General features: G+C 69.4%; 59 protein-coding genes, 4 tRNA genes and 1 pseudogene (1 of these 64 only partly in view). 30 read left to right on the plus strand and 34 right to left on the minus strand.

Annotated elements, in window-relative coordinates:
• Nucleotides 1–25: 25 nt before the first annotated feature.
• Entirely contained in the window at nucleotides 26–820 is a 795-nt protein-coding gene (locus C3K08_RS13005) for a peptidylprolyl isomerase (RefSeq protein ID WP_104991678.1), read from the minus strand.
• 91 nt (nucleotides 821–911) lie between these two features.
• Here C3K08_RS13005 and cmk point away from each other — a divergent pair, with 91 nt between their 5' ends.
• Nucleotides 912–1,535: a (d)CMP kinase gene (gene cmk / locus C3K08_RS13010; RefSeq protein ID WP_199776942.1), complete on the plus strand. Its 624-nt coding sequence runs from the start codon at nucleotides 912–914 to the stop codon at nucleotides 1,533–1,535.
• A 71-nt stretch (nucleotides 1,536–1,606) separates the two neighbouring features.
• Here the strand turns inward: cmk and C3K08_RS13015 are convergent, their stop codons facing one another.
• From C3K08_RS13015 to C3K08_RS13040, 6 genes are all read right to left on the minus strand, one after another.
• Complete coding sequence (locus C3K08_RS13015) at nucleotides 1,607–4,312, minus strand: S8 family serine peptidase (protein ID WP_104991680.1); 2,706 nt, start codon at nucleotides 4,310–4,312, stop codon at nucleotides 1,607–1,609.
• A 48-nt stretch (nucleotides 4,313–4,360) separates the two neighbouring features.
• Nucleotides 4,361–5,866: an Ig-like domain-containing protein gene (locus C3K08_RS13020; protein WP_158679931.1), complete on the minus strand. Its 1,506-nt coding sequence runs from the start codon at nucleotides 5,864–5,866 to the stop codon at nucleotides 4,361–4,363.
• Between the two features lie 274 nt (nucleotides 5,867–6,140).
• A complete protein-coding gene (locus tag C3K08_RS13025; protein ID WP_104991682.1) occupies nucleotides 6,141–7,382 on the minus strand; it encodes a pitrilysin family protein in 1,242 nt (413 codons plus the stop codon).
• Nucleotides 7,379–8,659 carry a pitrilysin family protein gene (locus C3K08_RS13030; RefSeq protein ID WP_104991683.1) on the minus strand — a complete coding sequence of 427 codons (1,281 nt, stop codon included), beginning with the start codon at nucleotides 8,657–8,659 and terminating at the stop codon, nucleotides 7,379–7,381. Before C3K08_RS13030 ends, C3K08_RS13025 begins: the two co-directional genes overlap by 4 nt.
• A 56-nt stretch (nucleotides 8,660–8,715) precedes the next feature.
• Complete coding sequence (locus tag C3K08_RS13035; RefSeq protein WP_104991684.1) at nucleotides 8,716–9,618, minus strand: RluA family pseudouridine synthase; 903 nt, start codon at nucleotides 9,616–9,618, stop codon at nucleotides 8,716–8,718.
• A 3-nt stretch (nucleotides 9,619–9,621) separates the two neighbouring features.
• Entirely contained in the window at nucleotides 9,622–10,077 is a 456-nt protein-coding gene (locus tag C3K08_RS13040; RefSeq protein ID WP_104991685.1) for an arsenate reductase ArsC, read from the minus strand.
• 80 nt (nucleotides 10,078–10,157) lie between these two features.
• Here C3K08_RS13040 and C3K08_RS13045 point away from each other — a divergent pair, with 80 nt between their 5' ends.
• Entirely contained in the window at nucleotides 10,158–10,676 is a 519-nt protein-coding gene (locus C3K08_RS13045) for a M23 family metallopeptidase (RefSeq protein ID WP_104991686.1), read from the plus strand.
• Between the two features lie 24 nt (nucleotides 10,677–10,700).
• Here C3K08_RS13045 and C3K08_RS13050 read toward each other — a convergent pair whose 3' ends face one another.
• Genes C3K08_RS13050 through C3K08_RS13065 form a run of 5 tightly spaced genes read right to left on the minus strand, consistent with a single transcriptional unit; the run spans nucleotide 10,701 to nucleotide 13,810 of the window.
• Nucleotides 10,701–11,303, minus strand: a complete 603-nt coding sequence (locus C3K08_RS13050) for a histidine phosphatase family protein (protein ID WP_104991687.1) — start codon at nucleotides 11,301–11,303, stop codon at nucleotides 10,701–10,703.
• The gene (locus C3K08_RS13055; protein WP_104991688.1) at nucleotides 11,300–11,611 is read right to left on the minus strand and encodes a hypothetical protein; all 312 of its coding nucleotides are present in this window, start codon (nucleotides 11,609–11,611) and stop codon (nucleotides 11,300–11,302) included. The genes C3K08_RS13050 and C3K08_RS13055 overlap by 4 nt, the downstream gene beginning before the upstream one ends.
• Entirely contained in the window at nucleotides 11,608–12,564 is a 957-nt protein-coding gene (locus tag C3K08_RS18575; RefSeq protein ID WP_234009087.1) for an NUDIX domain-containing protein, read from the minus strand. Before C3K08_RS18575 ends, C3K08_RS13055 begins: the two co-directional genes overlap by 4 nt.
• Nucleotides 12,561–13,208 carry a nucleoside deaminase gene (locus C3K08_RS18580; protein WP_234009088.1) on the minus strand — a complete coding sequence of 216 codons (648 nt, stop codon included), beginning with the start codon at nucleotides 13,206–13,208 and terminating at the stop codon, nucleotides 12,561–12,563. The genes C3K08_RS18575 and C3K08_RS18580 overlap by 4 nt, the downstream gene beginning before the upstream one ends.
• Nucleotides 13,205–13,810, minus strand: coding sequence for a diguanylate cyclase (locus tag C3K08_RS13065; protein ID WP_104991689.1), 606 nt, complete (start codon nucleotides 13,808–13,810; stop codon nucleotides 13,205–13,207). Before C3K08_RS13065 ends, C3K08_RS18580 begins: the two co-directional genes overlap by 4 nt.
• Nucleotides 13,811–14,062: 252 nt before the next feature.
• Between C3K08_RS13065 and groES the strand changes: the two genes are divergently transcribed.
• The 3 genes from groES (at nucleotide 14,063) to C3K08_RS13080 (ending at nucleotide 16,733) form a co-directional block, all read left to right on the plus strand.
• On the plus strand, nucleotides 14,063–14,350 hold the full coding sequence (gene groES / locus C3K08_RS13070; RefSeq protein ID WP_104991690.1) for a co-chaperone GroES: 288 nt from the start codon (nucleotides 14,063–14,065) through the stop codon (nucleotides 14,348–14,350).
• Nucleotides 14,351–14,399: 49 nt separating this feature from the next.
• The gene (gene groL / locus C3K08_RS13075) at nucleotides 14,400–16,043 is read left to right on the plus strand and encodes a chaperonin GroEL (protein WP_104991691.1); all 1,644 of its coding nucleotides are present in this window, start codon (nucleotides 14,400–14,402) and stop codon (nucleotides 16,041–16,043) included.
• Nucleotides 16,044–16,205: 162 nt separating this feature from the next.
• Nucleotides 16,206–16,733 carry an ATP-binding protein gene (locus C3K08_RS13080; RefSeq protein ID WP_104991692.1) on the plus strand — a complete coding sequence of 176 codons (528 nt, stop codon included), beginning with the start codon at nucleotides 16,206–16,208 and terminating at the stop codon, nucleotides 16,731–16,733.
• A 56-nt stretch (nucleotides 16,734–16,789) separates the two neighbouring features.
• On the opposite strand, the gene C3K08_RS13085 is transcribed toward C3K08_RS13080, so the two are convergent.
• The 3 genes from C3K08_RS13085 to trmH all read right to left on the minus strand — a co-directional run bounded on the left by C3K08_RS13085 (nucleotide 16,790) and on the right by trmH (nucleotide 19,647).
• On the minus strand, nucleotides 16,790–18,034 hold the full coding sequence (locus C3K08_RS13085) for a 2,3-bisphosphoglycerate-independent phosphoglycerate mutase (RefSeq protein WP_104991693.1): 1,245 nt from the start codon (nucleotides 18,032–18,034) through the stop codon (nucleotides 16,790–16,792).
• Nucleotides 18,035–18,118: 84 nt separating this feature from the next.
• Entirely contained in the window at nucleotides 18,119–18,937 is an 819-nt protein-coding gene (locus C3K08_RS13090; protein WP_104991694.1) for a TerC family protein, read from the minus strand.
• Nucleotides 18,938–18,984: 47 nt separating this feature from the next.
• The gene (gene trmH, locus C3K08_RS13095; RefSeq protein WP_104991695.1) at nucleotides 18,985–19,647 is read right to left on the minus strand and encodes a tRNA (guanosine(18)-2'-O)-methyltransferase TrmH; all 663 of its coding nucleotides are present in this window, start codon (nucleotides 19,645–19,647) and stop codon (nucleotides 18,985–18,987) included.
• Nucleotides 19,648–19,743: 96 nt separating this feature from the next.
• On the opposite strand from trmH, the gene C3K08_RS13100 reads away from it, so the two are divergent.
• On the plus strand, nucleotides 19,744–20,559 hold the full coding sequence (locus C3K08_RS13100) for a peptidoglycan-binding domain-containing protein (RefSeq protein WP_104991696.1): 816 nt from the start codon (nucleotides 19,744–19,746) through the stop codon (nucleotides 20,557–20,559).
• A 188-nt stretch (nucleotides 20,560–20,747) separates the two neighbouring features.
• Here C3K08_RS13100 and C3K08_RS13105 read toward each other — a convergent pair.
• The 6 genes from C3K08_RS13105 to C3K08_RS13130 form a co-directional block, all read right to left on the minus strand.
• Nucleotides 20,748–20,824, minus strand: a tRNA-Arg gene (locus tag C3K08_RS13105).
• Between the two features lie 36 nt (nucleotides 20,825–20,860).
• On the minus strand, nucleotides 20,861–21,484 hold the full coding sequence (locus tag C3K08_RS13110) for a hypothetical protein (protein WP_104991697.1): 624 nt from the start codon (nucleotides 21,482–21,484) through the stop codon (nucleotides 20,861–20,863).
• Nucleotides 21,481–22,212: a hypothetical protein gene (locus C3K08_RS13115; protein WP_104991698.1), complete on the minus strand. Its 732-nt coding sequence runs from the start codon at nucleotides 22,210–22,212 to the stop codon at nucleotides 21,481–21,483. The genes C3K08_RS13110 and C3K08_RS13115 overlap by 4 nt, the downstream gene beginning before the upstream one ends.
• A gap of 57 nt (nucleotides 22,213–22,269) precedes the next feature.
• The gene (gene lpdA / locus C3K08_RS13120) at nucleotides 22,270–23,673 is read right to left on the minus strand and encodes a dihydrolipoyl dehydrogenase (RefSeq protein ID WP_104991699.1); all 1,404 of its coding nucleotides are present in this window, start codon (nucleotides 23,671–23,673) and stop codon (nucleotides 22,270–22,272) included.
• Nucleotides 23,674–23,776: 103 nt separating this feature from the next.
• The gene (hemW, locus tag C3K08_RS13125; RefSeq protein WP_104991700.1) at nucleotides 23,777–24,901 is read right to left on the minus strand and encodes a radical SAM family heme chaperone HemW; all 1,125 of its coding nucleotides are present in this window, start codon (nucleotides 24,899–24,901) and stop codon (nucleotides 23,777–23,779) included.
• Nucleotides 24,902–24,941: 40 nt separating this feature from the next.
• Nucleotides 24,942–25,430: a hypothetical protein gene (locus C3K08_RS13130; protein WP_104991701.1), complete on the minus strand. Its 489-nt coding sequence runs from the start codon at nucleotides 25,428–25,430 to the stop codon at nucleotides 24,942–24,944.
• A 144-nt stretch (nucleotides 25,431–25,574) separates the two neighbouring features.
• Between C3K08_RS13130 and C3K08_RS18585 the strand changes: the two are divergent.
• A pseudogene (locus C3K08_RS18585) lies at nucleotides 25,575–25,826 on the plus strand (helix-turn-helix domain-containing protein); the annotation flags it as partial.
• Complete coding sequence (locus tag C3K08_RS13140; RefSeq protein ID WP_104991621.1) at nucleotides 25,814–26,599, plus strand: IS630 family transposase; 786 nt, start codon at nucleotides 25,814–25,816, stop codon at nucleotides 26,597–26,599. The pseudogene C3K08_RS18585 and the gene C3K08_RS13140, both read left to right, overlap by 13 nt.
• 8 nt (nucleotides 26,600–26,607) lie before the next feature.
• On the opposite strand, the gene C3K08_RS13145 is transcribed toward C3K08_RS13140, so the two are convergent.
• Nucleotides 26,608–26,970, minus strand: a complete 363-nt coding sequence (locus C3K08_RS13145; protein WP_104991702.1) for a hypothetical protein — start codon at nucleotides 26,968–26,970, stop codon at nucleotides 26,608–26,610.
• Nucleotides 26,971–27,145: 175 nt separating this feature from the next.
• On the opposite strand from C3K08_RS13145, the gene C3K08_RS13150 reads away from it, so the two are divergent.
• A complete protein-coding gene (locus C3K08_RS13150; RefSeq protein WP_158679932.1) occupies nucleotides 27,146–27,607 on the plus strand; it encodes a helix-turn-helix transcriptional regulator in 462 nt (153 codons plus the stop codon).
• Between the two features lie 121 nt (nucleotides 27,608–27,728).
• Nucleotides 27,729–28,385, plus strand: coding sequence for an ImmA/IrrE family metallo-endopeptidase (locus tag C3K08_RS13155; protein ID WP_104991704.1), 657 nt, complete (start codon nucleotides 27,729–27,731; stop codon nucleotides 28,383–28,385).
• 21 nt (nucleotides 28,386–28,406) lie between these two features.
• Here the strand turns inward: C3K08_RS13155 and C3K08_RS13160 are convergent, their stop codons facing one another.
• The 4 genes from C3K08_RS13160 to C3K08_RS13175 all read right to left on the minus strand — a co-directional run bounded on the left by C3K08_RS13160 (nucleotide 28,407) and on the right by C3K08_RS13175 (nucleotide 32,538).
• Nucleotides 28,407–30,011 carry a DUF4038 domain-containing protein gene (locus tag C3K08_RS13160; RefSeq protein WP_104992079.1) on the minus strand — a complete coding sequence of 535 codons (1,605 nt, stop codon included), beginning with the start codon at nucleotides 30,009–30,011 and terminating at the stop codon, nucleotides 28,407–28,409.
• Nucleotides 30,012–30,031: 20 nt separating this feature from the next.
• Nucleotides 30,032–30,280, minus strand: coding sequence for a hypothetical protein (locus C3K08_RS13165; RefSeq protein ID WP_104991705.1), 249 nt, complete (start codon nucleotides 30,278–30,280; stop codon nucleotides 30,032–30,034).
• A 1-nt stretch (nucleotide 30,281) separates the two neighbouring features.
• Entirely contained in the window at nucleotides 30,282–30,521 is a 240-nt protein-coding gene (locus tag C3K08_RS13170) for a hypothetical protein (RefSeq protein WP_104991706.1), read from the minus strand.
• Nucleotides 30,522–30,621: 100 nt separating this feature from the next.
• Nucleotides 30,622–32,538, minus strand: a complete 1,917-nt coding sequence (locus C3K08_RS13175) for a glycoside hydrolase family 2 protein (RefSeq protein WP_104991707.1) — start codon at nucleotides 32,536–32,538, stop codon at nucleotides 30,622–30,624.
• Between the two features lie 278 nt (nucleotides 32,539–32,816).
• Here C3K08_RS13175 and C3K08_RS13180 point away from each other — a divergent pair, with 278 nt between their 5' ends.
• The 11 genes from C3K08_RS13180 (at nucleotide 32,817) to C3K08_RS17980 (ending at nucleotide 40,955) form a co-directional block, all read left to right on the plus strand.
• The gene (locus tag C3K08_RS13180) at nucleotides 32,817–33,227 is read left to right on the plus strand and encodes a hypothetical protein (RefSeq protein ID WP_104991708.1); all 411 of its coding nucleotides are present in this window, start codon (nucleotides 32,817–32,819) and stop codon (nucleotides 33,225–33,227) included.
• Between the two features lie 1,267 nt (nucleotides 33,228–34,494).
• The gene (locus tag C3K08_RS13185) at nucleotides 34,495–34,731 is read left to right on the plus strand and encodes a helix-turn-helix domain-containing protein (protein WP_104991709.1); all 237 of its coding nucleotides are present in this window, start codon (nucleotides 34,495–34,497) and stop codon (nucleotides 34,729–34,731) included.
• Nucleotides 34,728–34,898, plus strand: a complete 171-nt coding sequence (locus C3K08_RS17975) for a hypothetical protein (RefSeq protein ID WP_158679933.1) — start codon at nucleotides 34,728–34,730, stop codon at nucleotides 34,896–34,898. The genes C3K08_RS13185 and C3K08_RS17975 overlap by 4 nt, the downstream gene beginning before the upstream one ends.
• Nucleotides 34,895–35,419 (plus strand): helix-turn-helix domain-containing protein, encoded by a 525-nt coding sequence (locus C3K08_RS13190; protein WP_104991710.1) that lies wholly within the window; start codon nucleotides 34,895–34,897, stop codon nucleotides 35,417–35,419. The genes C3K08_RS17975 and C3K08_RS13190 overlap by 4 nt, the downstream gene beginning before the upstream one ends.
• Nucleotides 35,416–38,133 carry a DNA-primase RepB domain-containing protein gene (locus C3K08_RS13195; protein WP_104991711.1) on the plus strand — a complete coding sequence of 906 codons (2,718 nt, stop codon included), beginning with the start codon at nucleotides 35,416–35,418 and terminating at the stop codon, nucleotides 38,131–38,133. The genes C3K08_RS13190 and C3K08_RS13195 overlap by 4 nt, the downstream gene beginning before the upstream one ends.
• Entirely contained in the window at nucleotides 38,130–38,525 is a 396-nt protein-coding gene (locus C3K08_RS13200) for a hypothetical protein (protein ID WP_104991712.1), read from the plus strand. Before C3K08_RS13195 ends, C3K08_RS13200 begins: the two co-directional genes overlap by 4 nt.
• On the plus strand, nucleotides 38,522–38,755 hold the full coding sequence (locus C3K08_RS13205; protein ID WP_104991713.1) for a hypothetical protein: 234 nt from the start codon (nucleotides 38,522–38,524) through the stop codon (nucleotides 38,753–38,755). Before C3K08_RS13200 ends, C3K08_RS13205 begins: the two co-directional genes overlap by 4 nt.
• Nucleotides 38,756–38,821: 66 nt before the next feature.
• Nucleotides 38,822–39,595: a hypothetical protein gene (locus C3K08_RS13210; protein WP_104991714.1), complete on the plus strand. Its 774-nt coding sequence runs from the start codon at nucleotides 38,822–38,824 to the stop codon at nucleotides 39,593–39,595.
• Nucleotides 39,592–39,780: a hypothetical protein gene (locus C3K08_RS13215; RefSeq protein ID WP_104991715.1), complete on the plus strand. Its 189-nt coding sequence runs from the start codon at nucleotides 39,592–39,594 to the stop codon at nucleotides 39,778–39,780. Before C3K08_RS13210 ends, C3K08_RS13215 begins: the two co-directional genes overlap by 4 nt.
• A complete protein-coding gene (locus C3K08_RS13220) occupies nucleotides 39,770–40,753 on the plus strand; it encodes a hypothetical protein (RefSeq protein ID WP_104991716.1) in 984 nt (327 codons plus the stop codon). Before C3K08_RS13215 ends, C3K08_RS13220 begins: the two co-directional genes overlap by 11 nt.
• Nucleotides 40,746–40,955, plus strand: coding sequence for a hypothetical protein (locus tag C3K08_RS17980; RefSeq protein WP_158679934.1), 210 nt, complete (start codon nucleotides 40,746–40,748; stop codon nucleotides 40,953–40,955). Before C3K08_RS13220 ends, C3K08_RS17980 begins: the two co-directional genes overlap by 8 nt.
• A gap of 566 nt (nucleotides 40,956–41,521) precedes the next feature.
• On the opposite strand, the gene C3K08_RS13225 is transcribed toward C3K08_RS17980, so the two are convergent.
• The 3 genes from C3K08_RS13225 to C3K08_RS13235 all read right to left on the minus strand — a co-directional run bounded on the left by C3K08_RS13225 (nucleotide 41,522) and on the right by C3K08_RS13235 (nucleotide 42,542).
• Nucleotides 41,522–41,794, minus strand: coding sequence for a hypothetical protein (locus tag C3K08_RS13225; protein WP_104991717.1), 273 nt, complete (start codon nucleotides 41,792–41,794; stop codon nucleotides 41,522–41,524).
• Nucleotides 41,791–42,045 carry a hypothetical protein gene (locus C3K08_RS13230; protein ID WP_104991718.1) on the minus strand — a complete coding sequence of 85 codons (255 nt, stop codon included), beginning with the start codon at nucleotides 42,043–42,045 and terminating at the stop codon, nucleotides 41,791–41,793. The genes C3K08_RS13225 and C3K08_RS13230 overlap by 4 nt, the downstream gene beginning before the upstream one ends.
• 62 nt (nucleotides 42,046–42,107) lie before the next feature.
• Nucleotides 42,108–42,542, minus strand: coding sequence for a hypothetical protein (locus tag C3K08_RS13235; protein WP_158679935.1), 435 nt, complete (start codon nucleotides 42,540–42,542; stop codon nucleotides 42,108–42,110).
• Nucleotides 42,543–42,674: 132 nt separating this feature from the next.
• Here C3K08_RS13235 and C3K08_RS13240 point away from each other — a divergent pair, with 132 nt between their 5' ends.
• Together C3K08_RS13240 and C3K08_RS13245 are read left to right on the plus strand one after the other, a co-directional pair.
• Nucleotides 42,675–42,878, plus strand: coding sequence for a helix-turn-helix transcriptional regulator (locus C3K08_RS13240; protein ID WP_104991720.1), 204 nt, complete (start codon nucleotides 42,675–42,677; stop codon nucleotides 42,876–42,878).
• Between the two features lie 19 nt (nucleotides 42,879–42,897).
• Nucleotides 42,898–44,106, plus strand: a complete 1,209-nt coding sequence (locus C3K08_RS13245; RefSeq protein ID WP_199776943.1) for a site-specific integrase — start codon at nucleotides 42,898–42,900, stop codon at nucleotides 44,104–44,106.
• A 97-nt stretch (nucleotides 44,107–44,203) separates the two neighbouring features.
• Here the strand turns inward: C3K08_RS13245 and C3K08_RS13250 are convergent.
• From C3K08_RS13250 to C3K08_RS13260, 3 genes are all read right to left on the minus strand, one after another.
• A tRNA-Arg gene (locus C3K08_RS13250) sits at nucleotides 44,204–44,280 on the minus strand.
• A gap of 55 nt (nucleotides 44,281–44,335) precedes the next feature.
• Nucleotides 44,336–44,409, minus strand: a tRNA-Gly gene (locus tag C3K08_RS13255).
• A 37-nt stretch (nucleotides 44,410–44,446) separates the two neighbouring features.
• Nucleotides 44,447–44,523: transfer RNA gene (locus tag C3K08_RS13260), tRNA-Pro, on the minus strand.
• 87 nt (nucleotides 44,524–44,610) lie between these two features.
• Here C3K08_RS13260 and mqnP point away from each other — a divergent pair.
• The 6 genes from mqnP (at nucleotide 44,611) to C3K08_RS13290 (ending at nucleotide 49,337) form a co-directional block, all read left to right on the plus strand.
• Nucleotides 44,611–45,495: a menaquinone biosynthesis prenyltransferase MqnP gene (mqnP, locus tag C3K08_RS13265; RefSeq protein ID WP_104991721.1), complete on the plus strand. Its 885-nt coding sequence runs from the start codon at nucleotides 44,611–44,613 to the stop codon at nucleotides 45,493–45,495.
• The gene (locus C3K08_RS13270) at nucleotides 45,477–45,779 is read left to right on the plus strand and encodes a hypothetical protein (protein ID WP_104991722.1); all 303 of its coding nucleotides are present in this window, start codon (nucleotides 45,477–45,479) and stop codon (nucleotides 45,777–45,779) included. Before mqnP ends, C3K08_RS13270 begins: the two co-directional genes overlap by 19 nt.
• Nucleotides 45,780–45,815: 36 nt before the next feature.
• The gene (locus C3K08_RS13275; protein WP_104991723.1) at nucleotides 45,816–46,259 is read left to right on the plus strand and encodes a hypothetical protein; all 444 of its coding nucleotides are present in this window, start codon (nucleotides 45,816–45,818) and stop codon (nucleotides 46,257–46,259) included.
• An 87-nt stretch (nucleotides 46,260–46,346) separates the two neighbouring features.
• Nucleotides 46,347–46,943 carry an adenylate/guanylate cyclase domain-containing protein gene (locus tag C3K08_RS13280; protein ID WP_104991724.1) on the plus strand — a complete coding sequence of 199 codons (597 nt, stop codon included), beginning with the start codon at nucleotides 46,347–46,349 and terminating at the stop codon, nucleotides 46,941–46,943.
• A 45-nt stretch (nucleotides 46,944–46,988) separates the two neighbouring features.
• Nucleotides 46,989–47,666, plus strand: a complete 678-nt coding sequence (locus tag C3K08_RS13285; RefSeq protein ID WP_010887388.1) for a response regulator transcription factor — start codon at nucleotides 46,989–46,991, stop codon at nucleotides 47,664–47,666.
• A 108-nt stretch (nucleotides 47,667–47,774) separates the two neighbouring features.
• Entirely contained in the window at nucleotides 47,775–49,337 is a 1,563-nt protein-coding gene (locus C3K08_RS13290; RefSeq protein WP_104991725.1) for a cell wall metabolism sensor histidine kinase WalK, read from the plus strand.
• An 82-nt stretch (nucleotides 49,338–49,419) separates the two neighbouring features.
• Here C3K08_RS13290 and argR read toward each other — a convergent pair whose 3' ends face one another.
• Nucleotides 49,420–49,881, minus strand: a complete 462-nt coding sequence (gene argR, locus C3K08_RS13295) for an arginine repressor (RefSeq protein ID WP_104991726.1) — start codon at nucleotides 49,879–49,881, stop codon at nucleotides 49,420–49,422.
• A gap of 42 nt (nucleotides 49,882–49,923) precedes the next feature.
• The gene (locus tag C3K08_RS13300) at nucleotides 49,924–51,255 is read right to left on the minus strand and encodes a bifunctional phosphopantothenoylcysteine decarboxylase/phosphopantothenate synthase (protein ID WP_104991727.1); all 1,332 of its coding nucleotides are present in this window, start codon (nucleotides 51,253–51,255) and stop codon (nucleotides 49,924–49,926) included.
• Between the two features lie 77 nt (nucleotides 51,256–51,332).
• Between C3K08_RS13300 and C3K08_RS13305 the strand changes: the two genes are divergently transcribed.
• Nucleotides 51,333–52,727: the 5' portion of a M3 family oligoendopeptidase gene (locus tag C3K08_RS13305; protein ID WP_104991728.1), read on the plus strand. 324 nt of this gene lie beyond the right edge of the window; only the first 1,395 of its 1,719 coding nucleotides appear in the window; the start codon lies at nucleotides 51,333–51,335; its stop codon lies beyond the right edge, outside the window.

Genomic DNA, 52,727 nt, shown 5'->3' on the forward strand with positions numbered 1-52,727 from the left:
GGCGAGGCCCTTCCTCTGTTCCCGATCAGCCCTTGGTCACGATCCGCACGGTGACCATCTCGTCGGGAGTCACGCCCTCAATGGGGGCCTCCTGGCCGGAGCTGGCGTCCGAGGTGCGGGTCAGCTTGCCCAGCACGTCCTCGCCCTGCACGACCTTGCCGAAGATGGTGTGCTTGCCGTTCAGGAAGTCGGTGGGCGCAAAGGTGATGAAAAACTGCGAGCCGTTGGTCGCGGGGCCGCTGTTCGCCATCGCCAGGATGCCCGCCGAATCGAAGGTGAGGTCGGTGCGGAACTCGTCGGCAAAGCTGTAGCCGGGGCCGCCGCTGCCGGTGCCCGTGGGGTCGCCCGTCTGCGCCATGAAGTCCTCGATGACGCGGTGGAACTTGATCCCGTCGTAGTAGTGGTTGCGGGCCAGCGTCACGAAGTTGTTCACGGTGACGGGCGTCTCCTGCTCGTAGAGATCGGCGAGAATCTGACCCCTGGTCGTGTCAATCAGGGCGTAGTAGTCCTTGCCGTCTTCCAGCGCGAAGTCAGGCTCCGACTTGTACTCGCGGACCGGCTTCTCGGAGAGCGCGGGAACCAGCGCATAGCCCGCCGGGACCGGGCCGGGCTTGGTGACCTTCTCGGCGCTGGCCGCAGCGTCGCCGCTCTCGTCGGCCGCCTTCGCCTCCTCCGCCTCGGCCGAGGTCTCGTCGGTGGCGGGGGTGTCGGTCTGGGCTTCCTCGGTCTGGCTGGCGGGGGTGTCGGTGGTGCTCTCCTGCTGATCCTGACAGGCGGTCAGGGTCAGCAGGGCCGTGAGGATCAGCAGGGCGCGTTTCACACGGGCAGTCTAGCGGGAAGGGGCCTGAGAAGAAGGGGCGAGCGACCACTCCACCGTGCCGTCTCCACCGGGCGCCCTCTACACTGGGCGGGTGATCGTGACGATAGACGGCGTGGCGGCCAGCGGCAAATCGAGTGTGGCGTCGGGCGTGGCGCGGGCGCTGGGGATTCCCTATGTCAGCAGCGGCCTGCTCTACCGTGCCGCGACCTTGCTGGGGCTGGAGGCGGGCCTCGCTCTGACTGATGCGGCGGGCCTGCTGGCGCACCTGCACGCCACCCCCCTGCGCCTCGAACCCCGCGCCGAGGGCAACCGGGTGTGGGCGGGCGAGCGCGAGCTGACCGAGGAGCTTCACTCCTCGCGGGTGGACGCCGGGGTCAGCGCCGTGGCGGCCCTGCCCGAGGTGCGGGCGTGGGTGGACGCCCAGCTCCGCGCCCTGCCCGAACCCTTCGTGGCCGAGGGACGTGACATGGGCACAAATGTCTTTCCGCACGCGGAGGCCAAGTTCTACCTGACCGCCAGCCCCCGCGTCCGCGCCGAGCGCCGGGCAAAAGAGCGCCCCGAGGACGTGTCCGCCATCGAAGCGGCCCTGACCGAACGCGACCGGATGGACACGGTGCAGAGTGCGCCCGCCCCGGACGCGCGGGTGATCGACACGGGGCCGCTGACGCTGGGAGAGGTCATTGGGATGGTGCTGGCAGAGGTCCGGGGGCCGTAACCAGCTGAAATCTGAGGGCAACCGAACAAGGGGGCCAGGTCCGTGTGACCTGGCCCCCTTGAACAGATTTCTTAGCGCTGAATCCCGAACACCGGGCTGGTGTACGTCTCGATGTGGTTGGGGTTGCTCTCGTCGCCCAGGGCCTTGAGGACCCGCAGGCGCAGGCGGTAGTCGCCGTTGGGCGCGGCGTTGCCGTTGGCGAGGGTGCCGTCCCAGCTCCAGGTGTAGTAGGCGTTGCTGGTCGAACCGGCGTAGACGTTGGTGGCGTTGCGGCCCACGTACTCGTCGCGGCTCACGGTGTCTACGCGGTTGCCTCCCGCGTCCAGCACGTCCAGTTCGATCCAGCGCGACTGGTGCGCGAGGTGAGCCCAGATGCGGGGGATGTCGAGGGTGGTGCCGATCTGGCCCAGCGTGAAGACGGGCTTGGTCGTGGGAACCCCGTTCTCGTAGTACAGCATGCCTTCCACGGCGTCGTAGAAGGCCGGGAAGTCGCGCGGCGTGGTGCCCAGGCCGTAGCCCGGCAGCGAGATGTCGCCCAGCACCTTGATGCTCTGGTAGTCGCCCTTGAAGCCGCCGTAGGGCACGCTCAGGCTGGTCCCGCTGGCGTTCGTGTTCGTCATGCGGATGTAGCCGCCGTACTGCGACCGGTCGGCCGCCCCACCGGGCGCCGTGATGGTCACGTTCAGCTCGGCGGTGCCGCCGGCCGGGACCGTCACGGTGGTGCTGGCCTGGCCATTGATGGTGACCGTGGCCGCCGCCGTGCTGGGAGCGGGCGCGAAGGTGGTGCCGCTGAGGGTCAGGGCCGCCACGTGGGTGACCTGATAGGTCTGGGCCGTGGCGCCGCTGTTGCGGATGGTCAGCACCTTGGTGCGGGTGGGCATGCCGTCGCTCTCGCCCAGGGCGATCTTGCTGGGCGACACGCTGACGCCGCTCTGAAGCGCGGCGAGGGCCGCCGGGGCGTTGACCACGCCCGCACCCTGGCGCTGCACGTAGTCCACGAACGAAGAGACGCTGCTTCCCAGGAAGTAGTTGGAGGGCTTGGCCGTGTTCTGCAGCAGGCGCCGGGCCTCGCCGTCGATCTGGCCGAGGCGGGGGTAACGCTCCAGCAGCAGGGCGGCCACGCCTGCCACGTGCGGCGCTGCCATGCTGGTGCCGCTCAGGACCGCGTAACCGGTCGCTTCCTTGGTCAGCGGGTAGGTGCTCTTGATCAGGCCGCCGGGGGCCGCCACGTCGGGCTTCAGGTCGAGGTCGGGCGAGGTGCCGTAGCTCGTGAAGCTGCTGAGCGTGCCCCCGGTGGGGTTGTCGAACAGGGCACGCTGACCCGTGAAGGTCACGCGCGGCGCCGCGCCCGAGGAGATCTGGTTGCCGATCCGGGCACCGTCCACATCCGACAGGCCGACCACCGGAATCTCGATGACCTGGTTGTCGTTGGCAGCGCTGGGGGCCACGGTCGGCGAGAGGACGCCGGGGGCGTTGTTGTACAGCAGGACGGCGCGGGCGCCAGCAGCCTGGGCGTTGAGGGCCTTTTCACGGAACGCGCAGGTGCCGCGCCGGATCAGGACTGCCTTGCCCGCCAAGCTGTTGGGCGCGAAGGGGTTCACCCCGTTCACGAAGCAGCCGTCGGCCGCCGCCGTGTTGGTGACGCCCGGGCCACGGGTCACTTCCAGGTTCAGGCCCGTCGAGGGATTGGGCGCACCCGTCGCCACCGTGTAGGCCACCCGCGCGCCGTCAGTGCTCACGGTCAGGTAGTCCATCTCCAGCTTGGCGTTGTCGACCGAGGCCACCGCGATCACGTTCGCGCCGAGGCTGGGAGCGCCGGTCGCGAACTGCCCGTCGGTGCCGCTGTTGCCCGCCGAGACCGTCACGATCACGCCGCGCTTGGCCAGCGCACTGGCGGCCTTGGCGGTGGGGTACTCGGGCCACTGGAAGCTCGACCCGATGCTCATGTTCAGGACCTGCATGCCGTCAGCCTCGGCCCGTTCCATCGCCTGAATCATGATGTCCGCGCTGGTCGACCCCTCGCAGCCGAAGACCTTGTACGCCCCGAACATCACGTCGGGCGCCACACCCTTGAAGCCGTTTGTGGGGTCGTTGGCCCCCACGATCCCGGCCACGTGCGTGCCGTGCCCGCCGCAATCGTCGGCATTCTCATCAGGCACGGGCGTGAAGTTGCCGTTCACACCGAACGCATCACCCACAAAGTCGTAGCCGGTGATCACGCGCCCCTGGAACGCCGGGTGGTCGTAGTCGATCCCCGTGTCCATGATGGCGACCTTGACGTTCTTGCCGGTGATGCCCATTTCGTCGCGCAGGATGGACGCGCCCGTCATGGTGGCGGCCGTTTGCACCTGCGGCACGGAGGGTTCCTCACCCAGCTCGGTCACGGGGCGCTCGATCTTCACGACCGGGAAGACGTTGACCACGCCGGGCAGGCGGGCCATACGGTTGGCCTCCTCGGCGCTCGCGACCACACTCAGGCCGTTAAAGAGGCGCTGGTAGCTGGCGAATTCCTGAAGCTTCAGGCCCGCCTGGGCCGCCCGCAGCCGGAAGTCGGCCTGCTGGCTGCGGATGCTCTGGGCCCCGAGCGCCGTGGGGTCACCCGCGAGCTCCACAAAGTAGCGGCCCGTCTCGCTGACAGGAACGTCGGCCGCGCGAATTGCGGCCGAGCCGTCGCCACCCGAGGGGGCCTTGCCAGTCGGGGCGTTGGGAGTGCTGCCGCAGCTCGCAAGGGCGATGGCGGCGGTCAGAAGCAGCAGGGCATGACGGGGAGTGTTCAAGGGAGGATCTCCTGTACTCCGGCGCGGGGCCGGGCGAGAGGCGAACGCCTAACGGCGGCTGAGAGACAGACGGTAGAGATTGGTCGGTCGGTCGTCGGTCGCGCGTGGATCGTCGAAGATGCGGAAACTGGTCACCACAATGTAGTACGTTCCTTCCTGCGGGAGGTTGAACAGCAGCTCGGCGTCGTAGCCGGGTCCGCTGTCGTCATCCTGCTCGAATACGGTCTTGCCGTCGGGCAGCAACACCTGCACGTAGGGGTCGAGGGTGCTGTTCGGGAAGGGACCGCCCGACCCACTGACCGTGACGCGCAGGCGGTCGTCGGCAGCCCCGGTGAAGCGGTAGATGTCGATGTCGCGTGGGTTGCCCGCGATCACCCCGTCAATGCTCTGGCCGATCTGGACCGGGGTGGCCCGGTCCACGAAATCGCCCGCGTCGATGGCGACGGCCAGCGTGGTCCTGGCCTCGGCCGTCTGCCCGGCCGTGTCGTAGGCCCGCGCCGTGAGCGTCCGCGTGCCCCCCTGCGCCGCCCCGAAGCTGAGCGAGACCGTGTAGGGGGCCTCGCGGTCCACGCCCACCCGCTCGCCGTCGAGCAGGAATTCGACCCGGTCGATGCCCCGGTCATCCTGGGCGGTGGCCGTCAGGGTGACGGGGTCCTCTCGGGTGATCGTGAGCGCATCGGGCACGAGGCCGACCGTGGGGGGCGCGTCCGCGCTCGGCACCACGTTGACCGTCAGGGAACGGCTCACCTCGGTGACCGCGCCCCGGTCGTCGACGATCCGGATGCGCAGGGTATGCGGCCCGTTGTCCGCCGCTCCATACGTGAGATCGGTGCTGTAGGGGGCCTGCTCGTCGGTCGCCACGAGGCGGCCATTGTCGTAGACCTCCACCCGCGCGAGCAGGCGTCCCGGCGCGGGCTTCACGGTCACGGTGTAGCTTGTCGGGCTGCTCTGCACCACCGCCACCTCCGCGCCCTGCGGCCCTGCTGGCGACCCAGGCACCGTGACCGTCAGCGCCGATTCGGCCGTATTGCCCGTCGCGTCCGAAGCCACGGCCCGGTAGATCCATTCGCCCGCGCCCAGCGCGGTCAGGTCGTCACGGAACGTGTAGGGCGCGGCCGTGTCCTCGCCCAGCCGGGTCGCGCCCCGGTAAAAGGTCACTCCTGTCACTCCGGTGTCGTCGGTGGCGGTCGCCGTGAGGTCAACCGGGCCAGGCACCGCCAGGGTCTGGGGCGCGGCAGAGAGGCGCACGGTGGGCGGCTGGGTGTCGGCGCCTCCCGCTCCCGCGACGGCCACGGTCAGGACCGCGCTGGCCTCGCCGCGGTTGCCCGCCGCGTCGGTCGCCACAGCCCGCAGCGTATGGGGACCGTTCTCGGCGGCCCCGTAGCTCACCGCAGCTTCAAAGGGCGCCTCGCGGTCAGTGCTCAGCAGCCGCGTACCGTCGTAGAACGTCACGGAGACCACGCCCACCTCGTCGGATGCCTCGGCCCGCAGAGAAACAGGGGCGCTGGTCTTCACGACCGCCGTACTGGCCTCCAGCCGCACCGCTGGAGCCACTGTGTCGACTCCGGGGGCGGGAGGTCCTGGCCGCGCGGGGGCACTAGGAGCCGAGCTGGGGCCACAGGCACACAGCAGGCTGGTCAGGAGGGTTAGGAGGCAGAGGGGTCGGTTCATCAGAGTCCTATGGAGGCCAGGCCGAATTCACGGAACAGAGCCAGACGACAGCCACTGTTGGGCGGCCCGACGGCCGGGTGGCCTCGATTCGCAGTTCCTTCGGTGACCGCACTATAAGACTCTGCTGAGCGTAGGACAAATGTTACTCATGTCACCCTCACCACCGGGGGGTCGAGCGCACCTTCTCCGGCCCCAGCCCCAACCCCGTCGCCCCCACCAGCGGGCACCGGCCCAGCACCCCCCGCACCTCCTCCAGCGTCACCCGCTCAAAACGGGCCACCTGCTCCTCCGTGCTCAGGGCCTCGCCGAGCACGAGGGCGTCCATACCCAGCGAGAAGAGGCGGCCTCCCGGCGTCTCTGCCCGCAGCAGGGTGGACACCGCCAGCTTGCGGGCGGCGCGGCGTACCCGCTCGGGCGTCAGCCTGCCTTCAGCGGACCGCAGCACGTCCAGATAGGCGGCGTGCACCTCCGGGAGGCGCTCCGGATCGCAGGAAAAGCCGCCCTCGAAGGTGCCCACGTCTACGTAGTCCAGATGCGCCAGGTCCGCGCTGTCAGCCAGCCCGGTGTCCAGCAACGCCCAGTAGAGGTCGCCGTTCTCGCCGCCGATCAGTTCGGCCAGCACTGCCGCCGCCTCGCGCAGCGGGTGACGGGCGGACACACCGGGCAGGGCAAACGCCGCCTGCACCCGGCTGAGGTTGTTGTCGTGCAAGAAACGGAAGGTGCCGGGGTGACGCGGCACCGCCGGGGCAAGAGCGGGGACCGGGAGGCCGCTCGGCCAGTTCGCCAGTTCCCGTGCCGCCCAGGCCTCCACCGCGCCCAGGTCGAAGGCGCCCACCACGGTCAGGGTCACCCGGCTGGCCCCGTAGCGCTCCTGCCAGTTGCGGGCCAGCACCTCGCGCGTCAGCCCACCCACCGTCTGCGGCGTTCCCAGGATGGGGTGACCCAGCCCGTGCCCGCCCCAGTAGTCGGCCCGCAGCTCGTCGGCCACGCGCACGGCGGGCTGCTCGGCGTACATGGCGATTTCCTCCAGAATCACGCCGCGCTCAGCCTCGATGTCGGCCTGGCGCAGGGCGGGGCGCAGCAGTTCGGTCAGCGTGTCCAGCAGTTCGGGCGTCTGCTCGGGCAGGGTCGCCGCGTGGTAGACGGTCGCTTCCTCGCCAGTAAAGGCGTTGGCGTGCCCGCCGAGGTCGTCCAGGCGGGCGTTCAGCTCGGCGGCCGGGACCGACCCGGACCCCTTGAACATCAGGTGTTCGAGGAAGTGGGAGGCGCCGAGTTCTTCGGGGCGCTCCTCCCGCGCCCCGGTCGCCACGAAGTAGCCCGCCGCGACGGTCTGGGCGGCCTCGTCGGGCTCCAGCAGCAGGGTCAGACCGTTCGGGAGCCGCCGCTCGCGCAGGGTCATGCGGCCTCCCCGGTGCCCTGGCCCGCCGCCTCCGGCCCCAGGGTGACCACCGTGGCCCCGGCGAGAGGGTCGTATCCGGTGAGGAAAGCGTTCACGTCCTCCAGCGTCAGGTCCGACACCGCCGCCCGCAGCTCCGCGAGGGGGCGCACCCGGCCGAAGAGGGCGAGGTCGCGGGTCAGGCCCCCGGCCCGCGAGCGCAGGCTCTCGGCGCCGAAGACCACCCCGGCGAGCAGGCCGCGGCGGGCTCGCTCGAACTCGGCCGCCTCCAGCCCGGCACCCAGGCGGCCGAGTTCCGCGAGCAACACCTCCAGCGTCTCCGGAGCGCGGCCCGGCGTGCTGCCCGCGTAGACGCTGACAAACCCCTGCCCCCCCAGCACCACGGGCGAGGCCCCCACGCTGTAGGCCAGCCCGCGTTCCTCGCGCACGGCGTGGAAGAGGCGGCTGGCACTTCCCCCCGACAGGGCCGTCAGCGCGAGCTGCCAGCGCAGCCAGTCGGGGCTGAGGGGGGGGACGCCGGGCGCCGTCACGCTGAGGTGGGTCTGCTCGGCTTCCGGGTGCGGGACGTGGGCACGGGCACCGGGCACGAACCGCGCGGGAACGACCTGCGGCTCCCCGCCGTTCCAGCCCGCGAAGGCTCGCTCCACGAGGCCGCGCACCTCGGCTGGCTCGGCGTCGGCCACGATGCCCAGCACGCTGCCCCGCGCCGGGCACCGGGCGTGGAAGGCCCGAAGCCCCTCTACCGTCAGGCGCGAGAGGCCCTCCCGCGTGCCGCTGGCGGGGTGGACATAGCCCGCGTGGGGCGAGGCGGAGTCGGGCGGGAAGGCCACCCGCCGCGCCTCCACCGCGAGGCGGTCGGGGGGGCTTTCCTCCAGCGCCTCCAGGTCCTGCCGGGCGAGGTCGGTCAGGATGGACAGTTCCTCCGGCGGCAGATGGGGCCGCAGCACGAGGTCGGCGGCGAGGCCCAGCGCGGCGGGCAGGTCGGCGGTCAGGCCGCTGAGGCTCACGCGGGTCGCCTCCGGCCCCACGCCCCCGCCCCGCCGCACGCCGAGGTCGTCGAAGGCGTCGCCCAGGGCGCGGGCGTCCCGGCCCCCGGCCCCCTTGGAGAGCCACTCTTCGAGCACGCCTGCCGCCCCCTCCTGCCCGCGCGGGTCGTGGGCGCTCCCCACGGGGATTCGCAGGTCGAAGGCGAAGCCCGGCCCCCGGCGGCGCTCGAAGGCGACCGTCAGGCCGGAGTTCAGGGTCCAGAGGTGGGTGGGCGGGGCGGGGGACAACGTCACCGGGGGAGTGTAGCGGCTGGGCCGCAGGCGGCTGGGAGCCAGGTTGCAGTCCTTCCCTACTCCCCGGCCCGCCGCAGCGCCGCCGGAGGCTCCGCCCGCAGGGTCAGGCGCTCGCCCGTCACTGGATGGGTCAGGGTCAGGCGCTCAGCGTGCAGGAGGTAGCCGAGGTCACCGGGGAGGCCGGGGTCGTCCTCGCGGGGCAGGCCGCCGGGGGCATAGAGGGGGTCGCCCACCAGGGGGTGCCCGGCCGCCGCGAGGTGGATGCGAATCTGGTGGGGCCGCCCGGTGTGGAGGTCTACCTCGAAGAGGGTCGCCTCCGGGCGCCTCTCCAGCACCCGCGCCACGCTCAGCGACGGCTTCCCCGCCATACTCGCCGCGTACACGGTGCCCAGCCGGGGGTGCGGCACCGGGCCGATGGGCGTGGTGAGCGCCCGCTCCTCCCAGTCGGGGTGGCCGGTACCCAGCGCCCGGTAGACCTTCTCGATCTCGTCGGCCCGCCACGCCTGCGCGAGTGTCGCCGCCGCTGCCCCCGTGAGGGCGAACAGCACCAGCCCCGAGGTGCCGCGCCCCAGCCGGTGCAGGGGCCGCGCCTCCGGCCAGCGTTTCTGGACCTGGGTCAGCAGGGTACCCTTCAGAAACCCGCCGCCCGGCAGCGTGGGCAGGCCGGAGGGCTTGGCGACCGCGAGAATCGCCCTGTCCTCGTGGACGACTCCGAACTCCAGCGGCACCGCTTCCTCCTCCCAGGGGGGACGGTGCCAGTCGAGCCGCTGACCTGGGCGCAGCTCCTCGCTGCCGTGGGCCGTCGCGCCGTCCAGCCGCACCTCGCCCGCTTCCAGCCGGGAGCGCCACGCGGCCTCGTCCGAGTGCCCGTGCGCCCGCGTGAGGTAGGCCAGCACGGTCAGGCCCCGCGCCCAGGTGGGGACGCGCTCGCGGTAGACGTAGCCGGAGTTGAGCGGCATGGCTCAGGCGACGGCCGGACTCTGCGTGTAGCTCGGTGGCACGGGCCGCCCCCCGGCCAGCGCCTCCACGAAGGCGGTGAACTGCACCTCGATCTGGTCCCGCACCGCCCGCCAGCGCTCCAGTGAGCCGCCCGACGGGTCGACAAAGGGATAGTGCAGCCGGATGGTGGGGCCGGGGTAGACCGGGCAGGCCTGCGCCGCCGAGTCGCAGACGGTGATCACGTAGTCGAAGAGCTGTGGGTCCGGCAGGTCGTGCAGCGTCTTGCTGCGGTGCCCGTCCAGACTCAGGCCCCGCTCGGCCATCACGGTCCTCGCCTCGTCCTTGACGCGGGTGGCCTCGGTTCCGGCGGAGTGGACCTCCAGCGCGGCCCCCGCGCGGCGGGCCGCCTCGCGCGTCAGGGCCTCCGCCATCTGCGAGCGGGCCGAGTTGTGGGTGCAGAGAATCAGGACGCGGGTCACGCGCCCAGGATAGGCCGCGTCCCCGCCCGACCGTGGGAACCCTCGCCCTGCCCCGCCCAGCTTGCCCCCATGCTGGGAGGGTGCGCCGTGTCCTCCGCTTCCTGCTGATCCTCGCCGTGCTTGCCGGAGCCGCCTACCTGCTGTGGCCCTACTTGGAGAATGCCCGGCGCTACTCGGCTCTGCTCGCCGCCCCCACGCCTGCCGAGGGCAGCCTGCCCAACCCCCTGCCCGGCCAGCGCTTTGTGGACACCTGGGGCGCGGCCCGCTCCGAGGGGCGGCGGCACGAGGGGGTGGACATCTTCGCGCCGCGCAATACGCCGATTCTCGCCACGACGCCGGGCGTGGTCGTCAACGTGGGCGAGAACCGTCTGGGAGGACGCACGGTGATGGTCCTGGGGCCGGGCGGGCAGCGGCACTACTACGCCCACCTGGAGCGCTACCGCGAGGACCTGAAGGAAGGCGACTGGGTCGAGGCCGGAGACGTGGTGGGCTACGTTGGGGACAGCGGCAACGCGCGGGGCACGCCGCCGCACCTGCATTACGGCATCTATGAGATGGGCGGGGCGATCAATCCGTATCCACTGCTGCGGGGGGAGTAGCGGCCAGTTTCCAGCCGCCAGCGGTCACAGGTGCGGCGTGAGGTTCACGCCCGTCACCAGCGCCGTATGGCTCGTCCGCGACAGTTCCACGGTGGCGAAGGCCGTGTCCCCGAAGCGGAACCAGGCCCGGTGCGCTCCGGTCAGCTCGCGCAGCATGGCGTTCAGAAAACCGCCGTGCGACACCACCAGGGCATGCTCTCCCCCGCCCTGCCAGATCAGCTCCAGCGCGAGCAGGGCGCGGGCACGGATGGCCGCCTGCGACTCGCCGCCGTCGCGGGTCAGGGGCGAGAGGTCGTGGCGGAAGTCGGGAATGGGGTACCTCGCCCGCGCCTCCGCGTGGGGCAGCCCGGCGATGGGGCCATTGTCGTGTTCCATCAGCAGCGGCGTCGGCGTGAAGGGGAGGGCCAGCGGCCGAGTCACGATCTGCGCCGTCTCGTGCGCCCGGACCAGCGTTGAGGCGTAGGCCCGGTCGAAGCCCGGCGGGTGGGCCTGCCAGTGGGCCGCGAGTGCCCTTGCCTGGGCGCGACCTACCTCGGTGAGCGGCGAGTCATAGCGGCCCTCGTGCACGTTCTCGTCGTCGGCGCGGCTGCGGCCGTGGCGCAGCAGGGTGAGGCGGAAAGAGGTCATAACTCCACGGGTTGCAAACTCGTCGGGTAAACCAGCAGATAGGACCCTGCCGGAAACCTGAAAGAACGGACGACTTCAAGCACCGCAGTAATGACCCTTTGAGGCTCGTGCCGGGCATGCTCGTCAATCTCTATACTCAACTCGAATACACCCATCCCTACCCCGACACCAGAGACATGCCCCATCGCCCAGGCGCTGAGCGCTGACTGCAGGGCTTCTTCAATTCCGTCACAGTCTTTCAAGTTGAAGTCGTCCGTGATTGGGAATATCAACTCGATAAACTCCACTCTGGAGGCGTCCTCAGTCATTGCGTCCTCGTCCCCAGCACGACAGTCTCGCGGCGGCTCACGCTGACCTCGGTGCAGAACAGGAGCGGGTGGGCGAAGAGGGCCTCGCGCAAGGGGTCACCGCCGTGCAGCCGTTCCGGTAAGAAGGCAGGCGGGCTGAGGTCATCCACCACCAGCAGCCCGCCGGGGCGCAACGCATTCACGAGGGCATCCAGACTTTCCTGGCCTTTCGCCGGAGCGCAGTCCACGAAGATCAGGTCGAAGGGGCCGCCCGTCAGGGCTTCCCGCCAGTCGGCATAGCGGACCTCGGCGCGGGGGTCGCCTGCTAGCAGGGAGGCGACGGCTTCTGCGCATGCCGGGTCCGCGTCCACCGTCAGGAGCCGCGCCCCAATAGCCATGCCCGACAGCAGCCAGGCCGTCCCCACCCCCCAGCCGCTGCCCAGCTCCAGCACCCGCCCGCCGGGATGCGAGGCGGCCAGCGTTCTGAGCAGTCGCCCGGTTTCGAGGGAGCAGGAGTGGGAAAAACCGTGTGCCTGCGCCCCCGCCACCGCGCGCGCGACGAGCGGCGGCAGGGCCAGGGCCAGAGGCGTCTCTCCCCGAGGGGCGAGCACCTGCCGCAGTTGCACGTCGTCGGCCCAGGGCAGCGAGCGCGGGTTGACCCAGGCGACCGGGCGGCCCTCCGGACTCGGCTCCAGCGCGAGCAGCCGCAGGGGGAAGCACTCGGCCTCCACGCCCGATGTGCCCCGCAGGGTCATGGGGTCCCCGGCCACCTCGCAGCGGGCGCCCGCCTCCTCCCAGGCCTCGCGCACCGCCGCCTGCGCCGCCGTCTCGCCGGGGTGAATGCCGCCGCCGGGAAGCGTCCAGCCGCCCCATTCCAGCCCGGTCATCAGCACGCGCCCGTCCCCACGCTCGATCCACGCGCAGGCCCGGCCCACCCGCGTGGGCGAGGGGGAGAGATTAACGAAGGACTTCACGCGGGCACCTCCAGCAACAGCGGCCGGGCCTGGGCGAAGGGCGCTTGCCGGGACCGCAACGCCGCCAGCGTGCCGGAAGCGTGCAGGTGCTCCGCCGCCCGCAGATCCAGCGGGTGCGTCCGCCGGTACTCGCGCAGCAGCGAGGACTCCAGCGCCGCGTGGCCTTCCTCCAGAAAGCCGACGAGCGCCAGCCGCAGCGCCGCCGACTGCACGGCCTCCGGCGCCCGGCCCACCCGAATCCCCTTGCGGGCGACGTAGGGATCGTCCGTCAGCAGCCGGGTGCAGCCCGCCCACGGGTCGGGCGCGGCGTACTCGACCGCCCGCAGGCCGCTCATGGCGATGGCCCCCGCGCACTGCGGGCAGGGTTCCACCGTTGTGAGGACCGTCCAGCCGTACACCTCCGGGCGCGGCACCTCCCGCAAGTTCAGCAGGGCATTGATCTCGGCGTGCGCGAGGTCGTGGCCGGAGATAAAGCCCCGTTCGACGGCCCGCCCCTCGCCCAGTCGGTTGCGCCCCCGCGCGATCACCTTGCCCTGCGGGTCCACCACGACGGCCCCGATGGGGTAGGAGCCGTGGCCGTACCCCGCCCACGCCTCGGCCAAGGCGTCGTCCCAGGGGGACCGTACCCAGGAGCCCTGACTCACAGCTCCCCCCGGTACTTCTCCACCAGATCGTCCAGCGCTTCCCGCAGCAAGGACGCCTCGGTGCGGCCCAGCGCCCCCGACAGTTTGGAGAGGCGCTCAAGCTGACTCTTGGGGTAATAGTTGGACTTCAGGACCATCTTGCTCTCCACATAGATGCAGGCCCGGCCCCGCCCCTCGCGTTTGGCCCGCAGCAGCGCCTCGTCGGCGGCGCGTTGCAGGTCGGCAAAGGTGTGGGCATGGGCAGGCCGCGCCGCCAGCCCCACGCTCAGGCCCAGCGTGCGCGGCCAGTGGGGGTCGCGGTGGATGTGGAAGTGCCGGATCACCTCGTCGAGGAGGATCAGGGCCGTTTCCGCCGCCGTCTCGGGGAGGAGGGCCGCGTACTCGTCACCCCCCAGCCGCCCGATCACGCTGCCGGTGGGCAGGCTGCCCGAGAGCAGCCGCTCGACGCCGCGCAGTACCCGGTCTCCCTCGGTATGCCCCAGCGCGTCGTTGAGCGTCTTGAAGTGGTCGAGGTCGAGCAGGGCCAGGGTCACGGGGGCGCCGCGCAGCTCCTCGAACGCGGCCTCGAACGCGGAGCGGGTCAGGATGTCGGGTCTGGGCATGAAGAACCTCCTGGGTGGGATGTCCCACCGTACATCATGCGGTCTTACATATATATGTCTGATCTTTTATGTGGGGGCGATGGACAGGAATCTACCGTCTCAGCCGACCTTGAGCGCCTCAGACTCAGATTGTTGCCTCTGTGGAGTTGACATTCTTGAGTCCATGCGACTAGGATTCCGTCTGGAACGGCGAAAACCGCTCAGCCTGGGCGGAGGTAGCCCCAACGCATCTCATCCACAGGAGGTTCATCCATGCTGAAACCGTTAGGTGACCGTGTACTGGTCGAAATCGTCGAGGAAGCCGAACAGAAGACCGCCGGGGGCCTGTACGTGCCCGACACCGCCAAGGAAAAGAGCCAGCGCGGCAAGGTCATCGCCGTGGGCAACGGCAAGATGCTGGACAACGGCACCCGCGTGGCGCTGGACGTCAAGGAAGGCGACACCGTGTACTTCGCCAAGTACGGCGGCACCGAAGTGACGCTGGAAGGCAAGAACTACTCCATCCTCAGCGAACGCGACATCCTCGCCATCGTTGAATAATCCCGCCCCTGGCGACCCCAACCCCCATTCCATCCCAGGAGGAACTCCCATGCCCAAACAGCTTGTGTTTGACGAATCCGCCCGTCGTAGCCTTGAGCGCGGCGTCAACGCCGTCGCCAACGCCGTCAAGGTGACCCTGGGGCCGCGCGGCCGCAACGTGGTCATCGAGAAGAAGTTCGGCTCCCCCACGATCACCAAGGACGGCGTGACCGTCGCCAAGGAGATCGAGCTGGAGGACAAGCTCGAGAACATCGGCGCCCAGCTCCTCAAGGAAGTCGCCTCCAAGACGAACGACATCACGGGTGACGGCACCACCACCGCCACCGTGCTGGGTCAGGCCGTCGTGAAGGAAGGCCTGCGCAACGTGGCCGCCGGGGCCAACCCCCTCGCCCTGAAGCGCGGCATCGACAAGGCTGTGGCCGTCGCCATTGAGGAGATCAAGAAGCTCGCCGTGCCCGTCGAGGACAGCGACGCGATCAAGAAGGTCGCCGGAATCAGTGCCAACGACGAGGCCGTCGGCCAGGAAATCGCCAACGCGATGGACAAAGTCGGCAAGGAAGGCGTCATCACCATTGAGGAGTCCAAGGGCTTCGACACCGAAGTGGACGTCGTGGAAGGGATGCAGTTCGACAAGGGCTACATCAGCCCCTACTTCATCACCAGCCCCGACACGATGGAAGCCGTCCTCGAAGACGCCTACATCCTGATCAACGAGAAGAAGGTCAGTGCCCTCAAGGACCTGCTCCCCGTGCTGGAAAAGGTCGCGCAGACAGGCCGCCCCCTGCTGATCATCGCCGAGGACGTGGAAGGTGAAGCGCTCGCCACGCTGGTCGTGAACAAGCTGCGCGGCACCCTGAACATCGCTGCGGTCAAGGCCCCCGGCTTCGGTGACCGCCGCAAGGAAATGCTGCGCGACATCGCTGCCGTGACCGGTGGGCAGGTCGTCTCCGAGGACCTCGGCCACAAGCTGGAGAACGTCGGCATGGACATGCTGGGTCGCGCCGCCCGCATCCGCATCACCAAGGACGAGACCACCATCGTGGACGGCCGGGGCAACCAGGCCGAGATCGACGCCCGCGTGAACGCGATCAAGGCTGAACTCGACTCCACCGACTCCGACTACGCCCGCGAGAAGCTCCAGGAGCGCCTCGCCAAGCTGGCGGGCGGCGTGGCCGTGATTCGCGTCGGCGCCGCGACCGAGACCGAACTCAAGGAGAAGAAGCACCGCTACGAGGACGCCCTCTCCACCGCCCGCTCGGCGGTCGAGGAAGGCATCGTCGCGGGCGGCGGCACCACGCTGCTGCGCGTCATCCCCGCTGTCCGTGCGGCCGCTGAAGGCCTGACGGGTGACGAGGCGACCGGTGCCCGCATCCTGATCCGCGCTCTGGAAGAGCCCGCCCGCCAGATCGCCGTGAACGCGGGCGAGGAAGGCAGCGTTATCGTGAACGCCGTCATCAACTCCGACAAGGTCCGCTACGGCTTCAACGCCGCGACCGGCGAGTACGTCGAGGACATGGTCGCCGCTGGCATCGTCGACCCCGCCAAGGTGACCCGCACGGCCCTCCAGAACGCCGCCAGCATCGGTGCGCTGATCCTGACCACCGAGGCCATCGTCTCCGACAAGCCCGAGAAGGAAAAGGCGGCCCCCGCGGGCGGCATGGGCGGCGGCGACATGGGCGGGATGGACTTCTAACCAAGAGCGGGTAAGCCTGCGTTGGCGGGGCAAGAAAGGTGAGGGGCCGCCCCCAAACCTAAGGCCACCAAAACGCAGAGCAGGAAGGAGCCGGGGCGTTGCGCCCCGGCTCCTTCCTTTTGATGGATGTAGCGGGCAGAAGGAGGCCCTAGCTTGGCCCCCATGCCGCCCACCCTCCTCGTCATCTCGGGACTTCCCGCCTCCGGCAAAACCCACCTCGGCTCGCGGCTGGCGCGGGAGCTGGGGTGGCCCTTCGTGAGCAAGGACGACTACAAGGCGATTCTGCACGGGCACCTGCCGGACCTGACCCGCGCTCAGGCCGGACCACTGAGCTTTGAGCTGATGTACCACGTCGCCGGGGTGGTGCTGGCGGCGGGGGGCGACGTGGTTCTGGAGACGCATTTCTACCGGGGCGTCAGCGAGCCGAAGATAGAAGGGCTGGCGCGGGCGCACGGCGCCAGGCTCGTCCAACTCTTCTGCGAGGCTCCGCTGGATGAGCTGCGGCAGCGACATGCGGCGCGGGTGGCCTCGGGTGCCCGGCCCTACATCGACCTGCCCTTCGACCACGCCGAGTTGCCGGAGAGGGCGTGCTGGACACCGCTGAACCTGAACGGGCCGCTCCGCCGGGTGGAGACCACCCAGCCCCAAGACATAGCCGACCTCACCCGCTGGGTGCGGGATCAGGGCTGAGGGGAAGGTCCCACCCCGGAACCCTCCCCCTTAGGCTGACCGCTGGCGACTTGGCCTTACGCGCCGTACTTGTTCAGCTTCAGCGCGTTCGCCATGAGCAGCGGCATCACGTCGGTGCCCCGGCGCAGGCCCAGGCTGCCCTTCCCCGCCTCCTCCTCGGTGTAACGGGCGGCCAGGTCCTTGCGGCCATAGCGGCTATTAATCAGCAGCGGCACGGGGTGCCAGGAGTGGCTGGCGAGCTTGCTGGGGGTGGAGTGGTCGCCCACGATGCACAGCACGTCGGGCTGCAACTCGCGCAGGCGGGGCAGCAGGACGTCGAACAGCTCGATCTTCTTCACCTTGGCGTGGAAGTCGCCGTCCTCGCCGGTCGAGTCGGTCTTCTTGACATGGAAATAGAAGAAGTCGTACTCGGCCCAGTGCGCGGCCAGCGCAGCCACCTTGCCGTCGAGCGCGTCTTCCTCGCCCTCCACCTCCAGCACGTCCATCCCGACGAGGCTGGCGAGGCCCTTGTACATCGGATAGGACGCGATGCAGGCGGCCCGCAGCCCGTAGGTGTCCGCGAAGGACGGGAAGTGCGGCACGTCGCTGTACCCCCGGAACAGCACCCCGTTGACCTGCGGTTCGTCCGCGAGGGCCGCCTCGGCGCGGGCGACGAACTCGTTGACGAGGAAGGCGGTGCGCTCGCTGGTGGGGTCGCTGCCCACCGCCGTCTGGGGCGGCACGCCGGTTACCTGCGGGTCCACGTCGCTGATGTTGGCGCCCAGGCCCTGCCCGGCCTCGTCCACCCCCTGCGAGCGGAAGACCACCACGAAGCGGTGCTCGGACTCGGTGTAGATCTCGACCGGGGTGCCGTCGATCTCGGGAATGGCCGCCCGCAGCCTTGCCACGATCTCGGCATTTTTCTCGTCGCTGGGACGCCCGGCGCGGCGGTCGGCGATCACCCGGCCCACCCCCAGCGAGGCGAAGTTGCCGCGCACGGCCACGTCCCCGGCCCGCAGGCGCACGCCGATGCCCACCGCCGAGAGTGCTCCCCGGCCCACCACGTAGCGCAGCGGATCGTACCCGAAGAGGCTGAGGTGCCCCGGCCCGCTGCCTGGCGTGATTCCGGCGCCCACGAGTTCGACCTGCCCGAGTTGCGACTCCAGCGCCAGCGCGTCGAGGTTGGGCGTCGTGGCCGCCGCGAGTTCGGTGTCCCCGTTCACCGTGAGGGGCAGGCCGCCCACGCCGTCGAGCACGACCATCAGGATCTTGCTGTCGGTCTTCTTGGCGAGGTGGCGAATGGTGTCCATCAGGTCGCTCATGGGGCCTACTCTAGACCGCCCGGCACAGGAAGGGGGGCCACCCCCACGTGGAAGGTGGCCCCCGGAACCGGGGGGGAGGGGGGCTCAGCGCCCGTCCACCCGGCCGTCGGCGGCGTCGGCGACGGTGGCGTCCATCTCGCCCACGATGGCTTCCGCCTTGCGCTCGGCGGCGGGCTCACTCATGGCGGGCTTGCGGGTGGCGATAAAGGTGCCAATCACGGCGATGGCGACCATCACGGTCCAGAAGAGGGGCTGCGGCATGTGGAAGGTGGGCACCGCCGGGAAGACCTCGTGGGCGGCTTCCAGTGTCTCCACGCCGAGCTTCACCGCGATCCAGCCCACCAGCGCGTAGGCCACGTTGTCGAGCGCCGGGTAGCGGTTGAGCAGCTTCAGGAAGAGGGTGGCCGCGATTCGCATCAGGATCAGCCCCATCACGCCGCCGATCACCACGATGGTCAGGCCCTGCTCGCGCGGCATGTCGCGCGGGATGAGCGCCACGCCCGCCAGGATGGAATCCACCGAGAAGGCGAGGTCCGTGAGGTTGAGCAGCACCACGGTGGCCCAGAAACCCCGGCCCCGCGCACTCGCGGCGGCCTCGTCCTCGCTGTGCCCCCGCTTGGTGAAGTGGCTGATGGCGAGGTAGGCGAGGTACAGGGCACCGAAGGCCCGCAGCCACCAGTATTCCAGCACGTAGGAAGCCAGCAGCACGCCTAGAATCCGCAGCACGACCGCACCGCCGATGCCGTAGGCCAGCGCCTTGCGGGCAAGGTCACCCTTGAGGTGCCGCACCATGACGGCCAAGACGAGGGCGTTGTCCGCCGAGAGCAGACCTTCCAGCAGCAGCAGGGTGCCGAGAATCGCCCACGTCTCGGCATTGAAAGGAGGCAGTTCGAGATTGAACATAATCGGGTCAGTCTAACGGCCCGGCTGGTAAGGGTGGGCGGCGGCGTTCAGACGATCTGCCCCTCTTCGTCCAGTGCCGGGTAGGACTCGCCGCGCTCGCGGTAACCGGGGGCGAGGTCCGGGTAGCCCCACTCGAAGGCGAGACGGGTGAGGTCCTCCGGAAGAAGCTGCGGCGCGTCGTACATCCCGGCGGCGAGGCGCTGGCGCTGCGCCTCGAAGAGGATGGTCGCGGCGGCCACCGACACGTTCAGGCTCTGGACCATCCCGAACATCGGCACGACGATGTTGGCGTCGGCGGCCTCGGCGGCCTCGTCGGACACACCCCACTTCTCGGCGCCCAGCAGCACGCAGGTGGGGCGGGTGTAGTCGGGCTCGCGGTAATCCACGCTGCGCTGCGAGAGGTGGGTGGCGAGCACCTGAAAGCCCCGGCCCTGGAGGTCGCGCACGGCGCTGATGGCGTCCGCGTGCGCCTGCACGGGCACCCATTTGTGGGCGCTGCCGGAGGTGGCCGCGTAGGTGTGGCCCTCGAAGGCGGCGAGGTGACCGCCCTGGGGCGGAACCGCGTGGGCTTGCAGCACGCCGACCGCGTCGCAGGTCCGCACGATGGCCGAGAGGTTGTGCGGCTTGTTGACCTCGTCCATCAGGACGGTCAGCGTGGGCTGGCGCCGCCGCAGGACCCGCAGAATCTTCTGGTAGCGTTCGGGCGTCATCGGGCCAGAGGCTAGCGCACGGCGCTCAAGCCGCGCTCAACCCTCCCCGGCCCGGCACTCAGGCCCCGTCAGCTTGCGGGTGATAGCACTGGGGGTATGAAGTTCGCCCCCTCCCTGGCCGCCCTGCTGGCCTCTGCCGCCCTCGCCGCCCCGACCGCACGGGACGTGAACCGGGCTGCGACCCGCGCCGCCGGGGCACTCGACGGTGTGCTGCGGACCTGCCCCACGAGCTTCGCGCGGGTGGGCACGCCGAGCAAGCAGTGCGTGGGCGCGAGTGGCAGCGTGGAGAGCCTGCGCGGCAAACTCAGCGCGGCGCTGGGAGACGACCTCTACGGCGTGTGGCGCAGCCGCGACGGCCAGCGCAGCGTGTACAACTGGGTCCGCACGACCGGGGGCTACGTGTATCTGCGCGTGCAGCCTGACCCCGAAGGCCGCGCCGGATCGCTGCTCTACTTCGACCTGCCCCCCGAGAGCGAGGGCGGCGCGGCGGCGACCCAGGCCGCGCCCCGCGTAACGGTGAAGCCCACGCCCGCCCCGGCGGCAACCACCCCGGCGCCCCGGCCGAGCCCCACACCTCCAGCGGCTCAGACTCCCCGCCCGGCTCCGGCGGCCACGGCCACGCCTGCCCGCTCGCTCGCCCCGGTTCCCTTTACGCGCCCCCTGCGGCTGCAAGCCCAGCGCATGAACGGTGCCGATGTCCGCGCGGCGCAGGACCGCCTGATCGCCCTGACCCGGCCCAGCGGCGGCGGGCGCGGCGACGGCTGGTACGGCCCGGTCACGGCGGCGACGGTGCGGGCCTTCCAAGCGGCCAACGGCCTGCCGGTGACGGGAACCCTGGACCGCGCGACGTGGACCCGGCTGTTCAGCGAGCAGGCCCGGCCCTTCCCGGCGAGCAGCATCGACCTGCCTTGAACCCACGCGCTGCCCAGGAAAAGCTCCCGCATGGTGTCGGGAGCGGTAGACCCGACTTCACCCGGCCGGGTTGAGTTGTGGAACACCCTCAGTGTGGGGGACCTGCATGCGAATCCGATTTGGGCGGAGTCTGCGGGTCTTCATAGAAGGCAAGGCCGCCCTGGCCTTGGGGCTAGGGGCGGCTCAGGTGGTGCACTCGACTGGATTCGAACCAGTGGCCTGCCCCTTAGGAGGGGGCCGCTCTATCCAACTGAGCTACGAGTGCGTAGCGGCAGGAGTATAGCAGTAGCCCCGGTTCCGGTTACTGGCTGGTGATCGGCGTGGGGACGTGCAGCTCGTAGCGCCCCAGCCCCTGGCTCTGGAGGCTGCGCCGGTAGGTGCTCTGGCCGCTGGGCAGGTACACGTAGTGTTCGGCGCGGCTCCAGCCTGCGGCGAACTGCCACTGCTGCCACATGTCGGGGATGGCCGTCTTGAAGGTCGCCGTGACGGCCTGTTCCGCGTAGACGGCGCGGTCGTGGGTCATCAGGTTCAGGCTTTCGTCCGCCGCCCGTTGGCCGTTGCCGTCGCGGTCTTGCCACATCACCCAGTGCAGCAGCAGCACGGGGGTCCCGGGGGCGCTCACCTGAAGGTCGTTGGCGCCTTCCGGGAGCCAGTCCTCAATGGGCCGGGCCTGCCTGGCCTGGTCCCGCCAGAGGGCCGGGTTGACCTCGGTCCGGGTGGCTCCGGCGGTCACGGCCTGCTGGTAGACGCTCTCGCCCGCCTCGGTCAGCAGGCTGAGATACACGGTGGTCCCGGCGGGAGCGGCGGGGTGGCGCACCTCCACGCCGGTCGGCAGTTCCGGGCGGCCCCCGGTGGGCGAGGTCGGCCCCACGCCCGTGCCGCAAGCGGTCAGGGGCAGCAGGGACAGCAGCAGCAGGCGCTTCATTTCTGGCCTCCGCCCAGGGGCAGGCCCTGGCTGGTGAAGTAGTCGGTGCGCTCGTGCAGGCGGATATTCAGCCGCTCGTCGGCGGGCGGCAGGCTGTTCATGCTCACCAGGTACCGGTCCGGCGTGGCGGTGGGGTGCAGCACCTGATGGCGAACCAGCGACCAGCCCCCATTGCGGCTCCCCGTCTCGGTGCTGCGCCCGTCGGGGCTGACGAAGCGGTAGGTGAAGGCCTCGGTCGCGTAGCTGTAGAGGTCGTGCGTCTCGTACAGCACCTCGCCCGACTCCGGCGCCCCGTTGCGGTTGGTGTCGCGGAACAGCATGAAGTAGAGGTTGCAGGTCCTGACCGTGTTCGGCGTGACCGTGACCTCCCGCATCCCGGCCGTCTCGCCGCCCAGGAAGGAGGTGGTGCAGGCAGCGTTCTTGGCCCACATGTCGAGGCGATACCCGTCCAGGAGCAGGTTGGCCGAGGCCACGGCTGGGCCGGAGAGCGGCGTGAAGTTCACCACCTGGGACTGGTAGCCCCCGGTCTTCTCGTCGTTCACGAAGGCGACGGCGGCGAGCTTCACGTCCGTGGTGTCCTGAACCGTGGGGAACGTGAAGGAGAGTTGCGAGGGCGGCAGATAGGGCGGCGGCGTCGGGCCAGGACGGGGGCAGGCCGTCAGCAGCGACAGGCAGAGGGCACTGACCCCCAGCAGCCGCACCGAAAAAGAGCCGGGAAGGGTAATCACCCCCCGACTCTATACCGTGACTTTGACACGTTTCGGCAGATTTGCCGGAAGCCCGCCTCAGCGGTTCATGATGTGAATCGCCTGCTTGTGGACGGCTTCGGCGGCTTCCAGCACCGTCTCGCCCAGGGTGGGGTGGGCGTGGATGGTCAGGGCGATGTCGGTGGCGGTTGCCGCCATCTCCAGCGCGAGGCTGGCCTCGCCCAGCATGTCCGAGGCGTGCGGCCCCACGATATGAACGCCGAGCAGCAGGTCGGTATCCTTTTCCACCACCATCTTCACGAAGCCGTCGGTCTGCTGCAGGGTCATCGCGCGGCCCGACGCCGAGAGGGGGAACACGCCGGTCTTGACCTGATAACCCTTTTCCTTGGCCTCGATCTCGGTCAGGCCCACCCAGGCGAGTTCGGGCGAGGTGTAGACGACGCCGGGAATGGCGACGGCGTCCTGCGCGGCGGGCTTTCCGGCGATGACCTCGGCGGCGACCAGCCCTTCCTTCATCGCCTTGTGCGCCAGCATGGGATTGCTCGCCACGTCACCGATGGAGTAGATGTGAGGCACGTTGGTGCGCTGCTGCTGGTCGGCGGGGATAAAGCCCCGGTCGGTGACATGCACGCCCGCCGCCTGCGCGTTCAGCCCGTCGGTGCGGGGACGGCGGCCCACCGCCACGAGCACCCGGTCAAAGACCTCCACCCGCTTCTCGCCGGTCTTCACGTTCTCGATCTCGACGTGGATGCCGTCGTCCTTCTGAACGGCGGAGTTGGCCTTCGTCTCGGTCTCGAACTCGATGCCTTGCTTCTTCATCGCCTTGCCGAACTCGCGCACGGCGTCGGCGTCCGCACCGGGAATGATGTTCGGCAGAAACTCGATGATGCGGACCTTGGAGCCGAGGTTGTTGTACACGTGCGCGAACTCGAAGCTGATCACGCCGCCGCCCACGCACAGCATCCGCGCGGGGATGGGGTCGGGCACCACGAGCGCCCCGGTCGAGTCCACGATGCGCCCCTGGTCGACCTCGATGCCGGGCAGGCGGGCAGGTTCCGACCCGGTGGCGATGATGATGTTCGCCGCCGTGTAGGTCTGGTCGCCCACCCGGACGGTGTGCTCGTCCACGAAGGAGGCCTGACCCTTCAGGTGCGTCACCTTGTTCGCCTTGAAGAGGCTGCTCACGCCGCCCGTCAGCTTCTTGACGATGCCGTCCTTCCAGCCGTTGAGCTGGGCGATATTCAGCGTCTGCTCGCCGAACGAGAGGCCGAACTCGGAAGCGTGGCGGGCCGCCGCCATCTGCTCGCCCGCGTGCAGCAGGGCCTTGGTGGGAATGCAGCCCACGTTGAGGCACACGCCGCCCACCGAGTCGCGCTCGGCGCAGGCCACCTTGAGGCCGAGTTGCGCCGCGCGGATCGCGGCGTGGTAGCCGCCCGGCCCGGCCCCGATCACGAGCACGTCAAAGTCCATCTGCTTGGTCATGAGGGGCAGTCTACCGTCCCCCCGGGGGCCGTCCGTGTCCCGTGCCGGAAGTCGGAGTCAGGGCGGCCATCAACGCGGCTGGTGAGTCCGGGCAGACGGGACGCTACGCCTCCAAGAAGTCCGTGACCACCCGGTTGAGCACCCACCAGCCCTGCGGCGTGGCCCGCAACCGTTCCCCCTCCAGCACGAGCAGGCCGCGCTCCACGTTGGCGGCGATGGGCACGGCATAGCGGGTCCGCACGTCCACCCCGCTGCGCCGCGACAGGTCGGCCAGGTCGAGTCCTGCCCGCAGCCGCAGCCCCATGAAGAGAGCGTCGGTGACGTAGTCCTCGGGCAAAATGGCCTCGGCCTCCCCCCCCTCCCCCGTAAGCCAGTCGTGGAGATGGGGGTTGGTGCGGCGCAGGGTGAGGGCCTCGCCCCCCGGACCCGCCGGATAGTGCCCCGCCGCCCCCGGCCCCAGCCCCAGGTAGGTGCGCCCCTCCCAGTAGGCGAGATTGTGGCGCGACTCCTGGCCGGGGCGGGCGTAGTTGCTGATCTCGTAGCGGGAGAAGCCGAGGTCGGTCAGGCGGGCCTCCGTCTCCTCGAAGCCCCGGCGCTCGTCGTCCTCCCCCACCGTCACGCCCCGGCGGGCGAACTCGGTGCCCGGCTCGATGGTGAGGGTATAGGCGCTGACATGCCCCACGCCCAGCTCGACGAGGCCGCGAATATCAGCCTCCAGCGGCTGTCCGGGCACCGCCGTGATCAGGTCGCCGCTCACGCGGAAGCCCGCCCCTACCAGCTCGCGCACGGCCTCCCGCGCCTGCCGGGCGTCGTGCTGGCGGCCCAGAAAGCGCAGGGTGGCGTCGTCCAGGCTCTGCACGCCCACCGAGGCGCGGTCGAATCCGAGGTCACGCCACAGGGCCACCCGCGCCGGACTGACCGTGCCCGGATTGATCTCCAGGGTGTTCTCGGCGCGGCCCCAGCCCAGGTGACGCCGGACGCTCCCCACCAGCGCCGTGATCTCCGCGTCGCGCAGGAAGCTGGGGGTGCCACCGCCGATATAGACGGTATCGAGGTCCACCGGGTACTCGTCCGCCAGCCGAGCCGCTTCCTCCTCCACCCGCTCCAGATACCGCTCGACCAGCCCGGCCCGCCGCGTCAGGACGTGGAAGTCGCAGTAGGGGCAGATGGTGGGGCAGAAGGGGACATGGACATACAGGTGGCGAACGGTGGGGTCGAGGGCGGGCACGGGGGCAGGGTACGCGGTGCGCGGGAGGCGGATTGGGGGCCTACCGCCCGTGCGGGGTGGCGTCCATCCAGGCTTCCAGGGCGGTGCGGACGCCCTCCGGGGAGACCACCACGACCGGCACGCCCAGCGACGCGGCGGCGCTCGTGGCGGGGCACTCGCCCTCCGCGCCGCCGAGGTCCAGGGCCGCCGTCCAGGCCGGGAAGGTGCCGCCCTCGCGGTAGACGACGCCGCCCCCGTCCTCCACCTCCTGCTCCGGCACCTTGACCTCCGGCCCGGCGGTCAGCGTCCGCCCTCCGACGATGAGCACGCCGCGCACGGGGCCTTCGTGCAGGGCGGCGAGCAGGGGCGTCAGGCCCTCGTGGACGAGCAGGCGGACCTCGCCCTTGCCGTCGAGGGCTTGCAGCGCGGCGGACAGTTCGCTCGCCCGCTCGGGGGGCGCGGCGACGAGCCAGCGGTGGCCCCCCGCCCGGCCCTCGAACAGGGCGCAGGCCGAGCCGTAGAGGTCCGTCCAGGTGCGGGTGTGGTTCATGGAGTCAGCATACCTAGTACAGCGTTTTTGAATTTGTCATAGTGAGGTATGAGCCGTCCTCTTCGCTATCCAGTGACTTTGAGTGCTGAGCAAGAACAGACTCTGCACGGCATGACCATGAAGGGCAGTGGCAAGGCGCGGGTCATGACCCGCGCCCGGATTCTGCTGCTGGCCCATCGACAGGTCACGGACTCGGCCATCAAGGACGCCCTCGGTATCAGCGTCCAGATGGTGCAAGCGACCCGAAAACGCTTTGCCCTGGGGGGACTGGACGCGGCGCTGTTCGATGCGCCGCATACGGGGCGACCCGCGAAGTTCGACGGCAAAGACCGGGCGGCCATCACCGCGCTGGCGTGCAGTGAGGCGCCCGAAGGTCACGCACAATGGAGTATTCGCTTGCTGGCAGAGAAGGCTGTAGAGCTGAACTTGGTCGACCACATCGCTCCGTCGACGGTGTTCTACATTCTGAAAAAAACGCGGTCCAGCCGCACCGCAAAAGGCAGTGGTGCATCGCGCACCTGACGGCGAATTTCCTCTGCGAGATGGAACGCGTTCTGGACGTGTACTCTCGGCCCTACGACGACCGTTTTCCCGTGTTGTGCTTCGATGAGCAACCCTGCTTCCTGATCGGTGACGTCATGGCCCCGGTTCCATCGGAACCGGGGCGAGTCGCCAAACAAGACTACGAATACCAGCGCTTTGGGAGCGCGGCTGTGTTGCTGGCCGTCGAGCCGAAAACAGGCCGACGGTTTGTCCAGGTCTGTGCCCGACGGACCGCCGAGGAGTACACCGCCTTCATGCAGAACCTGGAACGGGCCTATCCAGCAGCCGTCCAGATCACCCTGGTTCAGGACCACCTCAATACGCATCACGGCGGCAGTTTCTACAAGTTCATGTCGCCACAGGCGGCCCACCGGTTGGTGGGCCGCTTCGAGTGGGTCTACACGCCCAAACATGCCTCGTGGCTGAACATGGCAGAACTGGAATTCAGTGCCCTTCAGCGGCAGTGCTTGAACCGGCGTATTCCAGTGCTGGAACGGCTTCGGTCGGAAGTCGAGGCTTGGGTGGCAGCGCGTTCACGCGCGGGCGTCACCCTCAACTGGCAGTTCTCCACCCAGGTCGCCCGCCGGACGCTAGGACGGCACTACGAAGCCATTCGTATTAAATGAACGCTGTACTAGCCGCCCTCCCGCTCCAGCCGCCCCAGCAGGTCACGCGCCCGGCGCTCGCACCAGCCGGGGCCGAAGTGCCCGCCCGTCACGTCACGCAGGTAGTCCAGCAGCAGACGGCGGTCGAGGTGCAGGGCGGTCAGCTCGTCCTCCAGCCCGGCGAGGCGGCTGCGGGCGGCCTCCAGTTCGGCCTCTCGCGCCGCCACCTGCCCCCGCAACTCACCGATCTCGGCCCGGAACTCGCCGCGCAGCCCCGCCGCCTGGCTCCACGCCGTTTCCCGGCCCCGCAGCAGCAGCGTCAGCCCACTGATCAGCAGGCCGCCCACCCCGGTGACGGCGGCGAGCAGTTCGGTGGGGGTGAGTGGGTGCATGGAAAGACCTCCGGGAGATTGCGATGGGTCGCAACCCAGTGTTCTGCTGGAAGCGAATTCTGGCTCAGGGTTCGGTGCTGGACATTGTGGCGCCCAGGCCCTTGGACGTCAAGCGACGGATCGCAAGTTGGGTTGCGACTCGTCTCAGGAAGCGATACGCTATGGAACACCGACCATGACCCAGCCTGCTCCTGCCCTCTCCCCCGCCGAGGCGGGCGAGGTCCTGCGCCGCAAGCTGCGGGAGCGGGGGCTGACGCAGGCACAGTTGGCGGCGCGGGCGGGAATTCCCGACCCCGCTTACCTCAGCCACCTTCTGGGGGGGCGGGTCAACGTGGCCGAGTCCAAGTACCTGCGGGCCATCGCGGCGGTGCTGGGGCTGACGGCCGAGGAGCTGCGGCGGCTGAACCCGGCGCTGGTCGTGGAGGTCGCGGCCCCGGCCCTCCCCGCCCCGGACATCCCGGAAGGGCTGCGCGAGGCGGGCGAGCGGTACGCGGCGGTCGATCCCCTGATCGCGCACCCGAAGGTGCAGGCGGCGCTGGCGCAGGCGGGCAACTTCTACGGGCGCGGACCGCAGACCCCGCAGGAGTGGTTCCGGTATTTCGCCAGCGTGCGCGAGTGGATCGAGGTGGACCCGTGATACGAAATTGTGGTGAGTCGCAGACGCACCCGAGCGAAGCGAGCGGCAACAACTGCCGGCTGGCGGCGATGAAAGACCCTCCGGCGCTTTCCCGGAGGGTCTGGAAGCAGAGCAAGTCGGTATGAGCGAGCTGGGGGCGGCCTTTCTGGAGTTCGTGGACCGGGTCCACGCCGCGCACGGCCACGAGACCGACTTCTGGCGGCTGGCGGCCAGCCTGGAGATCCCGGTCGCGCCGGGACCCTACAACAGCACGGTGTCGCTGCCGCGCACGGTGATCACGCTGGAGGAGAGCGTGTACCGCAGCGAGCGGACCTTCGTGAAGATGCACGAGGTCAGCCACGCCCTGCTGCGCGACAGCGGCATCGAGGCCCAGTTGCGCTGGCAGACCGACTCGCCCGAGGAATTCCGCGCCCAGGTCGAGGCCTACTGCAACTACGGGGCCGCGCAACTCCAGATGCCGGGGCCGCTGCTGGAGCAGGCCCTGCGGCGCTACGGGGTGAGTCCGGGGGCCGTGCTGCATCTGGCCGAGGTCAGCCGCACCAGCCTGCCGGTGGCGATGCGCCGCCTGGTGTACGGGCGCCTGGAACCCGACGCGCACCGCGCCGCGTTTCTCACCCAGCGCAGCTACGTGCGCGACGTGGCGAGTGCGAACATCGCCCTCGACTTCGGGGTGGGCGCCCGCGTTCCCGAGATCGCGCTGCGGCAACCTGACGCCCGGCTGCGGCGGGTACCGCGCGAGTACGGGGCGGGGCTGGTGCTGGGGACGGTGGCGTGGTGAGGGCGGGGCTGAGGCTCCCTCTCACGGAGGGGGGACGGGCAGGGGAAAGTTGCGGGCCGCGTCGTCAAGCACCAGCACCCAGTCGTGGCCGCGGCCCCGCGAGGGTGCCTCGAAGGTGAGGTTGCCCGAGCGCGTGACCGTGCGAATGGGCTGGGTCTGCCCGGTGCGCGGGTTGTACCACGACGCCACGGTGCGGCCACCGGGCAGCCGCTCGCCCCGAACCCGGATGTCCCGACCGGCCGCCGTGTAGACCAGGGCGTACCCCGACCCCCGCAGGGCCTGAATCCGCTGCGGGCCGTCGTAGGCCTGAATGACCAGATCATCGTCGGGCACCCGGCCCAGGGGCGGCCTCGCTTCCATCAGGGTCCGCAGGTGGCGCATCTGCCGGGCGCCGGGCGCGTCCAGGGCCGCCTGCCAGGACTCGCGCGGCCCATTGACTCCGGCGCGGCCTTCATCCCACATCTGCCAGACCGAATGGTGCCCGTACGCGTGCCCGAAAGCCCCGGCAAAGACGCTCCAGTACGCCGCGTGGCGCACATCGGTGGCGTCCGAATAGCCCTGCCCGGCCGCGTCGAAGCACACCGGATGGTTCTCGTAGATGGGTTCGGCGTTCAACACCGGCTTGGCGGGTTTCAGGGCGCGGGTCTGCCCGATCATGGCCCAGGGGCGCCGCTCGCGGCAGTGGCCGCTCTGCCAGGTGTGGAAGTCCAGCCAGGGTTCCTCGTGGAACCACTCGGCCGACGTGCGGGCCGCGTCGGGGTGGTAGCTGATCAGCGCGGCCCCGGGGCTACCCATCCCGGCCTCCAGCCCCGCCGCCATCGCCCGCCAGATCGCCCGCCGCGCCCCGGTGTCGGCCGGGCGGTCGCCGCCCAGCAGCCAGATCACCTGCCTGTCCCGGTAGCGCCGGCCCAGAAACTCGCCGTAGGCGCGGGCCGAGGCGGGCGTGAACAGCGGCTCGTCGTTCACCCAGCGGCCCCAGGTCGGCAGCAGGGTCACGGTGAGGCCCCGCGCCGCCGCCTGCTCGAAGACGTAATCCAGATGGTCCCAGTAGTCGTACTCGGCGGCGTTCCCCGGACTCGCGCCGGGGGTGGTCGCGGGGCGGGCGGGGTCCCGGCCTTGCAGCGGGAGGTCACCGTGGGCATTGGGCACCGAGACGCCCTCCAACTCGGCCAGGGCGACGACTTGCACGGCCGTGAAGCCCTGCGCCCGGCGGGTGTCGAGGTAGTGGAGCACCTCGGCGCGGCCCAGGCGGTGGGCGAGTTCCCAGGCGGTGTCCGCGAGGTACGTGAAGGGCGAGCCGTCAGCCTGCACGAGAAAGCGGCCATCCGGCGAGACGGCCAGCCGGGGGGGTCGCGCCGGGGCAGGCACCGCCGCCAGCTTCCAGCGCTGGGCACAGCCCTCCTGCGGCTGGCCCACCTGGACGGGGGTGCCCGCCGCACCCTGCACGCCCAGCGCGAGGCCGCCGCAAGCGTTGGTCAGCCGGTAGGTCCCATCGCCGGGGGAGGCCGATTCCGCCCCCCTGGGACCCAGGCCACTCAGCGCGAGCAGGCCCAGCAGCAGGCCCCCCACGCACCCGGCGACCCGGCACACGCCCTTCACCACCACGGGAGCAGGACGACGGGGCATGGGCACCTCGTGGGGGGCCATCAGCCTCGGCCCAGCAGCCGGACACGGAACCCGTTTGCCCGGCCCTCCAGCCACTCGCTCACCCGGACCCGGACCCGGGGGCCGGCGTGCATCTCCGGCCCCCACCCGTCTTCCCCCTCCGGCACCGCACCGGGCAGCAGAAGGTTCAGTGCCAACCGCACGAACCCGCGCCCGCCTTCCAGAGTTTCGATCCGGCCGGGCACCGCCGCCCCGCGGCCACATTTCCTGGCGCTCTCGGCGCGCGGCACGTCAGACGTCCCCCATCGTCAGGCCCGCGGGGGGGTGACTCTGCACGGTGGGTTTGAGGGTTCGCAGCACCCGGCAGCTCAGGTGGTCCCGGAGGACCGGCAGTTCCTCGGCCAGCCGGGCCACCCCCGCGCGGAAGGAGGCTCCTTTCAGGCCGATGAAGCCGTGCCCGTACAGCCCGGGCATGATGGCGGGCAGGTCGTGGGGGGAAGCGGCGGGCGGGACGTCCTGGGTCACGGTCATGCGAGGGCCTCCCTGTCGGGGTCGTCCAGAGGTGAGAAACCGGGGGCGAGAACGGCCGGGCACCCTGCTGCGCGGCGCCCCTGGCAGGGCGCGGGGTGGGTCAATCCTCCGCCCGGACCTCCTCCCCCGCCGCCCCGCGCAACTGCTCCAGGCGCCTCTCGTCGGCCAGGGCGTGGATTTCCTGCAGCACGTCGTGCTGCACGGCCCGCGAGACGCGGGTGGTGACGGCCCGCACCCGCTCCGGGTCGAGCTTGTGGGTGCGGTCCTCGCGCAGCAGGCCGTTGGTCTCCTGCTCGGTGTCGGTGAGCTGGGTGTAGCAGAACCCCGCGATCACCGGGCTGTCGAGCACCGCCGAGAGCAGTTCCTCGTAGCGCGAGAGCAGCGCGTCCGTGTCAGGCAGGGTGCCGTAGCCCCACCAGCGCTCGGACTCGCCCGGCGCGGGGCTGAGGCCGCCGAACTCGGTCAGTATCACGGGTTCGCCCTGGCGGTGGTGCCCGGCGAGGTAGAAGTTGCGCCGGGCGGGCTGCACCGCCTGCAGGGTGTGCTCCAGCGCCTCCTCGGAGCCGTAGCGCTCGCGCAGGGTCGCGCCGTCGAGCGCGTAGTCGTGGACCCCCAGGATGTCGCCCTCCACCACCTCCCAGCCGTCGTTGCCGATCACCGGGCGGGTCGGGTCCAGCGACCGCGTCAGGTGGTACAGGCCGCGCACAAAGGCCCGCTGGGCCGGGTCCCCCTCCAGGTTGGGCACGCCCCAGCTCTCGTTGACGGGCACCCAGGTCACCACGCAGGGATGGTTGTGGTCGCGCTCCAGCACGTCCAGCCACTCACGCGTCAGGCGGCGCTGCGCCTCCGGCGTGAAGACGTAGGCGTTCGCCATCTCGCCCCACACCAGCAGGCCCAGCCGGTCGCACCAGTACAGGAAGCGCGGGTCTTCCACCTTCTGGTGAATGCGGATGCCGTTGAAGCCGAGTTCCTTGACGAGTTCGACCTCGCGCCGCAGGGCCTCTTCCGAGGGTGCGGCGAGGTGCGACTCGGGCCAGTAGTTCTGCGCCAGCACCATCCGCAGGTAGTAGGGCGAGCCGTTGAGCTGGAACCGCCCGTCGCGCACCCCGGCGCTGCGCAGCCCCACGTAGCTGCCGACCTCGTCCACCACGTTGTCGTCGTCGTCGAGCAGGGTGATGCGGGCGTCGATCAGGTTGGGCCGCCGGGGGGACCACAGCAGCTCCTTGCGCCTCGCCTGAACGCGCTGCGCCCCCAGGTCGATCTCGCGCCCGACCTCCTGACCGTCCAGGGCGTAGGTGTCGTCGGCCAGCCGCTCGCCGCGCAGGCTCAGGCGCACCCGCACCCGCAGGGCCTGCCGGGGCCGCTCGTTCAGGCGCACGTGCAGGCCCAGCCGCCCGCGCTCCACGTCGGGCGTCCAGCGCAGCCCCGCGACGAAGGTGCGCGGCACGACCTCCAGCCACACCGGTTGCCAGATGCCGGTCGTGCGGTGGTACCAGATCGCGTGCGGTCCCGGTTCCCAGTCCTGCTTGCCGCGCGGCTGCGCGAGGTCATGGGGATCGTCCTCGGCGCGGACCACGACGGTCTGCGTCTCTCCCGGCTCCAGCGCGGGCGTGATCTCGGCGGTAAAGGGCGTGTGGCCGCCCTCGTGCTCGGCCACCAGGCGCCCGTTCACCCACACCTGTGCCCGGTAGTCCACTGCCCCGAAATGCAGCAGCACGCGGCCCGCGCGGTCTTCCGGGGCCACCCGCACCTCGCGCGAGTACCACACGACCGGGTGGTAGCCCGTCGCCCGCAGCCCGCTGGCCCGGCTCTCGGGCGGAAACGGCACCACGATCTGTTCCCCGAAGCCCTCTCCCTGCTCGAACCAGCGTTCCTGCAGGCCAAGGTCGTCGTCGTCGTGCCGAAACTGCCACACCCCACTCAGGTCCTCCCAGCGCTCGCGGGTGAGCTGGGGGCGCGGATGCCCTGCGGGGACGGCGGGGCCGACGGGTGAGCCGCGGGGGGACAGGTCGTTCATGCGCGCTCCTGGGGACAGCGAGGGTGAGGACCGGACGGAGGGAGGGGGCGGCAGATTGTGGGGAAACGGTTTCTCAGTGTGCCGGGTAGCGGGAGCACGTTCAAGGGCAGGCGGGGAAAAGGCCGGAAGGCCCCGTCCCCTGGGCCGTTCTCCGCCGCGCACCGGTGAACAAGCCACGGAGGGGGAACAAAAAAAACCCCGTCAGGGACGGGGGATTCTCTGGCGCACCCTGTAGGACTCGACCTTATGACCAGCCACGCCTTTGTTACAGTCGCGTCATGGACTTTCACGATTTGACGCGCGTCAACCCCGACACCGCCAATCAACTTCTCCGGAGTCTGCGCAGCGTAATGGCGCAGCACGGCGTGCTGCGCCTCCAGTCCAGGGCCGGACAGCGAGGCCACCTTGGGCTTGAACAGGGGGCAGCCCATCCTGTCGATTTGCACCTCACCTGGGCACACCAAGACGACCTATCCCGACTGCGGCAGGCCGCCGCCCTCCCCACGGACATGAGACGGGGGGAGCGTGACGAGATGACCTTCTACGGTGACCTCCTGATGGCCCTGCTCCGTATGCAGGTCCGGCGAGTCGAGTTCGGAGTGGAGGGTGGGTTGGCGTTCATCCCTGACGCGAGGGAAGTGGGAGGCCTCGCCTTTCGGGGCGAGGGCCTCGTCTTCACGCCGCGGTGACGGGTCAGGCGACTCTCACCGCTGAGGCGGATGCTTGCGGCCAGCGTAAAAGCTGAGGTTGGACCAACTCCTCCGTAGTGGTCAGTGGTCACGCGGGCGGCTCCCAGGCTGCCAGGATCAAGGCACCACCGTACCTCCGCCTCCCACGCCGCTGTCACCGGCAGCCCCACTGCCAGGGCAGATTCCATCCCTATAAGACGAGGGCAGGGGTGGCGGCAGACCGCGCGTAGGCCGTACCAGTGGAGGCCCTCCCAGCGCTGCATCTTGTTGCCAGGGGCGGGGAGAAAGCGGCCTCGGTGCTGACGAAGCCGAACCTGCCGCCCCTATGGGAGTACGGCCTTCACACAAGGCCACCCCATGATCCGGGGCCACCGAACCCGTCAAGAGAGCGGGCGAGAGCGCAACATAGGCGAACGCGGCCGCCCCCACCAAGACAGCGAGAAGTCCCGGTTTGTCATCGTCGGTTGGGCATGGTACGGCAAAAGAAAAACCCCGTCGGGGACGGGGGATTCGGTGGCGCACCCTGTAGGACTCGAACCTACGACCGACCGCTTAGAAGCGCGTTGCTTACTCATGTCACGTCATTGCGCCCGGTAGGAGGTCGCCGCGTTTCGTGCGTCTGGAACGGCCTTTTTCCTGACAACCTCCAGACCGACCCGCCGTTTGACCGCTTAAGGTTGCGTCTCATTGCGTTTCCGTTGGGCACGCGTTGGGCACGGTTGGGCATAGGCTCCTGCAAGGGGTACTTCTACCTGTACCCCAGCAACTACGCGCCCCAGATGCTGGAGTCGGGGTACATCTATTCAGTGAGCACCGGCCTGAAACATGGGAGTCAACGATCAAATACACAGGAGCGGCGGTATCCCTTTTGGATCGTGAATAACTCAATAGGAGGCAATGGCGAATTGTGCGTCTCAGCGGCACTAGCTGAGCTTGTGCAAAAAAACGCCGTGTCAGACGGCCTTTTGTGGTCTTGGCAGAATCGTATTGAGTATGCCAGCATGACTTCAGAAGCGGCGCAACACCATAGAACGCGTCCTTTCGTCAATGCCCCCCGCCACCGACCAACCAAAAGACGTGCGCTACCGTTGAAAGAGAAGAAAGGAGGCCGCATCAACCGAACCGCCGTCAAAGGCAAGCGACCAGAAGCCAAAACGAAAGCGCATCAGGGTGTCATCCGACCAAGAACAGCACCCCAACGCGCCCCACGAACCGGAAGCCCCGCAAGGGGCCTTCCAAGCCCTACACGACCTTTGGAGGTCGCCCTATGACTTTACTCCAGCAAGCCCCCCACCGCCTCACCCCCAAGCCCGAAGAAGCTGCCCGTGAACTGGGCTTGAGGCAAACCCGCAAGCCGAAAGAAGCCGGACAAATGTTGGGCTTGGGCGAACGCAGCGTTTACGCCCTGATCCGCTCCGGCCAGCTCCGCAGCATCAAAGTAGGCCGGAAGATTCTTATCCCGCTCTCCGCAATCGAAGAGTTTCTGAACGGCGGCGAGAAATGAAACGGCCCACCGGGGACGCGGTGGGCAACATGGGCAGTCTATCCCACTTGTACGAGCTGGCCCGCCTGGACGCCCAGCGGCCCGGCAACATCGGCGCGGGCCTCAAACTGCTTGAGGCGCTGCTGAACCGGCCCGGCTTCCGCCCCAGGAACGGGGGGAAGGCATGAGCGGGCACTTTGAACTGCTGACCGTGGCAGGCGTGGCCCGCGCCCTGGAGAAGTCCGAAAAGGGTGTGCGGCGGCTGATCCAGCGGGGTAAGTTGCGCCCGATCAAGGAAGGGCGGCGCTACCTGATCCCCGTCGAAGAGGTTCAGCGGTACGCGGCCACCCTGCCCCACCCTGTACACGTCATGGCCGCGCTGTACCGGGCATGGTCGGCCCTCAGCGTGTACCGCTATCAGGCGTCCGGCTGGGCACAGACCCGGCGGTACGTCAACGCGGAGACTCGGGCAGTCCATGAGCACTTTCTCTGCCACGCGGTCCCCGTCTATGAAGGCATTGTTGCGGCGGCGAAGGTGCGGAATTACCGGCGCATCGAAGAGTTGCAACTTGACTTGACCCGGCTGGCGATTGACTACCAAATGCTTCACGCGCCCTTCAAGGCTGAGCCGGTCCCGCCCCGCGAAAGGACCGATGAGGCAAGCCGGATGCTGCCCCTCTTCGGGGATGCCGAAGGGGGCACGGCATGACCGGGCACGTCTTCGACTTCGACCGCAAGAAAGCCGACGCGATCAACCATGAGGCAGCGGCGCGGCTGCTGGAGCTGCTATGCGAGCCGGGCGAGCGCGTCTATGTCCAGACCTTCCCCGATGGGGAGCGCGAGCTGTACGGCGACGGCAAGCCCCGCTTCATGGTTCAGCGACGTGGGCGCATCACTCACGGCACAGCGGTCGGCGGCGAGTTTGTCACCGTCGGACGGGTGCGGGAAGGCCGGGTGAGCTGGACCTCTCCCAACCTCGCCCGCGTGGGCATCTTCTTCACCGTGAACGCCCTGACACCGAAGGCCACCCGGCGGACTGCGGACAACGTGGAGCGGGTGCGGGCGGCCTTTGTGGACTTCGACGGGGCACCCCTGCCCGATGAGGGCTTTCCTCTCGCCCCGACCGCGATTGTCGAGACTTCGCCGGGCCGGTATCACGTCTACTGGGCGCTCTCCGACCTGCCCCTTGCCGACTTCACGCCCGTACAGAAATACCTCGCGGCGCGGTACGGCGGTGATCCCAGCGTCTCCGACCTGCCCCGCGTCATGCGGTTGCCGGGGTACTGGCACGGCAAGCAGGAACCCGGCTTCCTGGTGAGGCTGCTGGAGGATCGGCCCACCTGCTACACCCGCGCCGATCTGCTGGAAGCCTTCGACGGCCTGGAAGATGCCCTTCGGCGGGCGGGCGAAGAAGAGGATCGGCGGCGCGAGGCGGCCCAGGATCAGGCACGCCGGGCGGCAGACCTGCGGGCGCAACTCGACTCCGGCAAGGTGGGCAGCAAGGCCGACGCGGTGCGGAAATACGGTGAGGCGGCCCTACTCGATGAGGTGTCCAAGCTGGCCCAGACCACTCAGGGCGGGCGCAACTCGCAACTGTTCAAGTCGGCGGCCACGTTGGGCGAGCTGGCCGCCGCTGGTGCGCTCGACCCGGACGCGGTGAAGGGCGAGTTGGGCGCAGTGGCCCTGAGTATCGGCCTGAGTGAGCACGAAACGCGGGAAACATTGGAAGGCGGCCTTCGGCGGGGCATGAAAAACCCCCGCGATCTGAGCGACGTGGGCGCGAAGATCGGCAAGCCCCAGGCCGACCCCGCCGAGGACGGGGACGATGACGAGGGGGGCAGGGAGAAGCGCCCCCCCGCGGGGACGCGGGTGTTGGAGTACGCCCAGGAGGATGGGGCGGAACTCTGGCACGATCAGACCGGCAACGCTTACGTCACGGTCACGGTGAAGGGGCACCGGGAACACTACCGGCTGCCCTCGCGGGCGGCGAGGGATTACCTCCAGGCGCTCTATTTCGACCGCGAAAAACGCGCCCTGAACGGGCAAGCCCAGAAAGAAGCCCTTGACCTCATGCAAGCCATAGCGCGGCGCGAGGGCGAGCAGCATCACACGGCGGTGAGGCTGGCCCACCTGAACGGCTTCACCTATCTGGACCTCGGCACGCCCACCTGGGAAGCCGTCGAAGTCGGCCCCGGCTACTGGAAAGCGATCCTGCCCCACGAATGCCCGGTGCGCTTCACCCGGCCCGCTGGCTTCCTGCCCCTGCCCGCCCCGGTTCAGGGCGGCAGTCTGGAGGAACTGGGCGAGTTCCTGAACACCGACCGGCGCGGGCTGATGATGGTCACGGCGTGGCTGCTGGGGGCGGTGTCCGGCATGAGTCCTTACCCCATCCTGGCCCTGGGCGGGGAGCAGGGCACCGGCAAGAGCACGGCGTCTTCGGCGGCGCGGAACCTGATAGACCCCAATCAGGCCGACCGGCGGCGCAGCCCCAAAGAAGAGCGCGACCTCTTCATTGCCGCCCAGAATGGGCACATCCTGAGTTTCGATAACCTGTCCAGCATTCCGGGGTGGCTGAGTGACGCGCTGTGCGTCATCTCGACCGGCGGCGCGTTCACGGCCCGCGCCCTGTATACGGACAGTGAGGAAACGATTCTGGAGGCGGTGCGGCCCGTGATCGTCAACGGCATACCGGACCTGCTGGCCCGGCCTGACCTCGCAGAGCGGGCGCTGACGGTGACGTTGCAACGCATCCCCGGCGACCGCCGGACCCCGGAACGGGTGTTCAAGGCCCGCTATGAACGGGCGCGGCCCCGGCTGCTGGGGGCGCTGCTGTCGGCCCTCGCGCACGCCCTGAAACATCTGGACAGTACCGAACTGGAGGAGTCCCCCCGGCTGGCCGACTTCGCCCGCCTGATCGTGGCCGCCGAAGATGCCCTTCCCTGGGATCGGGGCGCGTTCCTGACGGCTTACCGGGAAATGCAGACGGAAGCCGCGAGCACGGTGCTTGACGGTGAACCCCTCGCGGAAGCCCTGCGGTGCTTCATGGACGACACCGTTGAATGGGTCGGCACCGTCAAAAAGTTACTTGGGATTCTGGGAGAGCGGGAGTACAGCGAAACGCGCCCCCCGCAAGGCTGGCCCCGCACCCCAAAGGCCCTCGGGGACGCCCTGCGGCGGCTGGCCCCGGCCCTGAGCAAGACGGGCTACAGCGTGACCCCGGCGGGCAAGTCCAAAGATGGGGTTCAGTACCGCCTCTCAAAAGAAGCGGAATCAAAGTTCACCAAGTTCACCGACCCGCTGGAAGCCGTCTCAGACGGTGAAAACCCTGGTGAACTTTGGGAAGGTGAAGTTCACCCGCAAGTTCACCAAGTTCACCCGGAGCCGGTGGGCGTGGGCGGTGGCCGGACGCGGGGTGAGCTATGACCCTGGAACGGCTGAGGGCCGACCTCGCCCGCTATGACGTGCGGCTGAGCCTGGGATCGGGGGGCAAGCTGCGCTATGACGCGGCTTCCGACCTGCCCGCCGATGTGCTCGACGCCATGCGAGCGCACAAGGCCGCGTTGCTGGCCGACCTCCAGCGGGGGCAGGGCACCCGGCCAGACTGGGAAGCCCTGAGCCGTGAGCGGGGGCGCTGCGGAAGCTGTGCGCGGTGGACGCCCGCCCCCGAGTGGGGCGCACTCATGGGCGAGTGTGCCGCCGGTCGGCTGGCGCATGGCTGGTATGACGGCAACCCCCGCGCCCCGGTGATCGTTCACACCGGCCACAAGTGCGCGGCCTGGGGCGGCGAAGGCTACCGGCCTGGGGATAGGGCATGACCCCGCCCACCGTGCCCGATTGGGTGCCCCAGGGCCTCACGGCGGGGCAGGTGGCCCGTGCCCTGAACCTGAGAGAAGAGACCGTCAAGCGGGCCTTGACCTCAGAGGCGCTTCCTTCCTGGCAGATCGGAGAGCGGCGCGGGTGGCGCTATGTCACGCCGGAAGCCCTGGCCCATTACGCCCAAGTGCGCGGCCTGACGGTGAATTGGGACGCCGTGCGCGACCTGTAACCCATCTTCGACCCGTTTCACCCGTCCGGCCTGACCTGCTGGGCGGGTGTCTCGCACCATGCGGGCATGACCGAGACAAAGGCCCTAGAAAAGCAGATTGCCGCCCATCGTAAGGAACTGGCAGCCCTGAGAACCGATGAGGCCGAACTCTCCCGCTTGCACGCTGAGAAGTCCGCAGAGCTGGAGGCCATGCGCTCGGGTAAGTCCCGAGACTTCGCAGGCATGGCGGCATTGGAAGGGCAGCGGGCGGCGCTTGAAACGATGCTCAGGGAGCAGCGGGGCGAGATCGGCACCGTAGAGGCGCGGATCAGTGACCTTGAGGGGCAGCAAGCCAAACAGAGCCGCTATGACCGCCTCACGGCAACGGCAGCGGCAATCAGGAAAGCCCAGGATGAGCAACACGCCGGAATCCTCGCCCTGGTGGACACGGTGAAAGCGGAAATGGGGCAACTGATTGAACGGCGCGAGGACTGGCACACCCTACGGGCACGGTTCATTGAAGACGCCCTGGCGCTGGGCGTGCCGATCCACAATCAGGGCTGGGATCAAGCGCAGTTGGACCGAGTGCGGGCCTTTATGCGTGATCTGGAGGAACGCGGCGCGGACGTGGAAGCCCTCAAGGTAAATCCGTTCGGTGAAGACTGGCAGCAACGGACCCGCGTAGATACGGACTACCGCTTCCCCTTCATTCCCCAGGGCGAGCTGCACCCCTACGCCGACTTCGACGAGCGCATCTTGCGGCTGGTGGCCCGGCTGTACTCGGACGCGGTGACGGCCTATCTGGTGGCCGACGCGCCGAAAGCCCGTGCCCACCGTAAGGCGAATGGGGGCGCGGCATGAGTGGGGACCGTGACGCCCTGGTGAAGCAGATCATGGGCCGGATCATCGGCGGGCGGGCTGAACCGGACCCCGAATACAACCCGCTCGACGATGTGAACGCGCTTGTACGGGAACGCATCGAACGGCGGCAACGTGGGGACACGGCCCCCGATCCGCTGAGGGAAGGGGGCGAGCATGAGCAGTGAAAATTACGAAACAAACCCCGCCGAAGTGATCCCCCCGGATCGTGACCCCAGGGGCGGCAACGCCCAGCGGCACGGCATCCTGAGTGAGCACGTCCCCCCGGCTGAGCGTGAGGCATACGCGGCGCATGTTCAGGCGGTGCGGCAGTCCAGCGGGGCACGCGGCTACCTTCAGGAACGGCTGGCCGACCGCATCGCCCTCGCCATGTGGCGACTGGACCGGGTGGCCCGCTATGAGGCGGCGGTGTCTGCCGCTGAGCAGCGGAGCGCCCTCCAGGGCATCGAAGAGCAAAAGGAATACGGCCCCGCCGGGGCAGTGACAAAGGCATACACCCGGCTTCACATGATGGTGGGCGAGAGCGCATACCACCTGCGGAAAGACCCGGCGCTGAGTGAGGATCAGGCGGCGCGGCATGAAGAGGCGGCGCGGCAGCTTGACGCCCTCGCGGACGGGGGCAGCGGTGAGGGCCTGGAGGCGAACGCGGCCTTCATGGTGGCCCACCTGCTGACCGAACAACTTCAGCGCCTCAAGGTGAAGCCTGCCGCGATTGTGCAAGCCCTGACGGGCCGCAAGCCGAAAGCGGGCGAAGTGGAATACATCGAGGCGAATGACTGGGAGTATGAACCGGGCGAGCTGCCCGGCCTGGTGCGGCTGTGGCGTACACGTCTCGACGATCACATGGGCGGTGCCCTGCTGCGGAGTCTCGCGGGCGGTGAGCGGCTGAAGGCGCAAGCGGTACGGGACGCCCAGCGCGAGGCCCTGGAGGTGCGAGCCGACGCGCTGAGTCTCGCCACCCTGCCCGGCCAAAAGGAACTGGAGAAAGTCACGCGCTATGAAGCCCACCTGGAAAGGGTGCTGTACCGGGCCTTGCATGAGTTGGAGGCGGTACAGCGGCGCGGGGAAGGGCAGGACACCCCCGGCCCACTGCGGGGCATTGTGGACGCGGGCGGGCTGTACGGGGGCGGCAGTGAGTGAGCACCCTGACCCGATCACGCGGCGGCTGTACGGCGTGCTTGACGATCTGCGGATGACCCGGCACGGTCCCCAGGTGGAAGCGGTGCGGCGGGAGTACGCGGCGGGCAGGATGACCCTGGGCGATGCCTTCGACGCGGTGCGGCCCCTGTGCTTCATCGAAGAAGACGCGGCGCGGATCGTGCGGGCGATGGTGAGCGGCTGAAAGCGGACAAACCTGACACCCTAAAAAGAGGGCCGCTCTCCAGATGGGCGGCCCTTTGACGCGATCAGGGCGAGGGTATTCATCCCCATGCAGAACCCGCCGTGCAGCAACCCCCATGACAAATGCACGCCCACCGGACCCCATGACAAATGCACAGCACGCCCACCGTGCCCCCTCTCGCCCTCGCCCCGGCAGTCTGGCCGGGTGGGGCGCTGCTGAGGCTCTACGGGCCTGCTGTGGGCACCGTTGCTTAGAGCAACAGTGAAGCCGTGAGTATCCCTAACGGTGCGGGCAGGTGAACTTTGAACATGGCGGTGAACTTCGACTTTTCAAAGTTCACCCGGAGAAACGCCCACTCAGCCGAGGAAAAGAGGCGCGGTGAACTTGGTGAACTTTGATTCCGCTTCTTTTGTGATGGGTGATCGGCGGCGCGACCTCTTCGACGATCACGGCGGCGTCAGGCGGCCCTCTCCCGCTCTCCCAGAATCCCAAGTAACTTTTTGACTCCAGCAATGACCCAACGGGAAAGCCCCCACCGGGCAGGCAGGGGCGAGAGCGGGCAGGGTTCAGCGGCTCAGGATGAAGTCACGCACGGCGCGGCCTTCCGGGGTGTCCGGTATGTCGAAGAAGGCGAGGAAGCGGAAGTCCGGCCCGGCGTTGACCGGCTCACGGTTGCAGATGTTCACGCGCCATTCGTCCGTGTCGAGATTCTGGCTGAGCTGGGCGTACACGGGCCGGGGGAAGGTGACGGCGTAAGGCTCGCCCTCCAGCGTGCCGGAGAATGTCACCGTCTCAGCGGTGCGGGCAATGGCCGTGAGCAGGGGGCGCGTTTCGTTCATGCGATGACCTCCAGCCGCAGCACGCGGCGCACGTCGGCAAGCAGGGAAGCGGGGATCAGGTACGCGGGGCGGCCCGGCGTGCCCCAGTCGGAGAGCAGCACGGCGTCTCCAGTGGGCAGCGGGCAGAGCAGTGGGGCGGGCAGCGTGGCCGGGGTGACGATACAGACGGCGTGATCGTCGAAGAGCAACACGGGCCGGGCAGGATCGGGAACCAGGGCGTCTACGGTGGGCAGGGTGGCGAGCGTGTTCATGGTGTGGACCTCCAGCGGGAGAGGGGGCGAGGTTGTCGGACGGGCGACAACCTCAGCGGGACTCAGGCAGCGGCGGCGCTGTGCGTGGCCTGGAGGAACTGCCACACGGCGCGGGCTTCCGGCTCTGTCAGGGCCGCGAGGCTGAACACGGGCCGATCCAGCGCGGCCCCGGCGAATCCGTAGTGCTCGCCGCTGGGGACGCCGTAGCGGGCCATGAGGCGGTGAAGGCGGGCAGCGCGGGCCTTGCCGATGGTGGGGGCGGGCATCGGCACTTCCTCCAGCACTTCGACGCGGGCAGCGCGGCTCAGGATGCCCAGGGCCTCAGCGGTGGGCACCGGCTGGCCGTTGACCTGGGCGGCGATGCCCTGAGCGGTGGCCGTCAGGGTGACGGTGTGGCGGGTGTCGCCCCAGTATTCCCCGTGGGGGCGGTGCTCGATCACAGCGGCGAAGGTGCGGGAGAGCATCGGCTGAGCGGGGCGAAGGGTGCTAGCTTCCATGTGACTTACCTCTTTGCGGGGGAGTCAGGAGGGGCGGGGATTCTTAGCGGGAACCCGCCCTTCACTGCTGAACCCATGTTAGCTTCACTTGCAAACATTGTCAATACGTGCAAACTAGCTTAGACTGCAAACATGACGCCCACGCCCAAAGAGACGATCCGCGCCCGGCTCAAAGAAAAGGGGATGACGCAAGCCCAGCTTGCCGAGCACATCGGGACCACTCCGGCGATCCTGAGCCGCACCCTGGGCAGCCCCCCCGTGCGTCCTGATAGCCACTGGCCCGCCGTACTGGAGGCGCTGGGGCTGGAGGTTCAGCTAGTGCCCAAAGGCCAGTGACGCGCCCAGGCGGTGAAGCATGACGCGAAAGGGCGAGCGCGAGAAACGCGGGAATGGGCGCGGCAGTGTCCGGCGTCTTCCTTCCGGGCGGTGGCAGTGGCGGGCCAGCATCGAGCTGCCCAGCGGTGAGGTCCGGCGCGTGGCCGGGACCGTTGCCACAAAGACGGAAGCCGAAGACGCCCTGAGCCGGGTGCGGACGGACGCGGCGCGGGGGCAGTTCAGCGTCTCGCCTCAAACCACGCTGGGCGAGTACCTCGCGGCGTGGCATGAGCAGCGGCAAGCCGGACTTGCCGCGAAGTACGCGCACTCTCAAAAGAGCCTGATCGAAAACCACATCACGCCGGGCCTGGGGCGGCGAAGGCTCGCCACGATCACGCCCCGCGATCTGGAGACGTTTTACGCGGGCCTGACGTATCAGGATGAGCGGCGCGAGGAAACGAAAGGGAAGCCGCTGGGCGACTCCATGCGGCGGCAGATTCATAACCTCTTGCACCTCGCCTTCGCGGAAGCGGTGCGGCATGGCGACCTCATGCGGAATCCGGCAGACGTGGCCCGCCCCCGCTACACACGGGACGCGGCGAAGGAAGAGAAGGTGAAAGCCTGGACCCCAGAGCAGGCGAGCGCGTTCTATGCGGTGGCCCGGCGTGATCGGCTGGGGAGCGTCTTTTGCTTCATGCTCTCGACGGGCTTACGCGTGGGGGAAGCCCTGGGGCTGCGCTGGGAACATGTGGACCTGCACTCGGGGCGCGTCGAAGTCAAAGAGGCGCTGGTGAGTCTCGCGGGGGTGGCCCACCGGACCACGCCGAAGACGCCCCGATCACGCCGGACCATCACCGTCTCAGGGGACGCGCTGGACATTCTGCGGGAGTGGCAAGAGCGCCCCATCTTGGACCGGGAAGCCCAGGCGAAGGGCAAGCCCTATGCGGGCAGTGACGCCGTCTTCACAAACACGCTGGGCGGGCCGATCCTGCCGGACACGATTTACCGGGGACTGCGGGCGCTGTGCGCGGCGGCGAAGGTGCCCTACCTGGGGGCGCACGCTTGCCGCCACACGTTCATTTCGATGATGGGCGCTCAGGGGCAACCCGTCGAAGTGGTGAGCGCCCAGGTGGGGCACGCCCGGCCTTCCTTCACCCTGGACCGTTACCGGACGGTGTTTGCGAAGGAACGGGAGGCCCTGACGCTGGACTTTTCAGCCCTCACGAAAGACTCAGAAAGGAAGCCATGAAAAACCCGTTGGGCACGCGTTGGGCACGGCGGGCGACTTCGGCCCGGTTGGGCATGGGGCGGCAAAAAGAAAACCCCGTCTATGACGGGGGATTCAGTGGCGCACCCTGTAGGACTCGAACCTACGACCGACCGCTTAGAAGGCGGTTGCTCTATCCAACTGAGCTAAGGGTGCAGGGCTGAGGGTGAAAGGGGGGATGAAAAAAGCCTCCACGGGGGAGGCTCAAATCTGGAGCGGGATCACGGATTCGAACCGAGGCCAGAAGCTTGGAAGGCTGCTGTGCTACCACTACACCAATCCCGCCCGGGTGCCGCGCGTGCTGAGGTCCTTCCGAAGAAGGTGGTCGAGGCGACTGGATTCGAACCAGCGACCCCTTGGTCCCAAACCAAGTGCGCTACCGGCCTGCGCTACGCCTCGTCTCCGCACCCGCGCGGAGGGCATCATAGCAGAGGCCGGGGTGGGCGTGTCCAGAGCCGGTGCCCGGAGAGAGTATGCTGGGAGGCTGTGAACGCGGCGGCCCGTGTCAAGACCTACCTCGACCTTGTCAAGTTCGAGCACACCGTGTTCGCGCTCCCCTTTGCCTACGCGGGAATGCTGCTGGCCAGCATGGAGGTCAACGGCACCGGCTGGCCCGGCTGGGAGGTGCTGCTGTGGGTGACCCTGGCGATGGCGGGAGCACGCACCGCCGCGATGGCCGCCAACCGGGTGATCGACCGCCTTATCGACGCCCGCAACCCCCGCACGGCGGGCCGCGAGGTCCCCAGCGGCAAGGTCAGCCCGGCGCAGGCGTGGGGCCTCGCGGCGGTCAGCCTCGCGGTGATGGCGTTCGCGGCGGCGCAACTTGGCCCCCTGTGCCTCGCGCTGATGCCGCTGGCGGTGCTGTTTCTGATCGGGTATCCCTACACCAAGCGCTACACCTGGCTGTGCCACGCCTGGCTGGGCGTGACCGACGGGGCGGCGGCGGCAGGCGGCTGGATCGCGGTGACGGGCGAGTTCGCTCCCGGCGCGTGGCTGCTGTGGGCGGCCGTGATCTTCTGGATGATCGGGCTGGACGTGATCTACGCGACCCTGGACTACCGCTTCGACCTCGCCAACGGGGTCAGGAGCATCCCCGCCCGCTTCGGCATTCCGCGGGCGCTGCGGATCGCCGCCGTGAGCCACGCCCTCACCTTCGTGCTGCTGCTCGCGGTGGGTGTGGTCACAGGCGCGAGCGTCTGGTACTTCCTCGCCGCGCTCGTCATGGGCGGCATCCTGCTGTACGAGCACCGCATCGTGAATCCAGACGATCTCGGGCGGGTGAATGTCGCCTTTTTCGACGCGAACATGTGGCTGGCCCTTACCATGCTGGCGGGCGTCATCCTGGACGTGACGTGGCGCACCCTGACCTGAGCGGCGTGGTGCCGCCGGGTGCCGCCCAGGCTTTTCAGGACGGCGAGGAACGCCTCGCCCTGACCCGGCTGCGTCGGGCGCAGGCCCGGGAGGAGGCCGGAAGCCTGCGCTGGGCCGTGCTGGAGCGCCTGTGCGGGCTGGTCCTGATTCACCTGCTGCGCGAGGTCGAAGGCACCTTCGCGCTGGAGCGGGCCGACCCCATCCTCGACGCGGCGGGGGTGGCCCGGCTGGGACTGGAATGGCTGGAAGATGAGGACGGGGGCGGGGAAGGCGCGGTGCCCTAGAATCCCCCTCATGCACGCCGGGAGGAAAGGGACGCCTTGACGCTGGAGAGTTCCGACACCGAGTTCGCGGCTACCTACGCGCCTTATGCCGCCGAGGGGGTCCTCTATCCCGGCCGGGAGGGCAGTCCGCTGCTGGAATTCGCGGCGGGGGGGCGGGTGCTGTACCTCTTTGACCGCAGCGGCCCCTACGCCGCGCGGCCCGGCCCGGCCCGCTTCGTGATCCACGGCCTGCTCGACCCGGCAGCGACCCGGCCGCTGAGTGAGGGGGAGGCGCCGGGCGAGCACCTCGAGGTCGTCGGGGTCTCGGCGGTGACCGGGCGGGGGCCGCTCCTCAGCGTGGGCCGCCACGTCTGGGTGGTGCAGGCGCGGGTGCCCCTGGTGCTGGGCAGCTTCGGCAGCCTGCCCCCCGCGCGTCCGGGAGACTGGGTCGCCTTTCGCACCCTGCCCCCCCTGCATGGCTTCCTGGCGCCCCATCCCTGACGCGGGTTCATGAAGACGTGAGACCCGCGTGTGTCGCAGATGGGTCTTTACTCAAGGCTAAGCGCTGCGGCATAGTGTGACCAAGCCATGACGCCCCTGCTGCTGCCGCTGCCCGCCGTGCCTCCCGTGCCCGAGGCCGCGTGCCTGGTGATGGCCGACCTCGTGGGCAGCACGCACATCGCGCACGCGCTGCCCCTGAGCACCTACGCCGCGCTGATGGCCGAGTTCGTGCAGGTGCTGATCCTGAGCTTCGAGGTCCACGGCGGGCAGGTGTTGCAGCACCAAGGGGACGCGGTGCTGGCCCTCTGGCCCGCTGGGGCGGCCGGGCAGGCCCTGCGGGCGGCGCTCGAAGTCCACGACCGCGCCGCCGGGCTGGGGCTGGCCCGGTCGCTGGGGCAGGCGTTGCAGGTGCGGGCGGGCCTCGCGGCGGGCGAGGTGGTGACCGGTATGGTGGGCGGCCAGCTCAGCGCCTACGGGCTGCCCGTCAACTACGCCCGGCGTCTGTGCGACGCCGCCGACCCCGGCGAGACGCTGCTGTGCGCGGCAGCGGCGCGGGAGGTGGGCACGGCGCTGGCGCTCGCGCCCCGTGCCCTGCCGCCGCTGCGGGGCTTCGGCCCAGACAGCCGGGCCTACCGGGTTCTTGCCCCGGCCGGGCCGGGCGTGGTCCCGATGAAAACTGGTTAAGCGGCCGGGCCGTATTCTCATGAGAACGGTTCTTAGACTGGCCGTATGGAACGCAAACCCCTGGTCCTCGTCATCGAGGATGAAAAAGATATCGCCCGCTTCATCGAACTGGAGCTGGCCGCCGAGGGGTATGCCACCGAGGTGGCCTTTGACGGCGTGACCGGCCTGAGCAAATTTCGCGAGGTCAATCCCGACCTCGTCATCCTCGACCTGATGCTGCCGGTTCTCGACGGGCTGGAAGTCGCCCGGCGCATCCGCAAGACGAGCAACACGCCCATCATCATCCTGACGGCGAAAGATGGCATTCAGGACAAGGTCGAGGGACTGGATTCGGGCGCCGACGACTACCTCATCAAGCCCTTTTCCATCGAGGAACTGCTCGCCCGCGTCCGCGCCCACCTGCGCCGGGTGAACCCCGCCGTCACGGGAGAGGTGAGGGTGGCCGACCTCGTGATGAATCTCGACGGGCGCGAGATTTTCCGGGGCGGGCGGCGGGTGGAACTCTCGGCCAAGGAATTCGAGCTGCTCGAACTGCTCGCCCGCAATCCCGGCAAGGTCTTCTCGCGCTTCGAGATCGAGGAGAAGGTCTGGCCCGAGTACACCGGGGGCAGCAACGTGGTCGACGTGTATATCGGCTACCTGCGCCGCAAGCTCGAGGAAGGCGGCGAGCGGCGCCTGATTCACACCGTGCGCGGGGTGGGCTACGTGCTGCGCGAGGAGTAGGCGGCGGGGAACGGAAGGTACACTGCCGGGCGTGACAGGCTTTCCTGACGCGCCCGGTTTTCCTGTGCCCCGGGGCCGCCGCCCCCCTGCCCCGGCGGAGGCCACCCCGTGAGCCTGCGCTGGCGGCTGACTGTCTTTTACAGCGGGCTGGTCGCGCTGGTGCTCGCGGCGGTGTCGGTATCCGTCTTCTTCACCATCCGGGGCAGCCTGATGGGCAACCTGGAACGCGAACTCGGCAACTCCTACCTGCTGCTGCGCGACGTGGTGCCGGGCCTCAACCTCAAAGACCCCCTGAACTCGCAGGAGCGCGACGCCGCCGGCATCCTGCCGCGGGCGGTCTACCTCTTTCCCGACGACGCCATTCAGGTCGAGGAGTTGCCCTTCTACGACCTGACCTCGCTCCTGGAGGACTTCGGGGAGGCGCGGGACCCGCAGGCGCGGCGGCAGGTGCTGGAGTTCGTTCGGGGACAGGCGGACAGCCGTCGGCAGACCATCCGCATGAGTCCGGACAATCCGGTGCGGCTCTCCGACGAGGAACTCGCCCGCCTGATCGGGTCGCCCGATGGACGCATCTTGGTGGAGCGGGAGGTGCGCGACCCCTACACCGAGATTCGCCGCCTGCACCGCTTTCTGGTGGTGCTGGGGCCACTGCAGCTCGATCCGGGCGCGCCCCCCAACCTCGCCATCGCCTATGTCGGGCAGCCGCTGGACCCGGCGCTGCGGACCCTCGCGCAGCTTCAGCGCGGGGTGCTCGCGCTGAGCCTGCTGGGATTGATCGCGGCGGCGGCGGGCGCCTACGTCCTGGCGGGCCGGGCGCTGCGGCCCCTGCGGCAGGTCCGGCAGGCCGCCGAGGGCATCGGCGGGCAGAATCTGGACGAGCGGGTGCCCGTGCCGCCCACCGGGGACGAGGTGCAAGCCCTCGCGCAGGCGCTGAACGCCATGCTGGGCCGCCTTCAGGCCAGCTTCGAGGCGCAGCGCCGCTTCACCTCGGACGCCAGCCACGAGTTGCGGACCCCCGTCACCGCGATCAGCGGGCACGCGGGCTACCTGCTGCGCCGCACCAACCCGACCGGGCAGCAGCGCGAGAGCCTGAACATCATCCGCTCCGAGTCCGAGCGCCTGACCAACCTGATCGCCAGCCTGCTGCAACTCGCCCGCTCGGACAGTGGGGCGCTGCCCCTGACCCGGCAGCCCATCCTCTCCACCCTGTTTCTGGGCGAGGTGGCCCGCGAACTCGCCCCCCTCGCGCAGGCGCAGGGCACCGAACTGCGCGCCACCGGCGAGGACGTGCCCTTCGAGGGCGACCCCGACCGCCTCAAGCAGGTGCTGATCAACCTCGTGGGCAACGCGCTCAAGGCGGGGGCCACCACCGTCACCCTGATCAGCGCCCCGCAGGAGGAAGGCCGCGAGGTGCGCCTGAGCGTGCAGGACGACGGCCCCGGCATTCCGCCCGAGCACCTTTCGCGCCTCTTCGACCGCTTCTACCGGGTCGAGGACAGCCGCAGCCGCGACGCGGGGGGTGCCGGGCTGGGCCTCAGCATCGCCAAGGGCATCGTGGACGCCCACGGCGGGCGCATCTGGCTGGAAAGCGAGGTCGGGAAGGGGACCGTGGCCCACGTACAGCTTCCGGTGGGGGACGTGCCCGAGCTGGAGGACGGGGACGTGCCGTGAAGGGGCTGCGGCGCGAACACGCGAGAGAAAGGGTGGGAGGCGTTCCGGGACGCTTCCCACCTTCCTTGGAGAGCCAGCGCCCTTACCCCAGCATCAGCGCGTGCAGCTCCTCCATCAGTTCCTCGCCCTCGGGAGTGGTGCGGGCGACGAGAAAGATGGTGTCCTCGCCCGCGATGGTGCCCACGATGTCGTCGCGGCGCAGGCGGTCGAGCAGCAGCGCCACCCCGGTCGCGTGGCCGTCGGCGGTGCGGATGACCAGGATGTTCTCGCCCCGGTCCACGTCCTTGACGAAGTTCTGGAAGAGGCGCCCGAGTTCCTCTTCCACCCCCTGATGCCCCGCCATCTGCGCGAGGGCGTAGCGGTGGCGGCCCTTGCCGACGGGCACGCGCACGAGCCGCAGCTCGTTGATGTCGCGGCTGACGGTCGCCTGGGTGACCTGAATGCCCTCCGCACGCAGACGCTCAACAAGTTCGGCCTGGGTGGAGACGCTCTCGCGGGCGACGATGTCCTGAATGCGCTTCTGGCGCTGATCCTTGCTGAGCACACGTCATGGTATGCAGCCGGAATGAATAAGGCAAACGGGGGGTCAGCGGGCCGCGCCACGCACCTGCCGCGCCTCGTCCAGCAACCGCCGGGCCACCTCGCGTTTGCTCAGGCGCGGCCAGGCTTCATGTGAGCCGTCCGGGCGCACCAAGGTGACCTCATTGTCGTCGCCGCCGAAAGCTGTGCCCTCCCGCGTGGGGTAGTTGAGCAGGATGAAGTCGGCATTCTTGCGCCCCGCTTTGGCGGCGGCCCGTTCCACCCCCGCGTGCGTCTCCATCGCGAAGCCGACCAGCACGCGTTCGCCCTTCTCGCGCCCCAGCTCCGCGAGGATGTCGGGATTGGGGGTGAGGGTCATCGTCACGTCACCCGCCACCTTCGCCTGCTTCTCGGTCGCGGCCTCGGCGGCGCGGTAGTCGGCCACCGCCGCGGTCATCACGACGATGTGCGCGTCCTGCGCGGCGGCCTTCACCGCATCCCGCAATTCCAGCGCCGTCTCGATGCGCTGCACCGTCATGCCGGGCGGGTCGGGGAGGGACACCGGGCCGGTCACCAGCGTCACGCGAGCGCCGCGGTCCCGTGCCTCCTCGGCCACCGCGAAGCCCATCTTGCCGCTCGACGGGTTGCTGATAAAGCGCACCGGGTCGAGGTACTCGCGGGTTGGCCCGGCGGAGACGACGACGTGGAGGCCCGCGAGGTCTTGCGGGGAGGTCGAAGGGTCGAAGGGTCGAGAGGTCGAGGAAAGACCCGCTCCCCTCGACGCCTCGACTTCTCGACGCCTCGACTCTCCACTCGACTCGCCCGCGCCCAGCAGCGCCAGCACCGCCCCCGCAATCTCCTCCGGCTCGGCCATGCGCCCCAGGCCCGACCCCTCCCCCGCTGTTCCGAACGCCCCCACCTCCGGCCCCAGGAAACGGTGGCCCCAGCCGCGCAGCGTCTCCGCGTTGGCCTGCACCGCCGGGTGGGTCCACATCTTCTCGTTCATGGCGGGCACCCACAGCACGGGCGAGCGGACGCTCAGCAGCGTGGCCGAGGCGAGGTCGGAGGCGTGCCCCCCCGCCGCCCGCGCGAGCAGGTCGGCGGAGGCGCCCACCACGACGACCGCGTCTGCCCGCGCCAGGGTGAGGTGCTGCGCGTCCGGGCGCGGCGAGAACCACGTTGCGTCGGTGGCGACCTCGTGCGCGGCGGCGGTGGCGAGGCTGAGGTCGGTCACGAAAGCGAGGGCAGCGTCCGTGGCGATGACCCGCGCTGTAGCCCCGCGCTCGCGCAGCCGCCGCAGCACCGAGGGAGCCTTCACGGCGGCGATGCTGCCCCCGACGATCACGAGGACAAGAGGGGGAGCAGGCGGCGTCGGGTCGGACGGGGCGGGCACGTTCACCGGGTCAGTCTAGAGGCCCGCCCGCTGCGCCATCTGGCCTACCGGGGCCGGGACCCCCGGACGCTAAACTCTCCCCCATGACCACAACCCTGAACGCGGTCGAGCGTGTGCTCACCGTCTCCGACGAGGCGACCCGCTGGGAGACCTACGCCGGGCGCTTCGAGGCCCTGCTCGCCGCCGACCTCACCGCCGAATCGGTGCCCGGCTGGTTGGCCGAGTGGAGTGCGCTGGAGGCCGAGCTGGGGCAGGCAGGCAGCAAGCTCGGTACCCACGCCGACCTCCACACCGATGACGAGGCGACCCAGGCCCGCTATGCCCGCTTTCTGGAGGAAGTCTCCCCGCAGGCGCAGCGCACCGGGCAGGCCCTGATCGAGAAGCTGCTCGCCGTGCCCGGCTACCAGCCCGCCCCCGACTTCGCCCTGACCTACCGCCGAATGCAGGACGCCGCCGCCCTCTTCCGCGAGGCGAACGTGGACCTCGGCGTGACGCACGAGGCGCAGATGAACCGCCACGGGGTCATCACCGGAAATCAGACGGTCACCCTGAACGGCGAAACGCTGACCGTCCCGCAGGCCAAGCAGCGCCTCGACCACCCGGAGCGCCAGAACCGCGAGGACGCGTGGTGGGCGCTGTCGGTCAGCGCGGGTGAGGTCGCCCCCCAGCTTGACGCCCTGATGCTGGAACTGCTCCCCACCCGCCGACAGCTCGCCGCGAACGCCGACCTGCCCTCCTTCCGTGACTACATGTGGAAGCGGCTGGACCGGGTGGACTACACGCCCGAAGACTGCCGCGCCTTCCACGAGGCGGTGCGCGACGAGGTGGTGCCTCTCGCCGCCGAGATCGTCGGGGACATCGCCACCCGGCTGGGGCTGGACTCGGTGCGCCCCTGGGACTACAACCGCAACAACCTCCTTGATCCGGAAGGCCGCGAGTCGCTGAAGCCCTTCACGACGGGGGCCGAGCTGGAAACGCTCGCGCAGACGGCCTTCGACGGCCTGGACGCCGAACTCGCCGGACGCTTCGGGCAGATGCGGACGGGAGGCCTGCTCGACCTCGAGTCGCGGCCCGGCAAGATGACGCACGCCTACTGCCAGTACTTCCCGGTGGAGAACCAGCCCTTCGTGCTGATGAACGTGGTGGGCACCGCCGAGGACGTGCGGGTGCTGTTCCACGAGGTCGGGCACGCCTTTCACGGCTTCCTGAGCGGGGCCGCACAGCCGCTGGTGTGGAACCGCTGGAGTCCCATCGAGTTCGTGGAGATTCCCTCCATGGCGATGGAGTTCCTGACGCTGGACCACCTCGGGCATGTGTTCTCGCCCGAGGACCTCGCCCGCTACCGCGAGAAGCAGTTGCAGGGCGTGGTCGCCTTCCTGCCCTGGGCCGCGCAGATGGACGCCTTCCAGCACTGGCTCTACGCCGAGGCGGGCGAGGGCGTGACGATCGCCGACCTCGACGCCAAGTGGCTGGAGCTG

This window comes from Deinococcus sp. NW-56 (assembly GCF_002953415.1).
GTDB lineage: Bacteria > Deinococcota > Deinococci > Deinococcales > Deinococcaceae > Deinococcus.

What these genes read in the sequence shown, in the direction of transcription:
- C3K08_RS13025 (WP_104991682.1), bottom strand. Translation starts at nt 7,382, where the DNA reads ATGACCCTGCGCGAGCGGCGGCTCCCGAACGGTCTGACCCTGCTGCTG.
- C3K08_RS13035 (WP_104991684.1), bottom strand. Translation starts at nt 9,618, where the DNA reads ATGCCGCTCAACTCCGGCTACGTCTACCGCGAGCGCGTCCCCACCTGG.
- C3K08_RS13050 (WP_104991687.1), bottom strand. Translation starts at nt 11,303, where the DNA reads ATGACCTCTTTCCGCCTCACCCTGCTGCGCCACGGCCGCAGCCGCGCC.
- C3K08_RS13055 (WP_104991688.1), bottom strand. Translation starts at nt 11,611, where the DNA reads ATGACTGAGGACGCCTCCAGAGTGGAGTTTATCGAGTTGATATTCCCA.
- C3K08_RS13065 (WP_104991689.1), bottom strand. Translation starts at nt 13,810, where the DNA reads ATGCCCAGACCCGACATCCTGACCCGCTCCGCGTTCGAGGCCGCGTTC.
- groES (WP_104991690.1), top strand. Translation starts at nt 14,063, where the DNA reads ATGCTGAAACCGTTAGGTGACCGTGTACTGGTCGAAATCGTCGAGGAA.
- groL (WP_104991691.1), top strand. Translation starts at nt 14,400, where the DNA reads ATGCCCAAACAGCTTGTGTTTGACGAATCCGCCCGTCGTAGCCTTGAG.
- C3K08_RS13080 (WP_104991692.1), top strand. Translation starts at nt 16,206, where the DNA reads ATGCCGCCCACCCTCCTCGTCATCTCGGGACTTCCCGCCTCCGGCAAA.
- C3K08_RS13085 (WP_104991693.1), bottom strand. Translation starts at nt 18,034, where the DNA reads ATGAGCGACCTGATGGACACCATTCGCCACCTCGCCAAGAAGACCGAC.
- C3K08_RS13090 (WP_104991694.1), bottom strand. Translation starts at nt 18,937, where the DNA reads ATGTTCAATCTCGAACTGCCTCCTTTCAATGCCGAGACGTGGGCGATT.
- trmH (WP_104991695.1), bottom strand. Translation starts at nt 19,647, where the DNA reads ATGACGCCCGAACGCTACCAGAAGATTCTGCGGGTCCTGCGGCGGCGC.
- C3K08_RS13100 (WP_104991696.1), top strand. Translation starts at nt 19,744, where the DNA reads ATGAAGTTCGCCCCCTCCCTGGCCGCCCTGCTGGCCTCTGCCGCCCTC.
- C3K08_RS13110 (WP_104991697.1), bottom strand. Translation starts at nt 21,484, where the DNA reads ATGAAGCGCCTGCTGCTGCTGTCCCTGCTGCCCCTGACCGCTTGCGGC.
- lpdA (WP_104991699.1), bottom strand. Translation starts at nt 23,673, where the DNA reads ATGACCAAGCAGATGGACTTTGACGTGCTCGTGATCGGGGCCGGGCCG.
- C3K08_RS13130 (WP_104991701.1), bottom strand. Translation starts at nt 25,430, where the DNA reads ATGAACCACACCCGCACCTGGACGGACCTCTACGGCTCGGCCTGCGCC.
- C3K08_RS13140 (WP_104991621.1), top strand. Translation starts at nt 25,814, where the DNA reads ATGGAGTATTCGCTTGCTGGCAGAGAAGGCTGTAGAGCTGAACTTGGT.
- C3K08_RS13145 (WP_104991702.1), bottom strand. Translation starts at nt 26,970, where the DNA reads ATGCACCCACTCACCCCCACCGAACTGCTCGCCGCCGTCACCGGGGTG.
- C3K08_RS13150 (WP_158679932.1), top strand. Translation starts at nt 27,146, where the DNA reads ATGACCCAGCCTGCTCCTGCCCTCTCCCCCGCCGAGGCGGGCGAGGTC.
- C3K08_RS13155 (WP_104991704.1), top strand. Translation starts at nt 27,729, where the DNA reads ATGAGCGAGCTGGGGGCGGCCTTTCTGGAGTTCGTGGACCGGGTCCAC.
- C3K08_RS13160 (WP_104992079.1), bottom strand. Translation starts at nt 30,011, where the DNA reads ATGCCCCGTCGTCCTGCTCCCGTGGTGGTGAAGGGCGTGTGCCGGGTC.
- C3K08_RS13170 (WP_104991706.1), bottom strand. Translation starts at nt 30,521, where the DNA reads ATGACCGTGACCCAGGACGTCCCGCCCGCCGCTTCCCCCCACGACCTG.
- C3K08_RS13175 (WP_104991707.1), bottom strand. Translation starts at nt 32,538, where the DNA reads ATGAACGACCTGTCCCCCCGCGGCTCACCCGTCGGCCCCGCCGTCCCC.
- C3K08_RS13180 (WP_104991708.1), top strand. Translation starts at nt 32,817, where the DNA reads ATGGACTTTCACGATTTGACGCGCGTCAACCCCGACACCGCCAATCAA.
- C3K08_RS13185 (WP_104991709.1), top strand. Translation starts at nt 34,495, where the DNA reads ATGACTTTACTCCAGCAAGCCCCCCACCGCCTCACCCCCAAGCCCGAA.
- C3K08_RS17975 (WP_158679933.1), top strand. Translation starts at nt 34,728, where the DNA reads ATGAAACGGCCCACCGGGGACGCGGTGGGCAACATGGGCAGTCTATCC.
- C3K08_RS13190 (WP_104991710.1), top strand. Translation starts at nt 34,895, where the DNA reads ATGAGCGGGCACTTTGAACTGCTGACCGTGGCAGGCGTGGCCCGCGCC.
- C3K08_RS13195 (WP_104991711.1), top strand. Translation starts at nt 35,416, where the DNA reads ATGACCGGGCACGTCTTCGACTTCGACCGCAAGAAAGCCGACGCGATC.
- C3K08_RS13200 (WP_104991712.1), top strand. Translation starts at nt 38,130, where the DNA reads ATGACCCTGGAACGGCTGAGGGCCGACCTCGCCCGCTATGACGTGCGG.
- C3K08_RS13205 (WP_104991713.1), top strand. Translation starts at nt 38,522, where the DNA reads ATGACCCCGCCCACCGTGCCCGATTGGGTGCCCCAGGGCCTCACGGCG.
- C3K08_RS13210 (WP_104991714.1), top strand. Translation starts at nt 38,822, where the DNA reads ATGACCGAGACAAAGGCCCTAGAAAAGCAGATTGCCGCCCATCGTAAG.
- C3K08_RS13215 (WP_104991715.1), top strand. Translation starts at nt 39,592, where the DNA reads ATGAGTGGGGACCGTGACGCCCTGGTGAAGCAGATCATGGGCCGGATC.
- C3K08_RS13220 (WP_104991716.1), top strand. Translation starts at nt 39,770, where the DNA reads ATGAGCAGTGAAAATTACGAAACAAACCCCGCCGAAGTGATCCCCCCG.
- C3K08_RS13225 (WP_104991717.1), bottom strand. Translation starts at nt 41,794, where the DNA reads ATGAACGAAACGCGCCCCCTGCTCACGGCCATTGCCCGCACCGCTGAG.
- C3K08_RS13230 (WP_104991718.1), bottom strand. Translation starts at nt 42,045, where the DNA reads ATGAACACGCTCGCCACCCTGCCCACCGTAGACGCCCTGGTTCCCGAT.
- C3K08_RS13235 (WP_158679935.1), bottom strand. Translation starts at nt 42,542, where the DNA reads ATGGAAGCTAGCACCCTTCGCCCCGCTCAGCCGATGCTCTCCCGCACC.
- C3K08_RS13240 (WP_104991720.1), top strand. Translation starts at nt 42,675, where the DNA reads ATGACGCCCACGCCCAAAGAGACGATCCGCGCCCGGCTCAAAGAAAAG.
- C3K08_RS13245 (WP_199776943.1), top strand. Translation starts at nt 42,898, where the DNA reads ATGACGCGAAAGGGCGAGCGCGAGAAACGCGGGAATGGGCGCGGCAGT.
- C3K08_RS13280 (WP_104991724.1), top strand. Translation starts at nt 46,347, where the DNA reads ATGACGCCCCTGCTGCTGCCGCTGCCCGCCGTGCCTCCCGTGCCCGAG.
- C3K08_RS13285 (WP_010887388.1), top strand. Translation starts at nt 46,989, where the DNA reads ATGGAACGCAAACCCCTGGTCCTCGTCATCGAGGATGAAAAAGATATC.